Genomic DNA, 57,671 nt, shown 5'->3' on the forward strand with positions numbered 1-57,671 from the left:
ATTAGCAGTACTATCACCCACAGTATGTGCGGCAATTCACAAATCCGCGCGGCAAGAAGATGAAAAAATCGCCGCCATACGGTTATAAACTGAACGGTAGCTCAACGCCGATGCTGGCCCCAACATCGTCGCTGGCGCTGTGGTTAGCGTCGGTGTACCACAGGGAGGTATTCAGGCGTACCGTTGGCATAACATCGCCGCTCCAGCCCAGCTGTACGCCCTTCAGCGTATCGGCGCGCGGGAAGGCTTTATTGATTCGCTGGTTTTTTGGATTGACCTCAGCGTAGACCAGCCGCGCGCTCCAGCGCTGATTCTCTTCGGTTACCAGCTCCACCTTACCGGCATATAAACGCCCGTCGCCGCCCATCGCATCGCCCAGCGGATAGCCCTGCTGGTAGTAGCCGTCTTTATAGATAAAGTGGTTATAGATGTAGTTAGTACGGCCCATGTTCGAGCGGGTATCGTGGGCTTCCAGATACCAGTTAACCGCATTGCTGTTCCACTGGTGATGCCCTTCCACGCCGCCAAGATAGAGGTGCGCCGAGGGTAAATATCCGGCTTCGTCCTCGCCGATCATCTGGCCGTAAATGCTCACCGGCCAGCCGAGGGTGGGCGCCAGCTTCAGCTTGAAATCAAAACCGGCCAGCTGGTTGCCGGGATCGTCGGCCGAGTCGCCGGTGTTATCATTGCCGGTGAGGCCGTCCCAGAAGCTGCTGAATGAGGAAGGCCGCCCTTCGCCGCCCCACTGCATAACGCGCGAGGCTCCCAGCTCCAGCGAGGTGAGCGGTGAAAAAGTCAGGCGACCACCGAAGATTTTGGTATGCGGTACGGCTGCGTACTGGTTCATCTGGCTGGCGGAAAGCTGGTACTGCCAGGGGCCAATCCAGCTTAGCCATGAGGTTTCCGGCGCCCGCTGTTCGGCGCGCTGCAGCAGAAAACCGGTCATGGGACGCGCGGCATCGGAGCGGATCAGGCTACCTTCATAGCCCGGCCCCCACCACTGGGGGATTTGCCCGAACGCCAGCCACTGGTTCCACAGCTTAACCGCGCCGTATGCGCCGTTGGCGTTCACGCTCGAACCGTTACTGATGCGCTTGTCGCCTTCAACATTGCCCTGCAGGTGCAGATCCCACCATTCGCCGCTGTTGTTCAGGGCGAGAGAAAGTGACTGGTCGGCGGGGTAAGACTGGGCGAACCCCTGCGGCGTGCCCGGCTTATCAGTGGAGCTGTAGCCGGTAACGCGCACGTCAGCTTTCAGCGCGCTTAATCGCTGATTTACCCGACCCAGTACCACCCGCTCTGCGGACGTTGTCGGATGGGCATTGGCCAGCGCGCGCTTAATCTCCTCTTCGCTCAGAGGCCAGGTCGACAGGCTCAACGAGAGGGTTCCACGGTCGGATAACCAGGCTAAATCATTGCGGAATTCGTTATCGGCCAGAACGAGGCCGGAGGCAAAACCAGAAGTGCTAAAAACGGTGAAAAGTCCCAGAGAAAGCGCACTACGCGCAAAGTATTTCATCTTCCCAGCTCCATTTATGGCGCACAAGCGCCAGGCTTTTTCCTGAAGGGTGACCGGGTAAGGTAATGGAGTGAAAGTAAACGAAGCGCCAACCGAAGCGGCATAATAATCAAACAGCTACGAGATGCCGCTCCGGGCGGAGCGGCGGAGAAGTTACAGTTTTTGATGCAGATAATCGCTAAAGCGCGACAGCACGCCGCCCTTGCCAACGCTTTCCAGCGTCACCAGAGGCCAGTGGGCCACCACTTTATCACCATCGTAAAGGGAGATTTCGCCAACCCGCTGATGGGCGGCGATCGGCGCTTCCAGCACTTTGTTATCCAGCACGTATTTGGCCTTAATGCGCGAGACTTCCGACTTCGGCAGCGCTAGCCAGAAGTCCTGATCGGTCCCCAGCTTAATCTGCTCTTTATCGCCATACCAGATACGCTCAACGCCGACCTGCTTGCCGTCCTGCAGGACCTGGACGGTATCGAAGTTTTGCTGGCCCCAGTGCAGCAGCTTCGCCGCCTGCTGTTCACGCCCTTTCGGGCTGTCGGCTCCCATCACCACCGCAATCAGCCGGCGCTGGCCGTCCACCGCGGAGGCAATCAGGTTGAAGCCGGCGCCCGAGGTGTGGCCGGTCTTCAGACCATCGACGTTCATGGTCTTATCCCACAGCAGCCCGTTGCGGTTCTGCTGGGTAATGCCGTTCCAGGTCAGGCTCTTCTGGCTGTACATATGGTAGACGTCCGGCTCGCCGTGAATAATCGCCCGCGAGAGCACCGCCAGATCGTAGGCCGAACTGTGCTGACCCGGCGCGTCCAGACCGTGGACGGTTTCAAAATGGGTATCCTGCAAATGCAGTTTTTCCACGTAGCTGTTCATCAGCGCGACGAACTGCGGCTGGCCGCCGGCGACGTAGTCCGCCAGCGCCACGCAGGCATCGTTGCCGGAGTCAACGATCAGCCCGCGGCTTAAATCGCGTACGCTGACCCGATCGCCGGGCTTAAGGAACATCAGCGAAGAACCATTAAAGACCGGGTTACCCTGCGCCCAGGCGTCTTTCCCGACGGTGACGATGTCGTCAAAGGTGATGCGCTGGCTGTCGATAGCGCGATCGACCACGTAGCCGGTCATGAGTTTGGTCAGGCTGGCGGGATTGCGCTGCTGATGCTCGTTACCGGCGGTCAGGATCTGGCCGGTGGTGTAATCCATCAGCACCCAGGAACCGGCCTGAATAGAAGGAGGCGTCACGTTGACGGGAAAATCATTGGCGGCAAATGCGCAGGAAACGCTCGCAGCGAGCAAAGATACAGCAATAAAAAAACGGCCTTTCAACGGCATATCCTCTAAATTGACAGATTCGCCGTCCTTTTTACGGAACTTCTCGTTTCAAATCAGGGTTTAATTGCAAGAAAATATGACATCACCGACGCGGGACAAAGGGGATACCCTTCTGATGGCCCGGCAAATCGTTTACCATGAAGGCTGCTCGCCACCAGGAATAATGAACAGATTATGCAAGATAGCGCCAGCCAGCCCGGATTTTTATTTCACGATTACGAGACCTTCGGCACCAGTCCCTCGCTCGACCGACCGTCGCAGTTTGCCGCCATTCGCACCGATGAAGACCTGAATATCGTCGGCGAACCCGAAGTCTTCTACTGCAGGCTCGCCGATGACTATCTGCCGCAGCCGCAGGCGGTCATGGTCACCGGGATAACGCCGCAGGAGGCGAACGCCAAGGGGGACAACGAAGCCGCTTTCGCCCGCCGCGTTCACGATCTGTTCACGGTGCCGAAAACCTGCATCGTCGGCTATAACAACGTGCGCTTCGATGACGAAGTAACGCGCAACATTCTCTATCGTAATTTTTACGATCCCTACGCCTGGAGCTGGCAGCACGACAACTCCCGCTGGGATCTGCTGGACGTGATGCGCGCATGCTATGCGCTGCGCCCCGAAGGGATCAACTGGCCGGAAAATGAAGAGGGCTTACCGAGCTTCCGGCTGGAGCATCTGACCGTCGCTAACGGCATTGAACACAGCAACGCCCACGACGCGATGGCCGACGTTTACGCCACCATCGCCATGGCGAAGCTGGTGAAAACCCAGCAGCCGCGCCTGTTCGATTATCTTTACGCCCACCGCAACAAGCGTAAGCTGGCGACGCTGATTGACGTGCCGCAAATCAAACCGCTGGTGCATGTTTCCGGCATGTTCGGCGCGGCGCGCGGCAATACCAGCCTGGTCGCCCCGCTGGCGTGGCACCCGGACAACCGTAACGCGGTGATTATGGTCGACCTGGCCGGAGACATCGCCCCCCTGCTGGAGCTCGATGCCGACACCCTGCGCGAGCGGCTGTATACGCCGAAAAGCGAGCTGGGCGATCTGGCTGCGGTGCCGATCAAGCTGGTCCACCTGAATAAATGCCCGGTGCTGGCGCAGCAAAACACCCTGCGTCCGCAGGATGCCGACCGGCTGGGCATCAATATCCAGCGCTGTCTGGAGAACGCCCAGCTGCTGCGGGCCAATCCGCAGGTACGTGAGAAAGCGGTGGCGATTTTTGCCGAAGCGGAGCCGTTTGTGCCGTCCGATAATGTCGATACGCAGCTGTATAACGGCTTTTTCAGCGATGCCGACCGCGCGGCGATGAAAATCGTACTCGAAACCGAGCCGCGCAACCTGCCGGCGCTGGATATTACCTTCGCCGATCAGCGTATCGAGCGCCTGCTGTTCAACTATCGCGCGCGCAACTATCCCGGCACGCTGGATGAAGCCGAGCAGCAGCGCTGGTTAGAGCACCGTCGCCAGGTCTTTACGCCTGAGTTTTTGCAGACCTACGCCGATGAGCTGCAGATGCTGTACCAGCAGTATGCGGACGATAAAGAGAAGCTGGCGCAGCTGAAGGCGCTGTGGCAGTACGCGCAGGATATTGTTTGATTGGCAGAAATTCCCGGGTTGCGGCTAACGCCTTACCCGGGCTACAAACGATGGCAGGACTCGTAGCCCGGGTAAGACGCCTCGCGTCGCACCCGGGAACGTTGCTTAGCCTTTGGCGCGGCTGGCGATAATCGCCTCAGCCACGTTGCGCGGGGCTTCCGCGTAGTGGTGGAACTCCATGCTGTAGGTCGCCCGGCCCTGGGACATTGAACGCAGCGTGGTGGAATAGCCAAACATCTCGGCCAGCGGCACGTCGGCGCGGATAATCTGGCTGCCGAACCGCTCCTCCATCCCCTGCACCATTCCGCGACGGGAAGAGAGATCGCCCATAATATTCCCGGCGTACTCTTCCGGGGTCTCCACTTCCACGTGCATCACCGGTTCAAGAATAACCGGGTCGGCCCTGCGCGCCCCTTCCTTGAAGCCAAATATCGCCGCCATCCGGAAAGCCATCTCCGACGAGTCGACGTCGTGATACGAACCAAACGTCAGGGTCGCCTTGATATCCACCACCGGATAGCCCGCCAGCACGCCGGTGCCCATCGCTTCGCGCAGCCCTTTTTCCACTGAAGGGATGTACTCGCGCGGCACCACGCCGCCTTTGGTCGCGTCCTCAAACACGAAACCGCTTCCCGGCTCCAGCGGTTCAAAGGTCAGCACCACGTGACCGTACTGCCCTTTACCGCCGGACTGGCGGACAAATTTGCCTTCCACCTCTTTGACCGTTTTGCGGATCGTCTCGCGATAGGTCACCTGCGGACGCCCGATATTCGCCTCGACGCCAAACTCGCGCTTCATGCGGTCGACGATAATCTCCAGATGCAGTTCGCCCATCCCGGAAATGATCGTCTGGCCGGACTCCTCGTCAGTATGCAGACGAAACGACGGATCTTCCGCCGCCAGCCGCTGCAGGGCGATACCCATTTTCTCCTGATCGGCTTTGGTTTTCGGTTCAATCGCCAGCGAAATCACCGGCTCCGGAAACTCCATCCGTTCGAGGGTAATCACCGCATCCGGGTCGCACAGCGTGTCGCCGGTGGTGACATCCTTCAGGCCGACGCAGGCGGCAATGTCCCCGGCGTGCAGTTCATCCACCTCATGGCGATCGTTGGCCTGCATCAGCACGATGCGTCCGATGCGCTCTTTCTTACCTTTCACCGGATTCCACACCGCATCGCCTTTTTTCAACGTCCCGGAATAGACGCGGATAAAGGTCAGCTGTCCGACGTAGGGGTCGGTCATCAGCTTGAAGGCTAGCGCCGAGAACGGCTCGTCGTCCCCCGGATGACGTTCAGCGGGCCGCCCTTTCTCATCCACGCCCTGAATCGCCGGGATATCCAGCGGCGACGGCATCAGCTCAACCACCGCATCGAGCATCCGCTGCACGCCTTTGTTTTTAAACGCGCTGCCGCACAGCACCGCCTGGATTTCCCCCTTCACCGTGCGCTGGCGCAGACCGGCGACGATCTCCGCCTCGTCCAGCTCACCGGTTTCGAGATATTTGTCCATCAGTTCGTCGCTGGCTTCCGCCGCCGCCGAGACCATTTTCTCCCGCCACAGCCGGGCGGTTTCCACGAGGTCGTCAGGCACCGGCGCATAGCTGAAGGTCATCCCCTGGGTGGCGTCGTCCCATAAAATGGCGCGCATTTTGATGAGATCCACCACCCCGGTGAAGTGCTCTTCGGCGCCAACCGGGATCGCAATCGGCACCGGATTGGCCTTCAGGCGATCGATCATCATCTGCACCACGCGGAAAAAGTCCGCGCCGGGGCGGTCCATCTTGTTGACGAAGGCCAGCCGCGGAACGTGGTATTTATTCGCCTGCCGCCAGACGGTTTCCGACTGCGGCTGCACGCCGCCGACGGAGTCGTAAACCATCACCGCGCCGTCCAGGACGCGCATGGAGCGTTCCACTTCGATGGTGAAATCCACGTGCCCGGGGGTATCGATGATGTTAATCCGGTGCGGCTCGAAGCTGCGGTCCATGCCGGGCCAGAAGCAGCTCACCGCCGCGGAGGTAATGGTGATCCCGCGCTCCTGCTCCTGCGCCATCCAGTCGGTGGTTGCCGCGCCATCGTGTACTTCCCCCAGCTTGTGGCTCATCCCGGTATAAAACAGGATGCGCTCGGTGGTGGTGGTTTTGCCGGCATCGATATGCGCGGAGATACCGATGTTGCGATAACGTTCGAGGGGGATGGGTCGGGGCATGATGCGTCCTTAGTCATTGTGACTGTTAACAGGCGGCCGGAATTGGCCGCCGTTCATATAACGGCATCTATCATAGTACAACTGTACGAGTATATTCGAACTATTTTTGCTATCGTTACTATTGGTGAAGCTGCGACGACCCGCGTGGCTTTAGAAAAGCAGTTTCGGTATATTACCGGCCAGCCGCCGATACGGGCTGCTGCTCACGGAGCTGCGCCGCCGCCGACACAGGAATATTATGATCGCCAATCACCCCGAACGTGAACAAATTCGCCTCGAAAATGTCCTTTTCGCTCTCGGCAACCCGCTGCGGCTTGAGATTATCCGTATCCTTGCCGACGGCAGCGAGCAGAGCTGTAACGCCCTGCGTCATGAAGATGTGGCGAAGTCGACCATGACCCACCACTGGCGCGTCCTGCGCGACAGCGGTGTGATCTGGCAGCGGCCTCAGGGGCGGGAGAATTTGATTTCGCTGCGCCGGGAAGATTTAGACGCGCGCTTTCCCGGCCTGCTGGATACGCTGCTTAAGGTCATGCAGCACGATAGCTAAAGGCCTGCGCGCCGGCCTCTACTCCTCACCGGCCAGCCGCCGATACTGGGCAAAGCGGGCGCGCGCATCCTCCTCGGTTCTGCTAAAAAGCGCATCCGCGAGATGCGGCGTCGTTTTGTGCAGCGAGGCGTAGCGCACTTCGCCAAGCAAAAAGTCGCGGAAGCTCTCCTCCGGCTCTTCGGAATCGAGCATAAACGGCGTCTTGCCTTCCGCTTCCCGCTGCGGATGATAGCGCCACAGGTGCCAGTATCCCGCCTCAACCGCCCGTTTCGCCTCGCGCTGGCTGCAGCGCATACCGGCTTTCAGCCCGTGGTTAATGCAGGCGGCGTAGGCAATCACCAGCGACGGTCCCGGCCAGGCTTCAGCCTCGGCGATCGCGCGCAGCGTCTGATCTTTATCGGCGCCCATGGCGACCTGGGCCACATACACATTGCCGTAGCTCATCGCCATCATGCCAAGATCTTTTTTCCGCGTGCGTTTGCCCTGCGCGGCAAACTTCGCGATGGCCGCCACCGGGGTCGATTTAGACGACTGCCCGCCGGTATTGGAGTAAACCTCGGTATCAAACACCAGAATATTCACGTCTTCCCCGCTCGCCAGCACGTGATCGAGACCGCCGAAGCCGATATCGTAGGCCCAGCCGTCGCCGCCGAAAATCCACTGCGACCGGCGCACAAAATAGTCGCGGTTCTGCCATAGCTGCTCCAGCAGCGGCACGCCCTCTTTTTCCGCCGCCAGCCGTTCGCTGAGCCGGTCCGCGCGCTCGCGGGTACCCTCGCCTTCATCCTGCTTCGCCAGCCACTGGCGCATCGCGTCGAGGAGTTCGTCGCTGACCGGCAGCGCCAGCGCGGCGGTCATATCATCGGCGATTTGTTGACGCACCGCCTGGCCGCCGAGCATCATGCCGAGGCCAAACTCCGCGTTATCCTCAAACAGCGAGTTCGCCCATGCCGGGCCGTGGCCGCGGTGGTTGGTGGTATAGGGAATCGACGGCGCGCTGGCTCCCCAGATTGAAGAGCAGCCGGTGGCGTTAGCGATCAGCATCCGGTCGCCAAACAGCTGGGTTATCAGGCGGGCATAAGGCGTTTCGCCGCATCCCGCGCAGGCGCCGGAAAACTCCAGCAGCGGGGTTTCAAACTGGCTGCCTTTGACCGTCGTCTTCCGGAACGGATTGCTCTTCGGCGTCAGCGCCAGCGCATAGTCCCAGACCGGCGCCATCTGGCGCTGGCTATCAAGAGACTGCATTTTTAACGCCTTGCCGCGCGAAGGACAGATATCCACGCAGTTGCCGCAGCCGGAGCAATCCAGCGGCGAAATAGCCAGATGGTGGTGATACTCCTTCGCTCCCTGAGCGGGTTTGCTCAACAGCCCGGCCGGCGCGGCGTCCTGCTCTTCGGCGTTGAGCAGCGCCGGGCGGATCGCCGCGTGGGGGCAGATAAAGGCGCACTGGTTACACTGCGTGCAGCCCTCCGGCTGCCAGACCGGCACTTCCAGCGCGATCCCGCGTTTCTCCCAGGCGGCGGTGCCCGAGGGAAAGGTGCCGTCTTCCATGCCGACAAACGCGCTTACCGGCAACTGGTCGCCGCACTGGCGGTTCATCGGCTGCAAAATATCGCGGATGAAATCCGGCATCATGGCTGAAGCCTGCGCCACGGGCTCATCCAGCGTCGCCCAGTGCGCCGGAATGGTCACCTGATGCAGCGAGGCCATGCCCAGCTCGATCGCCCGCTGGTTCATCTCGATCACCGCCGCCCCTTTGCTGCCGTAGCTTTTTTCAACCGCCTGCTTGAGGTAATCCGCCGCGGTCTGCGGGTCGATAATTGCCGCCAGCTTAAAGAACGCCGCCTGCATCAGCATATTAAAGCGCCCGCCCAGCCCGAGCTCGCGGGCGATATCCACGGCGTTCAGGGTATAAAAATGGATATTTTCCCGCGCCAGATAGCGTTTAAAGCCGACCGGCAGATGCTGCTCCAGCTCCGCATCGGACCAGCTGCAGTTGAGTAAAAAGGTCCCGCCCGGCTTTAACCCATCCAGCAGGTCATAGCGCTCCACGTAGGACTGCTGCGAACAGGAGATAAAATCGGCCCGATGAATCAGGTAGGGCGAATTGATCGGCCGGTCGCCGAAGCGCAAATGCGAAACGGTAATGCCGCCGGATTTTTTCGAGTCATAGGAAAAGTAGGCCTGCGCGTAGAGCGGCGTTTTGTCGCCGATGATTTTAATCGCGCTTTTATTGGCCCCGACGGTGCCGTCCGAGCCCATGCCCCAAAATTTACAGGCGGTGATGCCATCATGCGAGACCGCCAGCGTCTGCTGGCGCGGGGGCAACGAGGTAAAGGTGACATCATCGACAATGCCGAGGGTAAAGCCGTCCATCGGCAGCGGTTTATTGAGGTTGTCAAAGACCGCCGCGATATCGTTAGGCAGAACGTCCTTACCGCCAAGCGCGTAGCGGCCGCCGACAATCAGCGGCGCATCGTCGTAGTGGTAGAAGGCGTTTTTCACATCCAGGCACAGCGGTTCGGCCTGAGCGCCGGGCTCTTTGGTGCGGTCAAGCACGGCAATCCGCTGTACGGTTTTCGGCAGCTGAGCGAAAAAGTGGGCCAGCGAAAAAGGGCGAAACAGATGCACGCTGAGCAGCCCGACCTTCTCTCCCGCCGCGTTCAGCGTATCCACCACTTCCTGAACGGTGTCGCAGACCGACCCCATGGCAATAATCACCCGTTCGGCATCGGCCGCGCCGGTGTAGTTAAACAGATGGTACTCCCGGCCGGTGAGCGCGCTGATTTGCGCCATATAGCTTTCGACAATATCGGGCAGCGCCTGATAAAAACGGTTACCCGCCTCTCTTTCCTGGAAGTAGATATCCGGGTTTTGCGCCGTTCCGCGGATGACCGGATGATCCGGATGCAGCGCGTTACGGCGGAAGCTGTCGAGCGCGGCCCGGTCCAGCAGCGTCGCCAGCTGGTCATATTCCAGCACCTCGATTTTTTGAATTTCGTGCGAGGTGCGGAAACCATCGAAGAAGTTAACAAACGGGATGCGTCCCTTAATCGCCGCCAGATGCGCCACCGCCGACAAATCCATCACCTGCTGCACGTTGTTCTCCGCCAGCATCGCGCAGCCGGTCTGGCGAACCGCCATCACGTCCTGGTGATCGCCAAAAATATTCAGCGAATTGGTCGCCAGCGCCCGGGCGCTGACGTGAAAGACGCCCGGCAGCAGTTCACCGGCGATTTTGTACATGTTGGGGATCATCAGTAGCAGCCCCTGGGAAGCCGTATAGGTGGTGGTGAGCGCCCCGGCCTGCAGCGCGCCGTGTACCGCGCCTGCCGCGCCGGCTTCCGACTGCATCTCCATTAAGCGCACCGGCTGGCCAAAGAGGTTCTTTTTCCCCTGCGCCGCCCACTCGTCGACGTTTTCCGCCATCGGCGTGGAAGGGGTAATGGGGTAAATCGCCGCGACCTCGGTAAAGGCATAAGAGATCCAGGCCGCCGCGGCGTTGCCATCCATTGTTTTCATTTTTCCGGACATTGTTCAATCCTCGAAGGTGAGAGGCATCTTCGCCGCCTCAAATAAGCGGCAAACCCAGTTGTTGCCTCAAGCACAGCCTGTGCCAGCTCGCGGGTGACATAAGAGTTAGCGCGAATTCAACGCGTTATGAAGATAAAGGCAACGCAGCGCGCCGAGAGATTGCGTGGAACAAGACACAGGGGACGACAAGCTGTTGAACAGACGACAAACCGCCACAATGGCCCCGGCAGGCGGAATTGTTCTGTTTCCCACATTTGGTCGCCTTATTGTGCCGTTTTGTTTTACGCCCTGCGCGGCAATGAATTAATAAATCCATAAAAATCAGATAAATAAATAAAAAGGCACGGCTGGTATGTTCCCTGCACTTCTCTGCTGGCAAACACTCAACCACAGGAGAAGTCACCATGACCATGCGTCAATGCGCTATTTACGGTAAAGGCGGTATCGGCAAATCCACCACCACGCAGAACCTCGTCGCCGCGCTGGCGGAGATGGGTAAGAAAGTGATGATCGTCGGCTGCGATCCGAAGGCGGACTCCACCCGCCTGATCCTGCACGCTAAAGCACAGAACACCATTATGGAGATGGCCGCGGAAGTCGGCTCGGTCGAGGATCTCGAGCTCGAAGACGTGCTGCAAATTGGCTACGGCGACGTGCGCTGCGCGGAATCCGGCGGCCCGGAGCCAGGCGTCGGCTGCGCGGGGCGCGGCGTGATCACGGCGATCAACTTTCTTGAAGAAGAAGGCGCCTACGAGGACGATCTCGATTTTGTCTTCTATGACGTGCTCGGCGACGTAGTCTGCGGCGGCTTCGCCATGCCTATCCGCGAAAACAAAGCCCAGGAGATCTACATCGTCTGCTCCGGCGAAATGATGGCGATGTACGCCGCCAACAATATCTCCAAAGGGATCGTTAAATACGCTAAATCCGGCAAGGTGCGCCTCGGCGGCCTGATCTGTAACTCACGCCAGACCGACCGTGAAGACGAACTGATCATGGCCCTGGCGGAAAAGCTCGGGACCCAGATGATCCACTTTGTCCCCCGCGACAATATCGTGCAGCGCGCGGAGATCCGCCGAATGACGGTTATCGAGTACGATCCCGCCTGCCAGCAGGCCAACGAATACCGCACCCTGGCGCAGAAGATCGTCAATAACACCATGAAAGTGGTGCCGACACCCTGCACCATGGATGAGCTGGAGTCGCTGCTGATGGAGTTCGGCATCATGGAAGAAGAAGACACCAGCATCATTGGTAAAACCGCCGCCGAAGAAAGCGCGGCCTGAGCACAGGACAATAATGATGACCAACGCAACGGGCGAACGTAATCTGGCGCTGATCCAGGAAGTCCTGGAGGTGTTCCCGGAAACCGCGCGAAAAGAGCGCAGAAAGCACATGATGGTCAGCGATCCGCAAATGGAGAGCGTCGGCAAGTGCATTATCTCTAACCGCAAATCACAACCCGGCGTGATGACCGTGCGCGGCTGCGCCTACGCCGGCTCGAAAGGGGTGGTATTCGGGCCAATCAAGGATATGGCCCACATCTCGCACGGGCCGGTCGGCTGCGGCCAGTATTCCCGCGCCGGACGACGCAACTACTACACCGGGGTCAGCGGCGTCGATAGTTTCGGCACGCTGAACTTCACCTCTGATTTTCAGGAGCGCGACATCGTCTTCGGCGGCGATAAAAAGCTCAGCAAGCTGATTGAAGAGATGGAGCTGCTGTTCCCGCTCACCAAAGGGATCACCATTCAGTCGGAATGCCCGGTGGGGCTGATCGGCGATGATATCAGCGCGGTGGCTAACGCCAGCAGCAAAGCGCTGGATAAACCGGTGATCCCGGTACGCTGCGAAGGCTTTCGCGGCGTGTCGCAGTCGCTGGGGCACCATATCGCCAACGACGTGGTGCGCGACTGGATCCTCAACAATCGTGAAGGACAGCCGTTTGAAACCACCCCTTACGATGTGGCGATCATCGGCGACTACAACATCGGCGGCGACGCCTGGGCCTCGCGCATCCTGCTTGAAGAGATGGGGCTACGGGTGGTCGCGCAGTGGTCCGGCGACGGCACGCTGGTGGAGATGGAGAACACCCCATTCGTCAAGCTGAACCTGGTTCACTGCTATCGTTCGATGAACTATATCGCCCGCCATATGGAGGAAAAACATCAGATTCCGTGGATGGAGTACAACTTCTTCGGGCCGACCAAAATCGCCGAATCGCTGCGCAAAATCGCCGATCAGTTTGACGATACTATTCGCGCGAACGCCGAAGCGGTGATCGCCCGGTATGAGGGGCAGATGGCGGCGATTATCGCCAAATATCGCCCGCGCCTGGAGGGGCGTAAGGTGCTGCTCTATATGGGTGGCCTGCGGCCACGCCACGTCATCGGCGCCTACGAGGATCTCGGCATGGAGATCATCGCCGCCGGGTACGAGTTTGCCCATAACGATGACTACGACCGCACCCTGCCGGATCTCAAAGAGGGCACGCTGCTGTTCGATGACGCCAGCAGCTATGAGCTGGAAGCGTTCGTTAAGGCGCTGAAGCCCGACCTTATCGGCTCCGGCATCAAGGAAAAATATATCTTCCAGAAAATGGGCGTGCCGTTCCGCCAGATGCACTCGTGGGACTATTCCGGCCCGTACCACGGCTACGATGGTTTCGCCATTTTCGCCCGCGATATGGATATGACCCTGAACAACCCGGCGTGGAACGAACTCACCGCGCCGTGGCTGAAGTCTGCGTGATTGCCCACTCACTGTCCCGTCTGTTCACCGATTTGTGGCGCGGGAGGAGAACACCATGAGCCAAACGATTGATAAAATTAATAGCTGCTATCCGCTATTCGAACAGGATGAATACCAGGAGCTATTCCGCAATAAGCGGCAGCTGGAGGAAGCGCACGATGCCCAGCGCGTGCAGGAGGTCTTTGCCTGGACCACCACCGCCGAGTATGAAGCGCTGAATTTCCAGCGCGAGGCGCTGACCGTTGACCCGGCGAAAGCCTGCCAGCCGCTTGGCGCGGTGCTTTGCTCGCTGGGATTTGCCAATACCCTGCCGTACGTCCACGGCTCCCAGGGGTGCGTGGCCTACTTTCGCACCTATTTTAACCGCCATTTCAAAGAGCCGATCGCCTGCGTCTCCGACTCGATGACCGAAGACGCGGCGGTCTTCGGCGGCAACAACAACATGAATCTGGGTCTGCAGAACGCCAGCGCCCTGTACAAGCCGGAGATCATCGCGGTTTCCACCACCTGCATGGCGGAAGTCATCGGCGATGACCTGCAGGCGTTTATCGCCAACGCCAAAAAAGATGGCTTCGTCGATAGCAGCATCGCCGTGCCCCATGCCCATACGCCAAGCTTTATCGGCAGCCACGTCACCGGCTGGGACAACATGTTTGAAGGCTTCGCCAAAACCTTCACCGCGGACTACCAGGGGCAACCGGGCAAACTGCAGAAGCTCAATCTGGTGACCGGCTTTGAAACCTATCTCGGCAACTTCCGCGTATTAAAGCGGATGATGGAACAGATGGCGGTGCCGTGCAGCCTGCTCTCCGATCCGTCAGAAGTTCTCGACACGCCCGCCGACGGCCATTATCGGATGTATTCCGGCGGCACCACGCAGCAGGAGATGAAAGAGGCCCCTGACGCCATCGATACGCTGCTTCTGCAGCCGTGGCAGCTGCTGAAGAGCAAAAAAGTGGTGCAGGAGATGTGGAACCAGCCCGCCACCGAGGTCGCGATTCCGCTGGGGCTGGCCGCTACCGATGAACTGCTGATGACCGTCAGCCAACTTAGCGGCAAGCCGATCGCCGACGCCCTCACCCTTGAGCGCGGCCGGCTGGTTGACATGATGCTCGATTCCCACACCTGGCTGCACGGCAAGAAATTTGGCCTGTACGGCGACCCGGACTTCGTGATGGGCCTCACCCGCTTCCTGCTGGAGCTGGGCTGCGAGCCGACGGTGATCCTGAGCCATAACGCCAACAAACGCTGGCAAAAAGCGATGAAGAAAATGCTTGATGCCTCGCCGTACGGGCGCGACAGCGAAGTGTTTATCAACTGCGATTTGTGGCACTTCCGTTCGCTGATGTTCACCCGTCAGCCGGACTTTATGATCGGCAACTCCTACGGCAAGTTTATCCAGCGCGACACCCTGGCGAAGGGCAAAGCCTTTGAAGTACCGCTTATCCGCCTCGGCTTTCCGCTGTTCGACCGCCACCATCTACACCGCCAGACAACCTGGGGTTATGAAGGGGCGATGAACATTGTGACGACGCTGGTAAACGCCGTGCTGGAGAAACTGGATAGCGATACCAGCCAGCTGGGCAAAACCGATTACAGTTTCGATCTCGTCCGTTAACCATCAGGCGCCCCGCGTCATGCGGGGCCAGGAGGGAGTATGCCCATCGTGATTTTCCGTGAACGCGGCGCGGACCTGTACGCCTATATCGCGAAACAGGATCTGGAGGCGCGAGTGCTCCAGATTGAGCATAACGACGCTGAACGCTGGGGCGGCGCGATTTCGCTGGAAGGGGGACGCCGCTACTACGTCAATCCGCAGCCGGGGCGCCCCGCCTTTCCGATAAGCCTGCGCGCGACGCGCGGCGCGTTGATATAAGGAGCTGGAGATGTCCGACAACGATACCCTTTTCTGGCGCATGCTGGCGCTGTTTCAGTCCCTGCCGGACCTGCAGCCGGCGCAAATTGTCGACTGGCTGGCGCAGGAGTGCGGCGAGACGCTGACCCCGGCGCGGCTGGCGACCCTGACCCAGCCGCAGCTGGCCGCCAGCTTTCCCTCCGCGACGGCGGTGATGTCCCCCGCTCGCTGGTCGCGGGTGATGGCGAGCCTGCAGGGCGCGCTGCCCGCCCATTTACGCATCGTTCACCCTGCCCAGCGAACGCCGCAGCTGCTGGCGGCGTTTTGCTCCCAGGATGGCCTGATGATTAACGGCCATTTCGGTCAGGGGCGGCTGTTTTTTATCTACGCGTTCGATGAGCAAGGCGGCTGGCTGCACGATCTGCGCCGCTATCCTTCCGCGCCCACCCAGCAGGAAGCCAGCGAAGTGCGCGCCCGGCTGATTGAAGACTGCCAGCTGCTGTTTTGTCAGGAGATCGGCGGGCCCGCCGCCGCCCGGCTGATCCGCCACCGGATCCACCCGATGAAAGCGCAGCCCGGGACGACGATTCATGCCCAGTGCGAGGCGATCAATACGCTGCTGGCCGGCCGTTTGCCGCCGTGGCTAGCGAAGCGGCTTAACCGGGAGAACCCTCTGGAGGCGCGCATTTTTTAATCCCTGTTTTGTGCTTGTTGCCCGCCGACCCCGCGGGCTTTTTTTTGCGTATGGACGCGTTCCCCACGTTACGGTCAGGCGTTATTCCGTTCAGGGGAATATTCCGTTCACGGTTATTCCGGGCTCTTGATGACGACCGCTGCGGGTGAACGGCATGGGGGGCGTTTCGCCCGCCCCCCATGACCCCCGGCATCGCGCTGAAAATTGCCGCTGCGCGGTACGCTCCACTCCGGCTTCATCTGGCGGAACGGGCGGACTCGACCTCCCTGTCTCGACCGCCCTCTGGCCACCGTCCTGGTGGCCTGTCCTGGATGCGCGCCTGCGTTCTCGCCAATTTTCTTGATGCGCCTAACCCCCTCGCTGCCAGCCTTCCAGCAACAAATAGCCATGCCAGCGCGATATCGCCGTGAACGGAATATTCCACTTATCTTATTATTCGCCAAAACAAGACACGCCCCGCCATCCCTTGTCCGATTGTTGGCTTTGTCGCAAAGCCAACAACCCTTTTTCTTTAAATATCAAGGCGCCGCTTATGGAGCGCGAATTGCATCTTCCCCCTCATCCCCCACCGTCAACGAGGTCACTATGAAGGGAAATGAAATTCTGGCGCTGCTGGATGAACCGGCCTGTGAACACAACCATAAACAAAAATCCGGCTGCAGCGCGCCCAAACCCGGCGCCACCGCCGGCGGCTGCGCGTTCGACGGCGCGCAGATAACCCTGCTGCCCATTGCCGACGTGGCGCATCTGGTCCATGGCCCCATCGGCTGCGCCGGAAGCTCCTGGGATAACCGCGGCAGCGCCAGCTCCGGCCCCACCCTGAATCGGCTCGGGTTCACCACCGATCTCAACGAACAGGACGTGATTATGGGCCGCGGCGAACGTCGCCTGTTTCACGCCGTTCGCCATATCGTCACCCGTTATCATCCGGCGGCGGTCTTTATCTACAACACCTGCGTACCGGCCATGGAGGGCGATGACCTGGAAGCGGTATGCCAGGCCGCGCAGACCGCCACCGGCGTACCGGTTATCGCCATTGACGCGGCCGGTTTTTACGGCAGTAAAAATCTCGGTAACCGGCTGGCCGGCGAGGTCATGGTGAAACGGGTCATCGGTCAGCGCGAGCCCGCGCCCTGGCCGGAGAGCACGCCCTTTGCCCCGGAGCAGCGTCACGATATTGGCCTGATTGGCGAATTCAATATTGCCGGCGAGTTCTGGCATATTCAGCCGCTGCTCGACGAGCTGGGGATCCGCGTGCTCGGCAGCCTCTCCGGCGATGGCCGCTTCGCCGAGATCCAGACCATGCACCGGGCGCAGGCCAATATGCTGGTCTGCTCGCGGGCGCTAATTAACGTCGCCAGAGCGCTGGAGCAGCGCTACGGCACGCCGTGGTTCGAAGGCAGCTTCTACGGGATCCGCGCCACCTCCGATGCCCTGCGCCAGCTGGCGGCGCTGCTGGGCGATGACGACCTTAGCCAGCGCACCGAAGCGCTGATTGCGCGGGAGGAACAGGCGGCGGAACTGGCGCTACAACCGTGGCGCGAACGGCTGCGCGGCCGCAAAGCGCTGCTCTATACCGGCGGGGTGAAATCCTGGTCGGTGGTCTCGGCGCTTCAGGATTTGGGCATGACCGTGGTGGCAACCGGCACGCGTAAATCCACCGAAGAGGATAAACAGCGGATCCGCGAGCTGATGGGTGAAGAGGCGGTAATGCTGGAAGAAGGCAACGCCCGCACGCTGCTGGATGTGGTCTATCGCTATCAGGCCGACCTGATGATTGCCGGCGGACGCAATATGTACACCGCCTATAAAGCCAGGCTGCCGTTTCTCGATATCAATCAGGAGCGCGAACACGCCTTCGCCGGCTACAAGGGGATCGTCACCCTCGCCCGCCAGCTATGTCAGACCATCGACAGTCCCATCTGGCCGCAAACCCATGCCCGCGCCCCGTGGCACTAAGGAGTACACCATGGCAGACATTTTCCGCACCGATAAACCGCTGGCGGTCAGCCCGATCAAGACCGGCCAGCCGCTCGGCGCAATCCTCGCCAGCCTCGGGATTGAACACAGTATCCCTCTGGTCCACGGCGCGCAGGGATGCAGCGCCTTCGCCAAAGTCTTTTTTATTCAACACTTCCACGACCCGGTTCCCCTGCAGTCGACGGCGATGGACCCCACCTCGACGATTATGGGCGCGGACGGCAATATTTTCACCGCCCTGGACACCCTCTGCCAGCGCAACGCGCCGCAGGCTATCGTGCTGCTCAGCACCGGGCTGTCTGAGGCTCAGGGCAGCGACATTTCCCGCGTGGTTCGCCAGTTTCGCGAAGAGTATCCCCGGCACAAGAGCGTGGCGATATTAACCGTTAACACGCCGGATTTTTATGGTTCCATGGAAAACGGCTTCAGCGCGGTGCTCGAGAGCGTCATTGAGCAGTGGGTTGCGCCGACGCCGCGCCCCGCTCAGCGCAATCGCCGGGTCAACCTGCTGGTCAGCCACCTCTGCTCGCCGGGCGATATCGAGTGGCTGCGCCGATGCGTCGAAGCCTTTGGTCTGCAGCCGATAATCCTGCCGGACCTTGCGCAATCGATGGATGGGCACCTGGCGCAAGGCGATTTCTCGCCGCTGACCCAGGGCGGGACGCCGCTGCGCCAGATAGAACAGATGGGACAAAGCCTGTGCAGCTTCGCCATTGGCGTCTCCCTCCACCGCGCGTCATCGCTGCTGGCCCCGCGCTGCCGGGGCGAGGTTATCGCCCTGCCGCACCTGATGACCCTCGATCGCTGCGACGCCTTTATTCATCAACTGGCGAAAATTTCCGGACGCGCCGTTCCCCCGTGGCTGGAGCGCCAGCGCGGTCAGCTGCAGGATGCGATGATCGACTGTCATATGTGGCTTCAGGGCCAGCGCATGGCGATAGCGGCGGAAGGCGATCTGCTGGCGGCGTGGTGTGATTTCGCCAACAGTCAGGGGATGCAGCCCGGCCCGCTGGTGGCTCCTACCGGCCATCCCAGCCTGCGCCAGCTGCCGGTGGAACGCGTGGTGCCGGGAGATCTGGAGGATCTGCAAACGCTGCTGTGCGCCCAACCCGCCGACCTGCTGGTGGCCAACTCCCACGCCTGCGACCTGGCGGAGCAGTTTGCGCTGCCGCTGGTGCGCGCGGGTTTTCCGATCTTTGACAAGCTCGGTGAATTCCGCCGGGTGCGTCAGGGGTACAGCGGAATGCGCGATACGCTGTTCGAGCTGGCAAACCTGATGCGCGAGCGCCATCACCACCTCGCCCGCTACCGATCGCCGCTTCGCCAGAACACCGAATCTTCACTCTCCACAGGAGGCGCCTATGCCGCCGATTAACCGTCAGTTTGATATGGTCCACTCCGATGAGTGGTCTATGAAGGTCGCCTTCGCCAGTTCCGACTATCGTCATGTCGATCAGCATTTTGGCGCCACGCCGCGGCTGGTGGTATATGGCGTCAAGGCGGATCGGGTCACCCTGATCCGGGTGGTTGATTTCTCCGTTGAGAACGGCCACCAGACGGAGAAGATCGCCAGGCGGATCCACGCCCTTGAGGATTGCGTCACGCTGTTCTGCGTGGCGATTGGCGACGCGGTTTTTCGTCAGCTGTTGCAGGTCGGCGTCCGCGCCGAACGCGTTCCCGCCGACACCACCATCGTCGGCTTACTGCAGGAGATCCAGCTTTACTGGTACGACAAAGGGCAGCGCAAAAATGCGCGCCAGCGCGACCCGGAGCGCTTTACCCGTCTGCTGCAGGAACAGGAGTGGCATGAGGAACCGGACCCGCGCCGCTAGCCGTGTCGTTTGTGTGACAAAACCCACAAAACATCCCGACACTGTCGGGCGCGTCTTGTCAGGGTAAAATATAACAAATTGAAAATATTGCATTTTATTCTCTGGTATCGCATTTGCTAGTTCGTTAACGCCACCGCACTCCTGCGGTGAACCGCGCCCCGGCGTTTTCCGTCATCATCCCTGGAGCTGACAGCATGTGGAATTACTCCGAGAAAGTGAAAGACCATTTTTTTAATCCCCGCAACGCGCGCGTGGTGGACAACGCCAACGCGGTAGGCGATGTGGGGTCATTAAGCTGCGGCGACGCGCTGCGCCTGATGCTGCGCGTTGACCCGCAAAGCGAAATTATCCAGGAAGCGGGCTTCCAGACCTTCGGCTGCGGCAGCGCCATCGCCTCCTCCTCCGCGCTGACGGAGCTGATTATCGGCCATACCCTGGCCGAAGCCGGGCAGATAACCAATCAGCAGATTGCCGATTATCTCGACGGGCTACCGCCGGAGAAAATGCACTGCTCGGTGATGGGCCAGGAGGCCCTGCGCGCGGCTATCGCCAACTTTCGCGGCGAAAGCCTGGAGGAGGAGCATGAGGAGGGCAAGCTGATCTGCAAATGCTTCGGCGTCGATGAAGGACACATTCGCCGCGCGGTGCAGAACAACGGCCTGACCACCCTTGAAGAGGTGATCAACTACACCAAAGCGGGCGGCGGCTGCACCGCCTGCCACGAAAAAATCGAGCTGGCGCTGGCGCAGATCCTCGCGCAGCCGCCGCAGACGCCGCCCGCTGCGGCCAGCGGCAAAGATCCGCACTGGCAGAGCGTCGTCGAGACCATCGCTGAACTGCGCCCGCATATTCAGGCCGACGGCGGCGATATGTCGCTGCTCAGCGTCGCCAACCACCAGGTGACCGTCAGCCTCTCCGGCAGCTGTAGCGGCTGCATGATGACCGATATGACCCTGGCCTGGCTGCAGCAAAAACTGATGGAACGTACCGGCTGTTATATGGAAGTGGTGGCGGCCTGAGCCGCGGTTAACTGACCCTAGGGGGACAAGATGAAACAGGTTTATCTCGATAACAACGCCACCACCCGTCTGGACCCAATGGTTCTGGAAGCGATGATGCCCTTTTTGACCGACTTTTACGGCAACCCCTCGTCGATACACGATTTTGGCCTACCGGCCCAGGCGGCTCTGGAGCGCGCGCATCAACAGACCGCGGCGCTGCTGGGCGCGGAGTATCCCAGCGAGATCATCTTTACCTCCTGCGCCACCGAAGCTACCGCCACCGCCATCGCCTCGGCCATCGCCCTGCTGCCGGAGCGGCGCGAAATTATCACCAGCGCGGTCGAACATCCGGCGACGCTGGCGGCCTGCGAGCACCTGGAGCGCCAGGGCTACCTGATCCATCGCATCGCGGTGGATAGCGAGGGGGCGCTGGACATGGCGCAGTTCCGCGCCGCGCTCAGCCCGCGCGTCGCGCTGGTCAGCGCTATGTGGGCGAATAACGAAACCGGGGTGCTTTTCCCGATCGCCGAAATGGCGGAGCTGGCCCATGAACAAGGGGCGCTGTTTCACTGCGATGCGGTACAGGTGGTGGGCAAAATGCCGATTGCCGTGGGCGAGACCCGCATCGACATGCTCTCCTGCTCGGCGCATAAGTTTCACGGACCAAAAGGCGTAGGCTGCCTCTATCTGCGCCGGGGAACGCGCTTTCGCCCGCTGCTGCGCGGCGGTCATCAGGAGTACGGTCGGCGCGCCGGGACGGAAAATATCTGCGGAATCGTCGGCATGGGCGCGGCCTGCGAGCTGGCGAATATTCATCTGCCGGGAATGGCGCATATCGGCCAGCTGCGCGACAGGCTGGAGCATCGCCTGCTGGCCAGCGTGCCGTCGGTCATGGTGATGGGCGGTAGCCAGCCGCGGGTGCCCGGCACGGCGAATCTGGCCTTTGAGTTTATTGAGGGTGAGGCCATTCTGCTGCTGCTCAACCAGGCCGGGATCGCCGCCTCCAGCGGCAGCGCCTGCACGTCAGGCTCGCTGGAACCCTCCCACGTGATGCGGGCGATGAATATCCCCTATACCGCCGCCCACGGCACCATCCGCTTTTCCCTCTCGCGCTACACCCGGGAGAAAGAGATCGATTACGTCGTCACCGCGCTGCCGCCGATTATCGACCGGCTGCGCGCGCTGTCGCCCTACTGGCACAACGGCAAGCCGCGCCCGGCGGATGCCATCTTCACGCCGGTTTACGGCTAAGGCGGAGGTGGCTGATGGGACGCGTGCTGATTAACGATACCACCCTGCGCGACGGCGAACAGAGCCCCGGCGTCGCCTTTCGCACCAGCGAAAAGGTCGCCATTGCCGAGGCGCTTTATGCCGCAGGGATTACGGCGATGGAGGTCGGCACCCCGGCGATGGGGGACGAGGAGATCGCGCGGATCCAGCTGGTGCGTCGCCAGCTGCCCGACGCGACGCTGATGACCTGGTGCCGGATGAACGCGCTGGAAATCCGCCAGAGCGCCGATCTGGGCGTTGACTGGGTGGATATTTCGATTCCGGCTTCAGATAAGCTGCGGCAGTACAAACTGCGCGAGCCGCTGACGGTGCTGCTGGAGCGGCTGGCGATGTTTATCCGCCTTGCGCATACGCTCGGTCTGCGGGTATGCATCGGCTGCGAGGACGCCTCGCGCGCCGGCGTCCAGGCCCTGCGCGCTATCGCCGAGGTCGCGCAGCAGTGCGGCGCCGCCCGCCTGCGCTATGCCGACACGGTCGGCCTGCTCGACCCCCTCACCACCGCGGCGCAAATCTCGGCCCTGCGCGAAGTCTGGTCCGGGGAAATCGAAATGCACGCCCACAACGACCTGGGTATGGCCACCGCCAATACGCTGGCGGCGGTAAGCGCCGGGGCCACCAGCGTGAATACGACGATCCTCGGCCTCGGCGAGCGGGCGGGCAACGCGGCGCTGGAAACCGTCGCGCTGGGCCTGGAGCGCTGCCTCGGCGTGAAGACCGGCGTGCATTTTCCGGCGCTGCCCGCGCTCTGTCAGAGGGTCGCCGAAGCCGCCCAGCGCGCCATCGACCCGCAGCAGCCGCTGGTCGGCGAGCTGGTGTTTACCCATGAATCAGGGGTCCACGTAGCGGCGCTGCTGCGCGACAGCGAGAGCTATCAGTCGATCGCCCCTTCCCTGATGGGCCGCAGCTACCGGCTGGTGCTGGGTAAACACTCCGGGCGTCAGGCGGTCAACGGCGTATTTGACCAGATGGGCTATCACCTTAACGCCGCGCAAATTAACCAGCTGCTGCCCGCCATCCGCCGCTTCGCCGAGAACTGGAAGCGCAGCCCGAAAGATTATGAGCTGGTGGCTATCTACGACGAGCTGTGCGGTGAATCCGCCCTGCGGGCGAGGGGGTAATGATGGAGTGGTTTTATCAAATTCCCGGCGTGGACGAACTTCGCTCCGCCGAATCCTTTTTCCAGTTTTTCGCCGTCCCCTACCAACCCGAGCTGCTTGGCCGCTGCTGCCTGCCGGTGCTGGCAACCTTTCACCGCAAACTGCGCGCCGAGGTGCCGCTGCAAAACCGGCTGGAGGAAAACGCCCGCGCTCACTGGCTGCTGGCGCGACGACTGCTCGCGGAGAGCTATCAGCAACAGTTTCAGGAGAGCGGAACATGAGACCGAAATTCACCTTTAGCGAAGAGGTCCGCGTCGTACGCGCGATTCGTAACGACGGCACCGTGGCGGGCTTCTCCCCCGGCGCGCTGCTGGTCAGGCGCGGCAGCACCGGCTTTGTGCGCGACTGGGGCGTTTTTTTGCAGGATCAAATTATCTACCAGATCCACTTTCCGGAGAGCGATCGGATCATCGGCTGCCGCGAACAGGAGCTGATCCCCATCACCCAGCCGTGGCTGGCCGGAAACTTGCAATACGGTGATAACGTCGCCTGTCGGATGGCGCTCGCGGTCAACGGCGAAGTCGTCGTGGCCGTCGGCCAGCGGGGACGCATCGAGGCGACCGATCGCGGAGAGACCGGCGACAGCTACACCGTTGACTTTAGCGGCCGCTGGTTCAGGGTTCCGGCGCGGGCCATCACCCTTATAGAGGAGAGAGAAGAATGAACGCATGGCAACGTTTTGCCCGGCAGCGGCTGGCGCGCAGCCGCTGGAATAGCGACCCGACGGCCCTGGAGCCGGCCGATACGCAGGCTTTTGAACAGGCCTGGCAACGTCAGTGCCGCATGGAGCAGGCGATCGTCGCGCGGGTCCCGGAAAGCGATATTCCGGCGGCGCTGCTGGAGAATATCGCCGCCTCCCTTGCCGTCTGGCTCGACGAGGGGGAATTTACGCCGCCGGAGCGCGCAGCCATCGTGCTGCATCACGCCCGACTGGAGGTCGGCTTTACCGATATCGCCCGCCAGGCGCCGCAGCCGGATCTCTCCACGGTGCAGGCCTGGTATCTGCGCCACCAGACGCAGTTTATGCGCCCGGAGCAGCGTCTGACCCGCCACCTGCTGCTGACGGTCGATGGCGACCGCGAAGCCGTACACCAGCGGATCCTCGGCCTGCATCGGCAAATCAACGCCTCCCGGGACGCGTTTGCTCCGCTGGCTCGCCGCCACTCCCACTGCCCAAGCGCCCTGGAAGAGGGCCGTCTGGGCTGGATTAGCCGCGGGCTGCTCTATCCCCAGCTCGAGACCGCGCTGTTTTCACTGGCGGAAAACGCCCTGAGCCTCCCCGTCGCCAGCGAGCTGGGGTGGCATCTTTTATGGTGTGAAGCAATTCGTCCCGCCGCGCCCATGGAGCCGCAGCAGGCGCTGGAGAGCGCGCGCGATTATCTTTGGCAGCAGAGCCAGCAGCGCCATCAGCGCCAGTGGCTGGAACAAACGATCTCCCGTCAGCCGGGCCTGTGCGGGTAGCCTCGCGGCTACCCGTTAACGCCTACAGCACCGTGCGTTTAATCTCCTCAAGCCAGCTCGCCAGACGCGCTTCGGTCTGGTCGAACTGGTTATCCTGATCCAATACCAGCCCAATAAAGCGTTCGCCTTCCAGCGCCGCAGAGGCGCTGAATTCATAGCCCTCATTTGGCCAGCTGCCGATTATCTGCGCGCCGCGCGCGCGCAGAGCGTCGTACAGCGGACGCATCCCGCTAACGAAGTTGTCTGGGTAGCCTTTCTGGTCGCCGAGGCCGAACAGCGCCACGGTTTTCCCGCTCAGGCTGGCGTCGTCGAGGCCGCTGATGAATTCGCTCCATGATTCGCCTTCGCATCCGGCCTCAAGCCCCGGCAGCTGGCCGTCGCCGAGCGTCGGCGTGCCCAGCAGCAGCACCGGATAGGCCATAAAGTCGTCCAGCGTCGTGCGGTTAATGTTGACCGGGGCATCCGCCAGCTCGCCCAGCTGTTTGTGGATCATTTTCGCGATTTTGCGGGTTTTACCGGTATCGGTGCCAAAGAAAATACCAATGTTCGCCATATTGCGCTCCTGTCGGAAAGGGGGTTGAAAATACGCGTTCTCGCAGAGGTATTGCGAAGGCTGTGCCAGGTTTCTTTGCACTATCGCGGCTCACCCCTGCCCCAAAACGATCGCTTCCGCGCCCTCCCGCCGCCCGCAGCGGGGCCGGCGGGCCGCTTAAAATGAAAAAAGCGCTGGTTTTTCCCCTACCGGATCAATGTTTCTGCTTATCACGCCGATAAGGGCGCACGCTTTGCATGGTTATCGAGATTCGACAAACGCCGCGGCGTTCTCGTCACGGTGTCGGACAAATTGTCATAACTGCGACACAGGAGTTTGCGATGACCCTGAATATGATGCTCGATAACGCCGTACCCGAGGCGATTGCCGGTGCGCTGACTCAACAACATCCGGGGCTATTTTTTACGATGGTCGAACAGGCATCGGTAGCCATTTCCCTCACCGATGCCCGGGCGAATATTATCTACGCCAACCCGGCGTTTTGCCGCCAGAGCGGATATTCGCTGGCGCAATTGCTCAATCAAAACCCGCGCCTGCTGGCCAGCAGCCAGACGCCGCGAGAAATCTACCAGCAGATGTGGCAAACCCTGCTTCAGCGCCAGCCGTGGCGCGGCCAGCTGATTAATCAGCGCCGCGACGGCGGCCTGTATCTGGTGGATATCGACATCACGCCGGTGCTGAATCCCCAGGGCGAGCTGGAGCATTATCTGGCGATGCAGCGGGACATCAGCGTCAGCTATACCCTGGAACAGCGGCTGCGCAATCATATGACGCTGATGGAGGCGGTGCTCAACAACATCCCCGCCGCCGTGGTCGTGGTGGATGAGCAGGATCGGGTGGTGATGGATAATCTCGCCTACAAAACGTACTGCGCGGACTGCGGCGGAAAAGAGCTGCTGGTCGAGCTCCAGATTTCACCGCGCAAAATGGGGCCCGGCGCGGAGCAAATCCTGCCGGTGGTGGTTCGTGGCGCGGTGCGCTGGCTGTCGGTGACCTGCTGGGGGCTGCCCGGCGTAAGCGAAGAGGCCAGCCGCTATTTTGTCGACAGCGCCCCGGCGCGCACGCTGGTGGTGATCGCCGACTGCACCCAGCAGCGCCAGCAGCAGGAGCAGGGCCGTCTCGACCGTCTGAAGCAGCAGATGACCGCCGGAAAGCTGCTGGCCGCCATTCGCGAGTCGCTGGACGCGGCGCTGATTCAGCTTAATTGCCCGATCAATATGCTGGCGGCGGCCCGTCGGCTGAACGGCGAAGGCAGCGGCAACGTGGCGCTGGACGCGGCGTGGCGCGAAGGCGAAGAGGCCATGGCGCGACTGCAGCGCTGCCGCCCTTCTCTCGAACTGGAAAGCAGCGCCGTCTGGCCGCTTCAGCCCTTCTTTGACGACCTGTACGCCCTCTACCGCACCCGCTTTGACGATCGCGCGCGGCTGCGGGTTGACATGGCATCGCCGCATCTGGTCGGCTTCGGCCAGCGTACCCAGATGCTGGCCTGCTTAAGTTTATGGCTCGATCGGACGCTGGCCCTCGCCGCTGAACTGCCCTCCGTACCGCTGGAGATCGAGCTTTATGCCGAAGAGGACGAGGGCTGGCTCTCGCTGTATCTCAACGACAATGTACCGCTGCTGCAGGTGCGCTACGCCCACTCCCCCGATGCTTTAAACTCTCCCGGCAAAGGGATGGAGCTGCGGCTGATCCAAACGCTGGTCGCCTACCACCGCGGCGCGATTGAACTGGCTTCGCGCCCGCAGGGAGGCACCAGCCTCGTTCTGCGATTCCCGCTCTTTGATACCCTGACCGGAGGTGAGCAATGATCCATAAATCCGATTCGGACACCACCGTCAGGCGCTTCGATCTCTCCCAACAGTTTACCGCCATGCAGCGGATAAGCGTGGTGCTGAGCCGCGCTACCGAAGCGAGCAAAACCCTGCAGGAGGTGCTGAGCGTTTTACATAACGATGCGTTTATGCAGCACGGGATGATTTGCCTGTACGACAGCCAGCAGGAGATCCTGAGCATCGAAGCGCTACAGCAAACGGAAAACCAGACGCTGCCCGGCAGTACGCAAATTCGCTACCGGCCGGGGGAAGGATTGGTCGGTACCGTGCTGGCGCAGGGCCAGTCGCTGGTGCTGCCGCGCGTCGCCGATGACCAGCGCTTTCTCGATCGTCTGAGCCTGTACGACTACGACCTGCCGTTTATCGCCGTTCCGCTGATGGGCCCCCACTCCCGGCCCATCGGCGTACTGGCGGCACAGCCGATGGCGCGTCAGGAAGAGCGGCTACCCGCCTGCACGCGCTTTCTCGAAACCGTCGCCAATCTGGTGGCCCAGACGATTCGCCTGATGATTCTGCCGACCTCCGCCCCGCAGCCGCCGCAGCAGAGCTCCCGAGTTGAGCGCCCGCGCGCCTGTACCCCTTCGCGCGGTTTCGGCCTGGAGAATATGGTCGGCAAAAGCCCGGCGATGCGGCAGATTATGGACATTATCCGTCAGGTCTCCCGCTGGGATACCACGGTGCTGGTGCGCGGCGAGAGCGGCACCGGGAAAGAGCTGATCGCCAACGCCATTCATCATAATTCCCCGCGCGCCGCCGCCGCATTCGTCAAATTTAACTGCGCGGCGCTGCCGGACAATCTGCTGGAGAGCGAGCTGTTCGGCCATGAGAAAGGCGCGTTCACCGGCGCGGTGCGCCAGCGGAAAGGCCGCTTTGAGCTGGCGGACGGCGGCACCCTATTCCTGGATGAAATCGGTGAAAGCAGCGCCTCGTTTCAGGCCAAGCTGCTGCGAATTCTGCAAGAAGGAGAGATGGAGCGCGTCGGCGGCGATGAAACCCTGCGCGTCAACGTACGCATTATTGCGGCGACCAACCGCCATCTGGAAGAGGAGGTGCGGCTGGGGCATTTCCGTGAAGACCTTTACTACCGCCTGAACGTAATGCCTATCGCGCTGCCGCCGCTGCGCGAGCGCCAGGAGGATATCGCCGAACTGGCGCATTTTCTGGTACGTAAAATCGCCCACAGCCAGGGGCGAACGCTGCGCATCAGCGATGGGGCAATTCGCCTGCTGATGGAGTACAGCTGGCCGGGAAACGTCCGCGAACTGGAAAACTGTCTCGAACGTTCGGCGGTGATGTCGGAAAGCGGCCTGATCGACCGGGACGTGATTCTGTTCAACCATCGCGATAACCCGCCGAAAGCGCTGCCCAACGGCGGCCAGACGGAAGACGGCTGGCTCGACAACAGCCTCGACGAGCGCCAGCGGCTGATCGCCGCCCTGGAGAAAGCGGGCTGGGTGCAGGCCAAAGCGGCGCGGCTGCTCGGGATGACGCCGCGTCAGGTGGCGTATCGCATTCAGATCATGGATATCACCATGCCGCGGCTGTGAAGCGTTATGTGAGATTCAGGACATTGTCGCCAGCGCGGCGGAATTACGACAATTTTACCTGGCCGGCCGTCAGTTAAAGCGTTTATTTTTCATAGGGTTGTAAAAAATCCCTCTGGTATAGCATTTGCAGCAGGAAGGTATCGCCCAACCACGAAGGTATGACCATGACTTCCTGCTCCTCTTTTTCTGGCGGCCCAGCCTGCCGCCCGGCGGATGACAGCGCCCTGACGCCGCTTGTGGCCGATAAAGCTGCCGCGCACCCCTGCTACTCTCGTAATGGGCATCACCGTTTCGCGCGGATGCATCTGCCCGTCGCGCCCGCCTGCAATTTGCAGTGCAATTACTGTAATCGCAAATTCGATTGCAGCAATGAGTCCCGCCCCGGCGTATCGTCAACGCTGCTCACGCCTGAACAGGCGGTCGTCAAAGTGCGTCAGGTCGCACAGGCGATCCCGCAGCTTTCGGTGGTCGGCATCGCCGGCCCCGGCGATCCGCTCGCCAATATCGCCCGCACCTTCCGCACCCTGGAGCTGATCCGCGAACAGCTGCCGGACCTGAAGTTATGCCTGTCGACCAACGGGCTGATGCTGCCCGACGCGGTGGACCGCCTGCTGGACGTCGGGGTTGACCACGTTACGGTCACCATTAATACCCTCGACGCGGAGATTGCCGCGCAAATCTACGCCTGGCTATGGCTGGACGGCGAGCGCTACAGCGGACGCGAAGCGGGAGAGATTCTGATTGATCGTCAGCTGGAGGGCGTGCGCAGGCTGACCGCCCAGGGCGTGCTGGTGAAAATAAACTCGGTGCTGATCCCCGGCATCAACGATAGCGGCATGGCCGACGTGAGCCGCGCGCTGCGGGCCAGCGGCGCGTTTATCCATAATATTATGCCGCTGATCGCCAGGCCGGAGCACGGCACGGTGTTTGGCCTCAACGGCCAGCCGGAGCCGGACGCCGAGACGCTCGCCGCCACCCGCAGCCGGTGCGGAGAAGTGATGCCGCAGATGACCCACTGCCACCAGTGCCGCGCCGACGCCATCGGGATGCTTGGCGAAGACCGCAGCCAGCAGTTTACCCAGCTTCCGGCCCCGGAGAGCCTCCCGGCCTGGCTGCCGATCCTCCACCAGCGCGCGCAGCTGCACGCCAGCATTGCCACCCGCGGCGAATCTGAAGCCGATGACGCCTGCCTGGTCGCCGTGGCGTCAAGCCGCGGGGACGTGATTGATTGCCACTTTGGCCACACCGACCGGTTCTCTATCTACAGCCTCTCGGCCGCCGGCATGGTGCTGGTCAACGAACGGTTTACGCCTAAATATTGTCAGGGGCGCGAAGAGTGCGAGCCGCAGGATAACGCGGCCCGGTTCGCGGCGATCCTCGAACTGCTGGCGGACGTTAAAGCCGTATTCTGCGTGCGTATCGGCCATACGCCGTGGCAAATGCTGGAACAGGAAGGCATTGAACCGTGCGTTGACGGCGCATGGCGGCCGGTCTCCGAAGTGCTGCCCGCGTGGTGGCAGCAGCGCCGGGGGAGCTGGCCTGCCGCGCTGCCGCATAAGGGGGTCGCCTGATGCCGCCGCTCGACTGGCTGCGGCGCTTATGGCTGCTGTACCACGCGGGGAAAGGCAGCTTTCCGCTGCGCATGGGGCTTAGCCCGCGCGACTGGCAGGCGCTGCGGCGACGCCTGGGCGAGGCGGAGACGCCGCTGGACGGCGAGGCGCTAACCCGCCGCCGCCTGATGAGCGAACTCAACGCTACCCGCGAGGAGGAGCGCCAGCAGCTGGGCGCGTGGCTGGCGGGCTGGATGCAGCAGGAGGCCGGGCCGATGGCGCAGATTATCGCCGAGGTTTCGCTGGCGTTTAACCATCTCTGGCAGGATCTGGGCCTTGCGTCGCGCGCTGAACTGCGCCTGCTGATGATCGACTGCTTTCCGCAGCTGGTGGCGATGAACGAACACAATATGCGCTGGAAAAAGTTCTTTTACCGTCAGCGCTGTTTGCTCCAGCAGGGGGAAGTTATCTGCCGGTCGCCAAGCTGCGACGAGTGCCGGGAGCGCAGCGTCTGTTTTGAGTAGCGGTTACCCGGGCTCCTGCCCGGCCTGCGGAACGCCAGAAACAAAAAAGCCGGAGGTCTCCCTCCGGCTTTTCACATCACCAAACGCGATCAGGCAACGTCTTCGTACTGCGGTACCGGGTTGCGGAAGCTTTTGGTCACGCAGGCCAGGTAGACCAGACCAATACCGCCCCAGATCAGGCCGAGAATCATGGAGCTCTCTTCCAGATTGATCCACAGTGCGCCAACGGTCAGCGCGCCGCACACCGGCAGAACCAGATAGTTGAAGTGGTCTTTCAGCGTTTTGTTGCGCTTTTCACGGATCCAGAACTGGGAGATCACCGACAGGTTAACGAAGGTGAACGCCACCAGCGCACCGAAGTTAATCAGCGCCGTCGCCGTGACGAGGTCGAATTTAATCGCCAGCAGCGCAATTGCGCCAACCAGCAGTACGTTCCACGCCGGAGTCCGCCATTTCGGATGCACGTAGCCGAAGAAGCGCGTCGGGAACACGCCGTCGCGGCCCATCACGTACATCAGACGGGAAACGCCCGCGTGCGCGGCCATGCCGGACGCCAGTACGGTGACGCTGGAGAAAATCAGCACGCCCCACTGGAAGGTTTTGCCCGCCACGTACAGCATGATTTCAGGCTGCGATGCGTCCGGATCCTTAAAGCGTGAGATATCCGGGAAGTACAGCTGCAGGAAGTAGGAAGCGCCGATAAAGATCAGGCCGCCAATCAGCGCGGTCAGGAAGATAGCCTTCGGGATCACGCGCTCTGCGTCTTTGGTCTCTTCAGACAGCGAAGAGATACCGTCGAAGCCGAGGAACGAGAAGCACAGAATGGTCGCGCCGGTAATCATCGGCACCACGTGCGCGCCTTCAGACCAGAACGGACGGGTGCTGGTCAGCGTGCCCGCGCCTTCGCCGTGCATAACGCCGTAGATAATCAGGCCAACAATCACCGCCACGATGCCCATCTGCAGGATAACGATCAGGGTGTTGAAGTTCGCCACGGTCTTGATGCTGCGCAGGTTGGAGATGGTCATAAAGGCCACCAGCGCGACAACGAAGATCCACGATGGAATAGAAGGCACCAGCGCTTCAAAGTAAATTTTCGCCAGCAGAATGTTGATCATCGGCATGAACAGGTAGTCCAGCAGCGATGACCAGCCAACCATAAAGCCAACGGCCGGGCTAATGGATTTCTGCGCGTAGGTATAAGCGGAACCCGCCGACGGGAAACGGCGAACCAGTTTACCGTAGCTCAGCGCCGTGAAAAGAATGGCGATCAGCGCGAAGGCGTAAGCCGTCGCAACGTGACCATCAGTCAATCCAGAGACGATACCAAACGTATCGAACAGCGTCATCGGCTGCATATAGGCCAGGCCCATCATGACAACCGGAATCAACGTAAGCGTTTTACGTAATTCCACGCGAGAGGTTTTTGGAGTAGCGTTATGCGACATAGTTATCCCCTTTTACGGTGAACGCCAGCGCGTAAGCAAAAAATTGCCCCATTTCTTTGTATTCCTCAGCGACAACCACTGTCGGTTTTTAGTAAATATCTATCCGGTACGAAGCCCGGCCTCTTGGTATTGAATGATGTGTCTTTCAACCAAAAAAATAACCGACACTTTAAAAAAGCGTCGGCCAGTTTCTGATTTTCAGGACGCGTATTTTGCAACAACTACTGGCACGATGACAAGATGTTACAAGGCTTAATAATTACGGCGATTCTCTAACAGATTAATATTCATACGATTTTAGTATTATAGACCTGATGGATAGCACTATTTGCTAATATCTCCTTTCGCCACCACTCGCCCGCCTGCCCGCAAATATCTTCATTCCAGCCTATCCACGCGCGATTGACCGGTTCAGGCACCGTCGTTTTTAATATTTGTAGCTCGCCGCGGGCGATGAAAGGCTGTACCTGAAATAGCGGCAAATAGCCCCATCCCAGTCCGGCGCACAGCAGCGTCAGCCGGGCGGAAAGATCGAATACCGCCAGGCTATCCTGAGCGTCAATCTGCGGCCACGCGCCGTCGGCCACAATCGCCCGATGACGGCGCAACGTCCGCCAGCCCAGCGGGCCGGCAATCTGCGCAAGCGGATGCCGGGGCGCAACAACAAACGCCTGCGCCACCTCTCCCAGCAGAACAGAGCCGCAGCCGCTGAGCGCCGGCGGGTCGCCCAGCACGCCGAGCAGAAGATCCGCCCGCCCTTCCATCAGCATCTGCCAGTTTGCGCCCGGGGTATCGCGGCGGAATTCAAGGCGGGTAGCGTGATGCTGGTGATAAAACGCCGCGATCGCGGGAGCCAACAGCGGGAACGGAAAGGTGGCGTCGACGTTGAGTATCAGCGCATTTTCCCAGCCCTGATGCAGCCTGACGGCCTGCTTTTCCAGCTCGCGGGCGGTGTGCAGCACGTCGCGCCCCTTTTCCAGCAGCATCTGCCCGGTACGGGTAAAGCGCGCCCGGTGGCCGCTGCGGTCAAGCAGTTGAATATTGAGATCGCTTTCCAGCTTATGAATGGTGTAGCTCAGCGCCGACGGCGTTTTATAGAGCTTCGCCGAGGCGGCGGCAAAACTGCCCTCTTTGTCGAGGGCATCAAGAATGACGAGCACATCCAGCAGTGGTTTCATCGCTACCCCCTTACGGTACGCGATTCACCGCTGGCGCATTACTCCATCGGCATGACCAGCGGATCGGGGTATTGGTACTCAAACCCCAGTTCGTTGCAAATACGGCTGCCATCTACGATCTTACCGCTACCGTTCTCCGGGTTATCAGAGAATACGGGGACGGGAAGCCCAAGCTCGCGGGCCATCTGCGGATAAAAGACGCCGCGCGCGGGATGCTTAGGCGCACATATATTATAGATGCGCCCGCCTTTCGGAGCCTGCAGTAACAGTTCGATCGCGGCAATCACATCCTGAAGATGCACCAGATTGACGCCGTGCTGGCCGTCCGGCGCGGATTTTCCGGCAAAAAAGCGCCCCGGATGACGAGACGGCCCCACCAGCCCGGCGAGGCGCAGAATGTCCACCGAGGTGCCGGGAAGGTTATGCAGCCAGTCCTCCAGCTCTTTCAGCACCCGCCCGCTGGCGGTTTGCGGGTTGCGGGGCGAGTTCTCTTTCAGCGTGCCGCTGGCGTTGCCGTAAACCGACGTTGAGCTGGTGAATATGATGCGCGGCACATGATGCGCCAGCGCGGTATCGACGATCTCCTGTACCGCCTGAAGATAAAAGTCCTCTCCCGGTCCGGTTCGCCGCGCCGGTAAGGTAATGACCAGCGCGTCAACGTTCATTAAGGCATCCAGATCTTCGGTGTCGCAGACCAGCTGCGGCTCCAGACGCAGCGGATAGCCGTCGATGCCGCACATCCGTGCCGCCTCGACGCCATCCTGCGTGGTCTTACTGCCGGTCACCTGCCATCCCCGCGACATCAACGACAGCGCAAGCGGCATACCCAGCCATCCTAAACCTACAATTGCGACCTTTTTCATCCCCTTGCTCCTGAATTTTCGCTGTGCTGACTTAAGGCTACGCCAGCCGGCGGCAGCTGACAATTTCTTAGGTCAATATGAAATCAATTAATGATAGAAAAAAGCCCTTGCTTTATGCGAGCGAAGTGGTTTAGGTTAAAAGGCATCAAATGCATAGTCATTCACAGAGAATTTTATGAACAGCGTTCAATTTAAAAACCACCATCATCACCATCATCCTGACTAGTCTTTCAGGCGATGTGTGCTGGAAGACGTTTGGATCTTCCAGTGGTGCATGAACGCAAAGAGAGCCCCCGGAAGATTCACTTCCGGGGGCTTTTTTTTGGACCGAATTCGGACAGATTCAGACAGGGTTACAGAGGAAAATAAGAATGTTAGACAACAGCCGTTTACGCATAGCTATTCAGAAATCAGGGCGTTTAAGCGAAGATTCACGCGAATTACTCAGCCGCTGCGGCATCAAAGTGAATCTGCACACCCAGCGCCTGATCGCGCTGGCGGAAAATATGCCCATCGATATTCTGCGCGTGCGTGACGACGATATTCCGGGCCTTATCATGGACGGCGTGGTCGATTTGGGGATTATCGGCGAAAACGTGCTGGAGGAAGAGCTGCTGAGCCGCCGCGCTCAGGGCGAAGACCCGCGCTACTTCACCCTGCGCCGTCTCGACTTCGGCGGCTGCCGCCTGTCGCTGGCGACCCCGGCGGATGAACCCTGGGACGGCCCGGCGGCGCTGGACGGCAAACGCATCGCCACCTCCTACCCGCACCTGCTGAAGCGCTACCTTGACCAGAAAGGCATCTCGTTCAAATCCTGCCTGCTGAACGGCTCGGTTGAAGTGGCTCCGCGCGCCGGTCTGGCCGACGCGATTTGCGACCTGGTATCAACCGGCGCGACTCTCGAAGCGAACGGCCTGCGCGAAGTGGAAGTGATGTTCCGCTCCAAAGCCTGCCTGATCCAGCGCGACGGCGAGATGGCCGATAGCAAACAGCAGCTGATCGACCGCCTGCTGACCCGTATTCAGGGAGTGATTCAGGCCCGCGAATCAAAATACATCATGATGCACGCGCCGACCGAGCGCCTGGAAGAAGTGGTCGCCCTGCTGCCCGGCGCCGAGCGCCCGACCATTCTGCCGCTGGCGGGTGACAAGCAGCGCGTGGCGATGCACATGGTGAGCAGCGAAACCCTGTTCTGGGAAACCATGGAAAAACTGAAAGCGCTGGGCGCCAGCTCCATTCTGGTCCTGCCGATTGAGAAGATGATGGAGTAAACCGGCGAGTCGGTCACGGGATAAACAGGGGAAACAACCATGAGCTTCAACACAATTATCGACTGGAACGGCTGTAGCGCAGAACAACAGCAACAGCTCTTAACGCGCCCGGCCATTTCCGCCTCCGAGAGCATCAGCAAGACGGTGTCGGAGATCCTGAATAACGTTAAAGATAACGGCGATGCGGCCCTGCGCGAATACGGCGCGAAGTTCGATAAAACCGACGTCAAGGCGCTGAAGGTCAGCGACGAAGAGATTGCCGCCGCCGGCGCGCGCCTGAGCGACGAGCTCAAGCAGGCGATGGCCGTGGCGGTCAAAAATATCGAAACCTTCCACAACGCGCAGCGGCTGCAGGCCGTCGATGTGGAAACCCTGCCGGGCGTACGCTGCCAGCAGGTGACCCGCCCTATCGCCTCCGTCGGCTTATATATTCCCGGCGGCTCGGCGCCGCTGTTCTCCACGGTGCTGATGCTCGCCACGCCGGCGCGCATCGCGGGCTGCCAGCAGGTGGTGCTATGCTCGCCGCCGCCGATTGCCGATGAAATCCTCTATGCCGCCCAGCTGTGCGGCGTGCGCAATATCTTTAACGTCGGCGGCGCGCAGGCGATTGCCGCCCTGGCGTTCGGCACCGAATCGGTGGCGAAGGTCGATAAAATCTTTGGCCCGGGCAACGCCTTCGTGACCGAAGCCAAGCGCCAGGTCAGCCAGCGTCTTGACGGCGCGGCTATCGATATGCCCGCCGGGCCGTCGGAAGTGCTGGTGATCGCCGACAGCGGCGCCACTCCGGATTTCGTCGCCTCTGACCTGCTTTCCCAGGCGGAGCACGGCCCGGATTCGCAGGTGATCCTGCTGACGCCGGATAGCGAGATGGCCACCCGCGTCGCGCAAGCCGTTGAGCGCCAGCTGGCCGCGCTGTCCCGTGCGGAAACGGCCCGCGGGGCACTCTCCGCCAGCCGCATCATCGTGGCGCGCGATATCGCCCAGTGCGTGGAGATTTCCAACCAGTACGGTCCGGAGCACCTGATTATTCAGACCCGCAACGCCCGCGAACTGGTCAACGGCATTACCAGCGCCGGTTCGGTATTCCTCGGCGACTGGTCGCCGGAGTCCGCCGGCGATTACGCCTCCGGCACCAACCACGTGCTGCCGACCTACGGCTACACCGCCACCTGCTCCAGCCTCGGCCTGGCGGATTTTCAGAAACGCATGACCGTGCAGGAGCTGTCGCGCGACGGGTTTGCCGCCCTCGCCTCAACGATTGAGATTCTGGCCGCCGCCGAGCGTCTGGACGCCCACAAAAACGCCGTTACGCTGCGCGTCGCAGCCCTTAAGGAGCAAGCATGAGCATCGAAGATTTAGCCCGCGCCAACGTCCGCGCGCTGACGCCGTATCAATCTGCTCGCCGTCTGGGCGGTAAAGGCGACGTCTGGCTGAACGCCAACGAATTCCCGACCGCGGTCGCGTTTCAGCTGACCGAGCAGACGATGAACCGCTATCCGGAACCGCAGCCGAAAGCGGTCATTGAACGCTACGCGCAGTATGCGGGCGTCAAGCCGGAGCAGGTGTTGGTCAGCCGCGGCGCCGATGAAGGCATTGAACTGCTGATCCGCGCCTTCTGCGAGCCGGGGCAGGACGCAGTGCTCTACTGCCCGCCGACCTACGGCATGTACAGCGTCAGCGCCGAAACCATCGGCGTGACCTGCCGTACGGTGCCCACCCTCGCCGACTGGCAGCTGGATCTGCCGGGCATCGCGGCCAATCTTGACGGCGTGAAAGTGGTGTTCGTCTGCAGCCCGAATAACCCGACCGGGCAGATTATCAACCCGAAAGATTTTCGCACCCTGCTGGAGATGGCGCGCGGTAAAGCCATCGTGGTCGCGGATGAAGCCTATATTGAGTTCTGCCCGCAGGCCACGCTGGCGACCTGGCTCAACGAGTATCCGCACCTGGTGATTCTGCGTACCCTCTCCAAGGCATTCGCCCTGGCCGGACTGCGCTGCGGCTTTACCCTCGCCAACGCCGAGGTGATTAACGTGCTGATGAAGGTTATCGCACCTTATCCGCTCTCGACGCCGGTCGCCGACATCGCCGCCCAGGCGCTCAGCGCGGAAGGCATTGCCGCCATGCGGGCGCGCGTGGCGCAGATCCTCGCCGAACGCGATTATCTGGTCAGCCAGCTGCGCAGCATTGCCTGCGTTGAAGAGGTGTTCGATTCCGAGAGCAACTACGTTCTGGCGCGGATCACCGCCTCCAGCGCGGTATTTAAATCTTTGTGGGATCAGGGCATTATCTTACGTGACCAGAATAAACAACCTTCATTAAGCGGCTGTTTGCGTATCACTATCGGTACCCGTGCAGAGAGCCAGCGCGTCATTGACGCTTTGACTGCGGAGAATGTATGACCCAGAAGTTTCTCTTTATTGACCGTGACGGTACGCTGATTTCCGAGCCACCGGTTGATTTTCAGGTAGACCGCTTCGATAAGCTGGCGTTTGAGCCGCAGGTGATCCCGGCCCTGCTGAAGCTGCAGCAGGAAGGGTACAGGCTGGTAATGATCACCAATCAGGACGGGCTGGGAACCGCCAGCCTGCCGCAGGACGAGTTCGACGGCCCGCACAACCTGATGATGCAGATTTTCGCCTCGCAGGGCGTCAACTTTGACGAGGTGCTGATTTGTCCGCATCTCCCGGCGGATAACTGCGACTGCCGCAAGCCGAAAACCAAACTGGTGCTGCCGTGGCTGGAGCAAGGGGTGATGGACACCGCCAACAGCTACGTGATTGGCGACCGCGCGACCGATATCCAGCTGGCGGATAACATGGGCATTACCGGCCTGCGCTATGACCGCGAAAAGCTGGACTGGCCGACCATTTGCGAACAGCTAACCCGCCGCGACCGCTACGCCCACGTTGAGCGCATCACCAAAGAGACCCAGGTGGATGTGAAAGTGTGGCTGGACCGCGAAGGCGGCAGCAAAATCTCCACCGGCGTCGGCTTCTTCGATCATATGCTTGACCAAATCGCCACCCACGGCGGCTTCCGCCTGGAGATTAACGTCGGCGGCGATCTTTATATCGACGATCACCACACCGTGGAAGATACCGGGCTCGCGCTGGGCGAATCGCTGAAGCTGGCCCTCGGCGACAAACGCGGTATTGGCCGTTTCGGCTTTGTGCTGCCGATGGACGAATGCCTGGCCCGCTGCGCGCTGGATATCTCCGGCCGTCCGCACCTCGAATACAAAGCCGACTTTACCTATCAGCGCGTTGGCGATCTGAGCACCGAGATGGTGGAACACTTCTTCCGCTCGCTCTCCTATACCATGGCGGTCACTCTGCACCTGAAAACCAAGGGCAAAAACGACCACCACCGCGTAGAGAGCCTGTTTAAGGCCTTCGGCCGCACGCTACGCCAGGCGATTCGCGTCCAGGGCGACACGCTGCCGTCTTCGAAAGGGGTACTCTGATGAACGTGGTGATCCTCGATACCGGCTGCGCCAACCTCAATTCGGTGAAATCCGCGGTGAGCCGCCACGGCTACGAGCCGCAGGTCAGCCGCGACCCGGATGTGGTGCTGCGCGCCGATAAACTGTTTCTGCCGGGGGTGGGCACGGCTCAGGCGGCGATGGACCAGCTGCGCGAGCGCGATTTGATCGAGCTGATTAAAGCCTGTACCCAGCCGGTGCTGGGCATTTGCCTCGGCATGCAGCTGCTGGGAAAACGCAGCGAGGAGAATAACGGCGTTGACCTGCTGGGCATTATCGACCAGGAGGTGCCGAAAATGACCGACCACGGCCTGCCGCTACCGCATATGGGCTGGAACCGGGTATATGCCAAAGCGGGCGATCGTCTGTTTCGCGGCATTGAAGACGGGGCGTATTTTTACTTCGTCCACAGCTACGCGATGCCGGTCAACGTCAATACCATCGCCCAGTGCAGCTACGGCGAGGCCTTCACCGCGGCGGTGCAGAAAGATAACTTCTTTGGCGTCCAGTTCCACCCTGAACGCTCCGGCAGCGCCGGGGCGCAGCTGCTGAAAAACTTCCTGGAGATGTGATGATCATTCCTGCTTTAGATTTAATTGACGGCACGGTCGTCCGTCTCCATCAGGGCGATTACGCTCAGCAGCGCGACTACGGTAACGACCCGCTGCCGCGCCTGCAATCCTATGCCGCCCAGGGGGCCGAAGTGCTGCACCTGGTCGACCTGACCGGGGCGAAAGATCCGGCGAAGCGCCAGATCCCGCTGCTGAAAACGCTGGTTGCCGGCGTGAACGTGCCGGTGCAGGTTGGCGGCGGCGTGCGGACGGAAGAAGACGTGGCCGCCCTGCTTGATGCAGGCGTGGCGCGCGTGGTGGTGGGTTCGACGGCGGTGAAGTCGCCGGAAGTGGTGAAAGGCTGGTTTACGCGTTTTGGCCCGCAGCATCTGGTGCTGGCGCTTGACGTGCGGATTGACGCGGAAGGCAGCAAGCAGGTGGCGGTCAGCGGCTGGCAGGAGAACTCCGGCGTAACCCTGGAGGAGCTGGTGGAGAGCTATCAGTCCGTCGGCCTGCAGCACGTGCTGTGTACCGATATTTCCCGCGACGGGACGCTGGCCGGGTCTAACGTCTCGCTGTATGAAGAAGTCTGCGCCCGCTATCCGCAGGTCGCGTTTCAGTCTTCCGGGGGCATTGGCGATCTGCATGATATCGCCGCGCTGCGCGGAACCGGAGTGCGCGGGGTAATTGTCGGCCGGGCGCTGCTGGAAGGTAAATTTAACGTAACGGAGGCCATTCAATGCTGGCAAAACGGATAATCCCCTGTCTCGACGTTCGCGACGGCCAGGTAGTGAAAGGCGTGCAGTTCCGTAATCACGAAATCATCGGTGATATCGTCCCGCTGGCAAAACGCTATGCCGACGAAGGCGCGGATGAGCTGGTGTTCTACGATATCACCGCCTCCAGCGACGGCCGCGTGGTGGACAAAAGCTGGGTATCGCGGGTCGCGGAAGTGATCGACATTCCGTTCTGCGTCGCCGGCGGCATTAAGTCGCTGGACGATGCGGCGCAAATCCTCTCCTTCGGCGCGGATAAAATCTCCATCAACTCCCCTGCCCTGGCGGATCCGACGCTGATTACCCGCCTGGCCGACCGTTTCGGCGTGCAGTGTATTGTGGTGGGCATCGATACCTGGTTTGACGCCGCGAGCGGTAAGTATCACGTCAACCAGTATACCGGCGATGAGAGCCGGACGCGGGTGACGCAGTGGGAAACCCTGGACTGGGTGCAGGAAGTGCAAAAGCGCGGGGCCGGCGAAATCGTCCTCAATATGATGAACCAGGACGGCGTGCGTAACGGCTACGATCTGGCGCAGTTAAGCAAGGTCCGCGCCGTGTGCCACGTGCCGCTGATTGCATCCGGCGGCGCGGGCACCATGGAGCACTTCCTGGAAGCCTTCCGCGACGCCAACGTCGACGGCGCGCTGGCCGCCTCGGTGTTCCACAAGCAAATTATCAACATTGGTGAACTGAAAACGTACCTGGCAGCACAGGGCGTGGAGATTAGGGTATGTTAAGTGAACAGCTGGATTGGCAAAAAACCGACGGTCTGATGCCGGTCATCGTGCAGCACGCCGTTTCTGGTGAAGTGCTGATGCTGGGCTATATGAATCAGGATGCGCTGGCGAAAACCGAAGAGACCGGCAAGGTGACCTTTTATTCGCGGACCAAACAGCGTCTGTGGACCAAGGGGGAAACGTCGGGCAATTTCCTCAACGTGGTGAGCATCACCCCGGATTGCGATAACGATACCCTGCTGGCGCTGGTTAATCCGATTGGCCCAACCTGCCATAAAGGCACCTCAAGCTGCTTTGGCGAAACCGGCCATCAGTGGCTGTTCTTATATCAGCTGGAGCAGCTGCTGGCGGAACGCAAACACGCCGATCCGGAGAGCTCCTATACCGCGAAGCTGTACGCCAGCGGCACCAAACGTATTGCGCAGAAGGTGGGGGAAGAAGGCGTTGAGACCGCGCTGGCCGCGACGGTGCATGACCAGTTCGAACTGAAGAATGAAGCATCGGATTTGATGTATCACCTGCTGGTGCTGCTGCAGGATCAGGGGCTGAATTTAACGGATGTGGTAGAAAACCTGCGGAGCAGGCATAAGTAAGTCATCAAAGGGAGGCGGCATGACGCCTCCCTTGCAATATCAACATCGCCAGCGCGCTGGTTGATATCACCGGTTTATCGACGTCATGACTTTTTTCGTGCGGTTATTTCTTTAACTAGCCTCAATGGTTTCGTCATTTTCCATGACAAAGATGAGACTAAATCTGTATAGCGCTGAGTCAGCTCATGGTACGCATTTTCAATGCTGAGCAATTTCTGTTGTTGAGTTTGATACTCTTCCTCTAAACGCGCATTCCGCTGTTCGAGCTCGTGGATAATGGTGGTTTTATCGCTAACCTGCGCCTTCAGAACATCAATTTCACTTCGCTGAGATACCGTCGACTGTTTAAGAAAAGTCATTTCTTCCTGCAGCGTTGAGTTCAACATTTGTGCATGTTCAAGCTCGCGTAACGCTCTGTCTTTCAGTGAAAAAATATACTCTTCCGCTGACTGATTAACGATCCGGCCATACGCAGCTTTGATAAAGTCATCATAAAAGTCATCACAGTCGATTTCTAAAGATAAGATGAACGACTTTACTTCATTAAACAACGGGTTAAACGTACCGCCAGAAATCGTATTGAGATGCCACTCAAGAAAAACAACGGCGTAATTATTAAAATCACGACTTCTGGACGCCAGTAAATCACGATCTTGCATAAACAAACGTAGCGAAGTTAATGCCTGCAGCGCGCAGTGCCACGAATTTTCTCTGGTGGAGGAAAGCGACTCAGCGCGGTGGATAGTATGAGAGATTAAGATCTCATCAACCAGAGAGATGCGATTTGCTAACAGCATGAAACAACTCACAAAGTACAGGTCGTTTGTGGTTCTCAGCGGTTGAAACTCCAGGCCCATTGCCAGGATAGCCTCGCGTCTGAAAAGCTTATCCCATGGCCACCATATAAAGGCTCTGAAAAAATCGTCAGCAATTTCCCGTGAAGAGAAGACCTCTTTTTCAGGCAGTAAATCCTCACGCGCCGACAAAGGCATGGGAGAACGGGTATTGGTTTGCAAATCGACTGACTGGCACCGGCAGATAACAACATCCGTTTGCAGGGCCGTAGCCCGGTCGGACATTCTCTTTAACATCTCTTTATCGGCGTAATCGTCATCGTCGAGGAAAATGATGTATTCGCCGGTCGCTACTCGTAAGCCAATATTTCGCGATTCGCCGCCACCGACGTTGCTCGGGTTGGTGATAACCCGGACTCGCGAATCTTCACTGGCTATTTTAGTGACAATATCCAGCGTATTATCCGTTGAGCTATCGTTAACAAGGATAATCTCAATCTCTTTTAAAGACTGGGCTAACACCGTAGTAAGCGTCTCAGCAATATACTCCGCGGCGTTATGGACAGGGATAATAACGGATACAATAACGTTACTTGATTCATCAGACATTCAATCACCTTCAAAATAAGTGGCACGCAATCATTAAACTCATCATGCGTTTGCTGAGCAGTTACATAGCTTAAAATGCAACCGCTTCGGAGGTGTTTGATTTACATGAAGCTGTAATCTCTTGCGTTACATCATCCCTGAACCACATCATGATAAGTCTTTAAGGTCTTGCTAATGATCATACCGCTAGAAAACTTATCCTGAACGCGTTGCCGTCCTTTGATACCCATCTCTACTCGTGCTTTGGGATTGGCTAACAAGAATTCAAGCTTATCGGCCAGCTCCTGCGGAGAGTTACTTTTCACGATAATGCCGTTATCGTTATTAATGATCAGGCTATCGCAGCCGCCAACATCGTAGGCAATGCAGGCCCGGCCAACCGAGGAAGCCTCAAGCAGAATACGCGGCACGCCTTCGGAATAGATCGAAGGTAATGCCACAATGTTCGACTCCTCGATCAAGTCGCAAACGTTAGAGCTGTGACCCAACCAGTTAATCAGGCCTTCTTTATGCCATTGCTGGATCACCGCAAGGGATATAGCATCCTTATCGTTTTCAACGAGTATCCCGGCGACGTTTAGCGTAAAATGAATATTTCTTGCTTCGAGGATTTTCTTGGCTTCAATTAAATCCCCGAGCCCTTTACTCCAGAGCATTCTGCTGGCAAACAGCACAACCGGAACGTCACGCTCCTGCTCCAGAGAATATTTATAGATCTCCGGATTGATACCCGCGCCATCGATGACAATAGTCTGCTGATAGTCAATCCCGACAAAACCCGCCAGTTTTTTACGATCTTTATCGTGCTCAAACATAAATATACTGCGCTTATTACTGGCAATATATTTGTAGGCCATGATGGTGATATTGCGCAATAGCTTAAGCAAACCCGTATCACCTGAAAATACACGGCCCAGACCGACAAAACTCACGATGACGGGACGGTTGTTTGTCCTGGACAGGAGCCCACCGATCAGACAGGGTTTAATAGTGATACAGTGTAAAAGATCGGGATTAATTTCTTTAATGAGCTTTCGGGAGGCAAAAAAGGCCCGAAAGAAAGTTAATGCATTAAATGATTGAGCATCAAGTGGAACATTATGACACTTAAAACCGAATGTTTTAAATTTATTCAGCACTTTACCGTCGACAAAATGACTGATGATGTGAATCTCATAACCAGCATCTCGGGCGGCGATCGCACGATCAATCCAGTGCAAATCAAAATACCAATCCGAGTTTATGAAATAACACAGTTTTTTCATTGCTATATCCACTTAATGATTCTTACCGCTGATTCCTTTTACACCATGGATAATTCCACGACGCAAGTATTTAAAATATAACAATTTATTGCGTTGCCATGGCAATATTGATACATATTTAATCAACCGTAAAAGGATTGAGAGACGGCTAAAAATGGCAACTCGCGGAAAAATTCTCTTCGCCAAAATAAGATTTCGACAAAGATAATAAACCTTCCATTCGGGAACAATACGTTTCCCCTGGATACTCACATCATGGGTAAAGATGACCTCGGGAGAATAGCGAATAGCTTCGCCATCTAATGTCAGCTGATAGCCAAAATAGAGATCGTCAAAATATAAAAATAACTCGTCGTGAATACTGTGGAGACGCTTTTGCAGCACATCTCGTTGAATAATCATACCGACAAAGGAAACCGTCTGTACCGCACACGCCCGGGAAACTGACGGAAGAAACTCCGCAGGATTTCTGATGTAGCGTAATGTGTCCATAAACGACGACGGAACTTTGGCAAAAGGCATGTTCATCGGACAGGGTTGCCCCTGAAGATCCTTGACCAAAGCGGTGAACACCCGACAGTTAGCCTTTTCTAGCTGGGCAAATTTTTCCAGCGCATCGCTCTCGGGCCAGGCGTCATCATCGTAAAAGAAAACCCAGTCGCTATCGACGTTGTCGCATAAATATTGACTCCCGGCCTTAAAGCCACCCGCGCCACCGCTGTTGGATGGCAGATTAAGGACAATCACTCGCGGGTCGCTAAGGGTGGCTAACCAGGCCTGGGTTCCATCCGTGGACCCGTTATTGACAACAACAATCGCGGTAAAATTTAATTTCACCGTGTTGGCAATAGTCAGCTTTAACTTCTCTAAACGATTATACGTGACTATTAATGCGGAGCAATTCATCGCACAGAAACCGTAAATACTGGCATAGACTCATTACTGCTAAGGGAGGACAAGTACTTATCGGCTGTATTTAATGCTTCAGCGATAGTGACATCCATATCCAGATATCGATAGGTTCCAAGGCGGCCAACAAACGTCATATTCTTTTCATTTTCCGCGAGGGACAAATATTTATCGAGTAAAGCCATCTCTCCCATCTGACGAATCGGATAATAAGGGATATCCTTTTCACCACATTCGCGGCTGTATTCCTTGTAACAGACCGATCCCTCATGGGATTCCCAGGGCGAAAAGTACTTATGTTCAGTGATACGGGTATAAGGAACATCCAGCGAGCAGTAATTCATTACCGCGCAGCCCTGATAATCGCCCTGCCAGGTGAATTTTTCAAAATCCAGAGTACGATAGCCCAGGCGACCATATTGATAGGAATAAAAAGCATCCAGCGGCCCGCTATAGAACACGTGATCGTACTGTTCTCTCTCTTCAGCGTTAAACGATTGCTGAAGTTCGATGGTAATGTTTTCATGATTGGCGATTGACTCAATCATTTTCGTATAACCCAGTTTCGGCATGCCCTGAAATCTGTGGTTAAAGTAATTATCATCGTAGTTAAAACGAACCGGCAGACGCTTAAGAATCGACGCCGGAAGCTGCGAGGGCTCCATCCCCCACTGCTTGATGGTATAGCCCTTGAAGAACGCCTCATAGAGCTCTTTGCCGATAAAACGCAGAGCCTGTTCTTCAAAGGTCTTCGGTTCCAGGATCGAACTGTCCCCTTTTTCGGCAATCAGCGCCCGGGCCTCATCTGGCGAACAGGTCTTCGCAAAAAACTGGTTGATGGTATGCAGGTTGATCGGCAGAGAGAACACCTGGCCATTAACCGTTGCTTTGACACGGTTCACATACGGCATCATTTCAGCGTGCTGAGTCACATAGTTCCACACTGTTTCATTATCGGTGTGAAAGATATGCGGGCCATAAACGTGAACCATAACGTCAGTTTGCGGATCGCGCGCATCATAGGAGTTACCGCCTATGTGGTCACGCTGGTCAATAATTCTGATGTGATGACCTTGTTCAGCGAGCTGGCGTGCGATAACCACACCGGAAAAACCCGCTCCGACGATGAGAATATTTTTACTGTTCATAATATAACTCCAGCAGCCTTAACCAAGAATTGAGCGTCTAACTTTATAGTAGTATTTTGTTATCGTGTTTCGCCTCGGTGAACCGACAGGAGCATATTTATTGAGGAAAGGCATCAACGCTTTTTTGATCTTAGTCTGAAGCAGAACTGGCGTTTGCCCTGCAGTTTGCGCAGGACTTGATGAATTTACCGGAGATAACTGACGGAAATAGGTCTCTTTTTCCCATGGCGTATTGATGACGTTTTCCAGGAAATCGTCATAAAAGTCAACCTTGTCCGTATTCCACGGTTTATTCTCCCCAGCATAGTGAATCATATTCGGGTGCTTTCTGGCTTTTAAAAAGCGCATATATGTTGCGAACTGGAGATTGGGGAAAAAGTCATCCGTATTGCCATTACCGTGATAGACATTCCACTCCAGCGGTAAAAACTCAACCCGGCCATAGAAGACTTTGTTCATGATGTCCTGGTCGAGGAACCAGTACTTCTTCTCTTTGAGCGTCTTAATCAGCGCTGAGAAGGTATCTTCCTGCACCATCTGGGCAACGTTAAAAACGATAATTCCCGCCTGGAAATACTCATCCGGATTGGTCATTTTAAGCGTTTTTTGCAGATACTCGCCGGCGGGCATCACGCCATCTGCCGACTCCGACATCGCACCAAACTTGACGAAGCCTTCCATCACGATATCTTTAACGGCGGCAACAAGGTTTGTGCCGAGGTCGACATTAAGCAAAGTCGCAAGATCGGCCTTCACCACAGTATCGGAATCGATAAAAATGACCTTCTCATATTCACGGAAAAGCTGCGGAATAAACAAGCGAGCATAGGTTGATGCGCTAAAGTGCGCGCGGGTATGTACGCCATTCAATTCAGTAAAGGCATTCACATCAAAAAATCGAAGTGAAAAGTTTGTATGGGCCGAGACCAGTTTTAGTAAGCGCTGCTTGTTAAGGTTACTCACCTTATTTTCCAGCACAACAATATCATAATGGGTGTTTTTATCAGAATGACGAACAATGGAGTTGATTAAGGCTCCACCGCTGATGGCATAGTTGTCATCAAAACTGATGACTATCGGCGCAGCGTGAGGAAAAACCGGTTCCAGCTTGCCGTTGAATGTCTCATTCGTCACGAAAGTGCGCTGAAGTTCTTTAACTTTCAGGGCCCGGTCTTGCTGCTGCTTAATAATATAAATGTTAAAAAGACGTTCAGCGATATGTCCAATAACACGCTTTTCTTGCGCATTATAATTATTCATAGAGATGCGGCTTTCAAGATTAGTCAAAATCGCGAAGAGCCATTCTGAATAATCTACGAACATATCTTTGTGCATCACAAACATGTTCGTGTAATAGCCATCTGTGGCATTGTTAAACTGCTGAATAGCCGCTTTATAATCCGGATAAAGCTCTTCGACAACCTCCAGGGCAGCCAGATAGTCCTTTATATGTAAAAACTCACCTTTCTCATAATGATCGAGGTTATTTTTACTGCCGGCAGAGGTCACAGACCACTTCTTTGGTAACAGCAGGTCAAACCCTGAAATACAATCCTGGATTGCCGTGTCGGTTAAACCAAACTGTTTTTCATACTCTGCATCAATAACGGGTGAATTAACAACGCCCCAATTATCTTCGGGAAAGCTCTGCTCTGAGGAAAAGTTCAGATGTCGGCGATAATGCATAAAGCCGACATAATCAGAAAGAGATTCATTTTTCCAAACCCAATAATGTGCTGTTAACTCACAGTAAAAAGGGTTTTTAAACGAAATATTATCACCTGTATCATCGCCAATACAGCCGATATCATTATAGGAGTTGGCTTTGCCTACATGCAATGGTTTGATAATCGATGCATTAAGGAATGCGCTCGGCTTATGATGACAGGTATAGATCTTAATACTATTCATTTAATTACCAGATTTAGGCCATTGCTTGTTTATAAAGTTCGATGATTCTTTCAGCAGAACCGATTTCCCGCAGACGGTGATTTTCGATCCAGACAACCCGATCGCATATCTTTTCCACATCACTCATGTTGTGGCTAACAAACAATATTGTCACGCCACGATTTTTGAACTCTTTAATCGTCTTGATACATTTGGCCTGAAAAGAAATATCGCCGACGGCAAGCACTTCATCGATAATCAAAATATCAGGCTCAACTTGACTGATAACAGAAAAACCAAGCTTCGCTAGCATACCGCTAGAATAGACGCGGATCGGCTCATCGATAAATTCTCCTAATTCGGAAAATTCAATGATGCGCTCCATTCGCTGCTGCACCTCTTTACGGCGTAACCCAAGAAGTGTGGCATTAAGAAAAATGTTCTCGCGCCCCGTCAATTCTGGATGAAAGCCGCCGCCCAGCTCAAGCATTGAAGCGACTCGCCCACGCGTGGTGACCGATCCTTTTGTGGGTTTTATCACGCCGGCAACCAGCCCCAAAGATGTGCTTTTGCCTGCGCCATTTCGCCCGATGAGCGCAACGGCCTCTCCTTTACCGACCGTAAAAGAAACATCCTGAATTGCAAGATATTTGCGGCCCTTCAGTAATTGAAATGCTCTTTTGGGATGAAATATTAAATCTTTAATACCTGAGCCAATATGATGGTAAAGTGGATACTCTTTTGTCACATTATTAAAATCAATTACTGGTTCCATCACAAGATCTCTGCAAAGCGATATTTTAATTTATTAAAAATACTCAGACCGATAACCGTCAGCACTATACCCGTCAAATATAATACTGAAATATGCTCATAGTTTAAAACCCCATCCATAAATAAGTTGCGCCAGCTTAAAATCATACTCGCCAGAGGGTTATAGTCAATAACCCAGCTATATTTTGCCGGAATCATATCGGATGCGTATAAAATGGGCGTACAGTAGAACATTAACATAATACCGAGAGTCACAAATCTTTCCAGATCTCTAAAAAATAGATTCAACGTTGAAAAGATTATGGATATGCCAAAGGTGAATATCACCTGCCCGATAGCAATGAGCGGTATTCCCCACAGCCACGAAAGCGAAGGACGCATACCGTATACAAAAAGAAAAGCGACGATGACAGGAATGGTACACAAGAAGTGTAACCCTTCCATCATGACATTACTGAGCGGGATAACTGAGCGCGGAAATACAGTTTTTTTAATAATTTGCGCATTAGCAATAAATGAAAAAAGTGAATTTGTTGCTGAGCTTGCAAACCACTGCCAGGGAAACAGCCCCGTTATTAGAAAAAGGGTATAATTAGGTATCTGAACACGCATGATCAGTTTGAAAATAAAATAGTAGATCATCGCAAAAAGCAAAGGATTGGCAATTGACCATAAATAACCAAACACGCTACTTTTATACCGTACCTTTAGATCTTTATTAGTGATAACAACAAGCAGGTCAAATAAATACCCTAGATTATACTTCATTTTTATACTCATAAATTATTCTACGAAATTTTAAGCATTTTGTTATGCACTTTAGATTTCGCGTTGTAGCTGACTAAACCCCCGTCAGCTGCGATAGCTCTAACGCCCGAACTTATAGATTGCCGGTAGATACCGTGACTTGAGCATACGAGCTGAAAACCTAAGCACATAGATTAAAGCAAGATTTTCCCGAGTTTTGTCTCCGCTTTAATACATTGGCAGCAGCCGACCATTGTAGATCTTGCATACCGAACTGGGACAAGTGAGATGCTGACCTGGAGATGACCAGTTAATGTGCTGTTTCATGGCAAACAGTAAAAACTGCTATTTTACAGTCAGATACCCCCTCCCCTTAATGTTATGAGATAGCTTTAAATCACGCTACCGCCCTTGGCTGTCGCAACCAAACTGCGTAATGATTCATCTATCTTGTCTGTCAAACCTCCAGCGCCGGTTATCACAACCACAGTGCACTGGCTCAACGCCGTCCTGACGTTAAACAGCGGCTGTCGAAAAAGTGGCCGCCCGTGACACCGGGTGTTGCTCGCTTGAAAACGATAAAGATTCAAGCAGGGGCACACTCTCGCTGTTTGCTTTCGCCTCATCCATCAGGAATTTCTCAATTCGCTCTTCCGACAAGCCTGTTTTTCATGCGTCACAGGGCTCTGTCTCCGTTATCTACCCATTCATCTTCTGATGAATCAGCGCAAACTGTGCTCCAATATTGATTGAAATGACGCCAACAATCAGTTTAGTGTCATATTTAATGCTGCGCACAGGATAGCTGATTAAGCTGACAACACAATGGTCATGCAAATGAGCAGCAGCATTATAGCGCTGGTCTATAGGAATAAAAATGAAAATACGTTGCCAATCAATTCATATTGCAAATGATTCAGGGGGTAAACATAATTTAAACAAAATACAGCAACTAAAATAACCCTTTGATTTTAAAAGGAAAACCTTAAAAAGCCGCCTTCAATGTGAAATAATTGTAAACTCAAACATAAAATCAATTTTAATCTGCGTTATTTCTCCGGGGCATAAACCGTTCTGGCAGCACAGGGAATCCTGAGTACACGATCAAACCATACGCAATCATTATCTTGCTAATCATAAAGCACGGATAATGAATTTCATTCAAACTACAGAACGCCAGTACAACCCCATTGATATCCGGACGCCAGCGCTTCCCCAACGAACACATGAACATAATCAGCAACGGTAAAGCAGGTGATCCACGCGGCAAGCCAGTGTAAAATCAACGAATAGATAGCGGGACACAGTCACCCCAGAGGATGAATATGAAATTTTTAGTAACTGGAGCCGCAGGATTCATCGGCTTTCATACCTGCAAGCGCCTTCTGGAGGCGGGTCATGAGGTTGTCGGCCTCGACAACATGAACGACTATTATGACGTCAATCTTAAGCAGGCCCGTCTGGATTTACTGCAATCTCCACTGTTCAGTTTTCACAAAATCGATCTCGCGGATCGTGAAGGTATTGCCCGGCTTTTTGCTAACGAGAAATTTAACCGAGTGATCCATCTCGCCGCGCAGGCAGGAGTTCGCTACTCCCTGGAAAACCCGTTCGCTTATGCTGACGCTAACCTGATTGGTTATCTGAACATTCTTGAAGGCTGCAGACACAACAACGTTGAGCATTTGCTCTATGCCTCATCCAGTTCGGTCTATGGCCTGAACCGTAAAATGCCGTTCTCTACGGAGGATTCGGTTGATCATCCGGTTTCGCTGTATGCCGCCACCAAGAAAGCAAATGAACTGATGGCGCATACCTACTCGCATCTTTATGGCATCCCAACCACCGGACTGAGATTCTTCACCGTCTACGGCCCGTGGGGCCGTCCGGATATGGCGCTGTTCAAGTTTACGAAAGCCATGCTGGAAGGCAAGAGCATTGATGTCTACAACTACGGCAAGATGAAGCGCGACTTCACCTACATTGACGATATCGTTGAGGCGGTTGTAAGGATGCAGGACATTATCCCGCAGCCTAATCCGGAATGGACCGTTGAAACGGGTTCACCAGCGGATAGCTCGGCGCCATACCGGGTGTATAACATCGGGAATAGCTCACCGGTTGAGCTCATGGATTACATCACTGCTCTGGAAGAGGCTCTGGGGATGGTGGCGGAGAAAAATATGATGCCAATACAGCCCGGCGATGTGCTGGAAACCAGCGCAGATACCAGGCCGCTGTATGATGCGGTGGGATTCAGGCCACAAACGACGGTTAGCCAGGGGGTGAAGAACTTCGTTGACTGGTATAAAGCCTATTACAAGGCGTAGTCATATCAGGCATTGTGGATTTAGCCGCAGCAGAACGCTACTGCGGCTTTTTTATATCTGAAATGGTCATTGGATAAACTTATCCATCCAGCTGCGAGTTGAGAGACGCCATTTATTCATGGCCTGCCGCTGAAACCACACAATACCTAAACGCAGATTTAACACGAAGCAAACAAAACCTTCAACAAACTCTCATCTAAGCCACTTCCATTACCCTCACTGAAGAGCATTACCTTATAAAGCAAACAATCCCCAGCTCATCAGTCTGCCAGCAAAGTCGGCCACAGCGCTATTGTTCAACGTAACGGCAATGAAAAAGTTTTTTCCACTTTTCTCAAAAAAAAACCACAAATACCATATAGGAATTTTCTTAAATTCAGGCTATGTTAAGCAGGCAAAGGCATGCTTTTGCAGAGATATTAGTTCGCAGGCAAATGGATTTATAACATTCCTTTCATTCTGGTACGCATTATGGCAAACATAATTTTCTTAGCAGTTGCTGCCATCCTGTTGATTGTTTCAGTCTATTTTCTGATTTCTTATATCAAAGATCAGAAAAAGACCAAGCTGACTTTTAACAAACGAAAGTGGTGAAAAGAAAACTTAATATAATTATAATACAGGCATAGGAAATAATAATATTAGAATAAAACACTGCCAGCGGTGGGGATACGCATAGTCTTTACAGCTGGCATTGGATATCTTTTTAAAATAAAAATGTCATATTAAACTGATACTATATCCTTAGCATCAGCACGCTCTTCTCATGGCCATGAATGGCTTGTGTTTGCTATGCCTGCGCCCTTCCCTTGAAAGATCCCGCCCCTCGCTCGCGTAAATTTGAATCAGCGCCTTACCGCAACGCAGTACGCCTGAGAACCGGGATCCAGAAACAACAAAAGCCTGCAAGCAGGCTCTGTTTTACCTTCCGGCGCTTATCTCCAGCGTCTACATCACAGTGACGGTAGCTCTTCACAAGGTGAATTTAACATATCCGACCTCAATGGTTGGGACAAGATGATCGATTGAAGAATTTAAGCGAGGTCACGTTTTTTAGGGCGTTGGGCCGGGGAAGAGGGGCAATATGATTCGTCAGGCGAATAGTTGCCCCTTCAGGAGAGAGGAAAATTCTGGCCGACAGCGCATCTCCCGGCCAGAGGGGGGATTTAGTCACTACCGAACAAATCGCGGGTATACACTTTGTCAGCGACATCCGACAGCTCTTCAGCCATTCGGTTTGAGACAATCACGTCAGCTTCTTGTTTGAACGCGTCGAAATCGCGAACTACGCGGGAATTAAAGAACTCATCTTCCTGCATAACCGGTTCGTAGATAATGACCGGGATACCTTTGGCTTTGATACGCTTCATGATGCCCTGAATTGAGGAAGCGCGGAAGTTATCGGAGCCACTCTTCATGATCAGGCGATAGATACCAACGACTTTAGGCTTGCGCGCCAGGATAGAGTCAGCGACAAAATCTTTACGCGTGCGGTTAGCATCTACGATGGCACCGATGATGTTATTCGGCACAGATTCGTAGTTTGCCAGCAGCTGCTTGGTATCTTTCGGCAGGCAGTAGCCGCCATAGCCAAAGGATGGGTTGTTATAGTGATTACCGATTCGCGGATCGAGACACACGCCTTCGATGATCTGTTTACTGTTCAGACCCTGGCTTTCAGCGTAGCTGTCCAGTTCATTAAAGTAGGCTACGCGCAGCGCCAGATAGGTATTGGCGAATAACTTAATCGCCTCAGCTTCGGTAGAGTCGGTAAACAGCGTCGGGATATCCTGCTTAATCGCGCCTTCTTTCAGCAGATTAGCAAAACGCTCCGCGCGTTCTGAACGTTCGCCAATGACAATACGAGACGGGTGCAGGTTGTCGTAAAGCGCGCGGCCTTCACGCAGAAACTCAGGAGAGAAAATGACGTTATCAATGCCCAGGCGCTCTTTAATATCACGCGTAAAACCAACGGGAATGGTGGATTTAATAATCATTACCGCGTCTGGGTTAATCTCGGTGACATCACGAATAACGGCTTCAACGGTCGAAGTATTGAAGTAGTTCGTTTTCGGATCGTAGTCAGTCGGTGTAGCGATAATGACATAGTCTGCATCACGATAGGCATCATGCTTGTCAGTTGTCGCGCGAAAATTCAACGGTTTTTCCGCCAGATATTCCTGGATCTCCTTATCGACAATCGGAGAAATCTTTTGGTTAATCATATCAACTTTGGATTGAATGATATCCAGCGCCACCACTTCGTGGTTTTGCGCAATCAGGATGCCATTCGATAAACCAACATAACCGGTACCGGAAATAGTAATTTTCATTCGATCACACTTTAATCAGTTAACTGGACGGCGGCGGATGGCCGCAAATTAAGCAAAACTGTTGATGTTTCTACTCTCAGGAACAATGTAAGTCAAGCAAGACACCAAAGGTCTCTGAAATACTGTATAGGCCTATAAAGGGCCTATACAGTAAATGAAGCTATATTTTATGCTTATTTATATACTTCAGCTGTCTTTAAGGTATGAGCCTGCAAATCCTTATCAGATAAAGAGAGCGTACAGTCTGCAATCTCCGGCCACTGGATATTAATCTCCGGATCGTTCCAGATAATGCTCCGCTCAGACTGCGGCGCATAATAGTTCGTGGCCTTGTACACAAACTGCACCGTTTCGCTCAACGCCATGAAGCCATGGGCAAACCCTTCCGGAATCCACAGCTGACGCTTGTTTTCCGCGCTCAGTACCGCCCCCACCCATTTACCAAACGTTGGCGATGAACGGCGGATATCGACCGCCACATCAAACACCTCGCCTTCAATGCAGCGAACCAGTTTGCCCTGGGCATGCGGGTCAAGCTGGTAGTGCAGCCCGCGCAGCACGCCCTTCTGCGACTGAGAGTGGTTATCCTGAACAAACTCCACTTTCCGCCCTACTGCTTCATCAAATACTTTACTGCTGAAGCTCTCAAAGAAAAAACCGCGCGCATCGCCGAAAACACGAGGCTCAAAAATCAGCACTTCAGGGATATCTGTCTTAATAATATTCATAATATTTCTGCCCGTTTACTTGCCCAGAACTTCTGTTACCACGCGCGCCACGCCCTGGCGCCAGTCCGGCAGCGTCACGCCAAATACACGCTGGAATTTCTCATTCGACAGCCGTGAGTTCAGCGGACGTTTTGCCGGCGTTGGGTAGGCCGTGGTGGGGATACCGCTTACTGCTTTGATTGCCAGCTCTGCGCCGTGCGACCGCGCCACCTCAAAAACAAATTCCGCGTACTCCGCCCAGCTGGTTTCCCCGCTGGCCACCAGATGATAGGTCCCGGCTACAGCACGGTTGCGCTGTTCTTCACGAATGGCGATTGCCGTACAGTCCGCCAGCAGCTCTGCGCCGGTTGGCGCACCGTGCTGATCGTTAATAATCGACAGCGCCTCTTTCTCACCTGCCAGACGCAGCATCGTTTTAGCGAAGTTTGCCCCGCGGGTGGCATATACCCAACTGGTACGGAAAATAAGATGGCGCGGATTCGCCTGCTCCAGCGCGATTTCCCCGGCTCGTTTGGTTTCGCCGTACACGTTCAGCGGCCCGGTCGCCTCATCTTCCAGACGATAGTGGCTTCCCTGGCCGTCAAACACATAGTCCGTTGAGTAGTGCACCATCAGCGCTCCCAGCTTCGCTGACTCTTCTGCCAGCACCGCCACGCCCCGGTCGTTCAGCAGATCGGAAAGCTCGCGCTCGCTTTCCGCTTTGTCCACCGCCGTATGGGCAGCCGCGTTCACCACTACATCCGGTTTTACCGTACGGACCGTCTGCGCGATCCCTTCCAGGTTGGTCAGATCACCGCACAGCGTTTTATCAAAAAAGTCCACGGCAACCACTTCGCCCAGCGTGGACAACGCACGCTGCAGCTCCCAGCCCACCTGACCATTTTTGCCAATCAGTAAAATTTTCATACGTTAATATCCCAATGATGACCGGCAGCCATTAATGCTCATTCAGCAGACGTTTCAGGTAAGCACCGTACTCGGTTTTCTTCAACCGTTCGGCCTGTACCGCCACCCCTTCCGCGCTCAGCCACTGCTTGCGATAAGCAATTTCTTCCAGGCAGGCTACTTTCATCCCCTGACGCTTCTCGATGGTATGGATAAACTGAGAGGCCTCAATCAGGCTGTCGTGGGTTCCCGTATCCAGCCAGGCAAAACCACGGCCCAGCAGTTCAACCTGCAGGTCACCGCGATCCAGATACATCTGGTTCAGCGTGGTGATCTCAAGCTCCCCACGCGCTGAGGGTTTAACTTCCTTCGCCATTGCCACCACATCGGTGTCATAAAAATAGAGTCCGGTCACCGCCCAGTCAGATTTCGGCTTCAGCGGCTTCTCTTCAATCGACAGCGCTTTAAAGTTCTCATCAAACTCCACCACACCGAAACGTTCCGGATCGAGAACCTGGTAGCCGAATACCGTAGCTCCGGATGTTTTGCTGGCCGCCGCATCCAGTTTCCGGCCAAAGCTCTGACCAAAGTAGATGTTATCGCCCAGGACTAATGCACAGGCATCATTACCGATAAACTTCTCGCCGATGATAAAGGCCTGCGCCAGACCGTCCGGCGACGGCTGAATCGCATAGCTGAAATTCACGCCAAACTGAGAACCGTCACCCAGCAGACGCTGAAATGCGGGCATATCCTCCGGCGTGGTGATAATCAGGATATCCTTGATTCCCGCCAGCATCAGAACAGAAACCGGGTAGTAAATCATCGGCTTGTCATAAATGGGCAGTAGCTGCTTGGAAACACCCTGGGTGATCGGATATAAACGCGTGCCGGAGCCGCCGGCCAGTACAATACCTTTCATGCTTCTTTCCTTTTTAGTTGTTCAGGCCAAGACGTTCACCGGCATAGGAGCCATCCAGCACGCGCTGCCACCAGGTCGTGTTGTTCAGGTACCAGTGGACGGTTTTTTCAATTCCGCTTTCAAACGTCTCTTCGGGCACCCAGCCCAGATCGCGCTGAATTTTCGCCGCATCAATGGCATAACGCAGGTCATGACCCGGACGGTCTTTCACAAACGTAATCAGATCGGCAAACTGGTTGATATTGCCCGGCTTCTGTTCAACCACTTTATCGAGAATGGCGCAAATGGTGCGCACGACATCAATGTTTTTACGCTCGTTATGACCGCCGATGTTGTACGTTTCACCACTGCGGCCTTCCGTCGCCACTTTGTATAGCGCCCGGGCGTGATCTTCCACGTACAGCCAGTCGCGGATCTGTTCTCCATTGCCGTAGACCGGCAGCGGTTTCCCGGTGAGGGCATTGAGGATGGTCAGCGGAATAAGTTTTTCCGGGAAGTGATACGGGCCGTAGTTGTTGGAGCAGTTGGTCACCACCACCGGCAGGCCATAGGTGCGGTTCCAGGCGCGGACAAGATGGTCGCTGCCGGCCTTGGAGGCAGAGTACGGGCTGCTTGGCGCGTACGGAGTCTCTTCGGTGAACAGATCATCGGTACCGTGCAGGTCGCCGTA

At 56.8% G+C, this 57,671-nt stretch carries 51 protein-coding genes and 1 other annotated feature (1 of these 52 only partly in view); of the genes, 31 read left to right on the forward strand and 20 right to left on the reverse strand.

Annotated features, from left to right (window positions below; translation table 11 throughout):
• Nucleotides 1-82 precede the first annotated feature (82 nt).
• Both ABLU87_RS06040 and dacD read right to left on the reverse strand, forming a co-directional pair.
• Nucleotides 83-1,519 (reverse strand): capsule assembly Wzi family protein, encoded by a 1,437-nt coding sequence (locus ABLU87_RS06040; RefSeq protein ID WP_047723374.1) that lies wholly within the window; start codon nucleotides 1,517-1,519, stop codon nucleotides 83-85.
• Between the two features lie 153 nt (nucleotides 1,520-1,672).
• Entirely contained in the window at nucleotides 1,673-2,839 is a 1,167-nt protein-coding gene (gene dacD / locus ABLU87_RS06045; protein WP_064404619.1) for a serine-type D-Ala-D-Ala carboxypeptidase DacD, read from the reverse strand.
• Nucleotides 2,840-3,019: 180 nt separating this feature from the next.
• On the opposite strand from dacD, the gene sbcB reads away from it, so the two are divergent.
• Entirely contained in the window at nucleotides 3,020-4,444 is a 1,425-nt protein-coding gene (sbcB, locus tag ABLU87_RS06050; protein ID WP_085520795.1) for an exodeoxyribonuclease I, read from the forward strand.
• Between the two features lie 105 nt (nucleotides 4,445-4,549).
• Here sbcB and fusA read toward each other — a convergent pair whose 3' ends face one another.
• Complete coding sequence (gene fusA, locus ABLU87_RS06055) at nucleotides 4,550-6,652, reverse strand: elongation factor G (protein ID WP_128334801.1); 2,103 nt, start codon at nucleotides 6,650-6,652, stop codon at nucleotides 4,550-4,552.
• 238 nt (nucleotides 6,653-6,890) lie between these two features.
• Here fusA and ABLU87_RS06060 point away from each other — a divergent pair, with 238 nt between their 5' ends.
• Nucleotides 6,891-7,202, forward strand: a complete 312-nt coding sequence (locus tag ABLU87_RS06060; protein ID WP_014230020.1) for a helix-turn-helix domain-containing protein — start codon at nucleotides 6,891-6,893, stop codon at nucleotides 7,200-7,202.
• A gap of 18 nt (nucleotides 7,203-7,220) precedes the next feature.
• Here the strand turns inward: ABLU87_RS06060 and nifJ are convergent, their stop codons facing one another.
• The gene (gene nifJ / locus ABLU87_RS06065; RefSeq protein ID WP_348865947.1) at nucleotides 7,221-10,736 is read right to left on the reverse strand and encodes a pyruvate:ferredoxin (flavodoxin) oxidoreductase; all 3,516 of its coding nucleotides are present in this window, start codon (nucleotides 10,734-10,736) and stop codon (nucleotides 7,221-7,223) included.
• Between the two features lie 404 nt (nucleotides 10,737-11,140).
• Between nifJ and nifH the strand changes: the two genes are divergently transcribed.
• From nifH to nifM, 14 genes are all read left to right on the forward strand, one after another.
• Nucleotides 11,141-12,022, forward strand: a complete 882-nt coding sequence (gene nifH / locus ABLU87_RS06070; RefSeq protein ID WP_004852391.1) for a nitrogenase iron protein — start codon at nucleotides 11,141-11,143, stop codon at nucleotides 12,020-12,022.
• Nucleotides 12,023-12,038: 16 nt separating this feature from the next.
• On the forward strand, nucleotides 12,039-13,487 hold the full coding sequence (gene nifD, locus ABLU87_RS06075; RefSeq protein ID WP_014230022.1) for a nitrogenase molybdenum-iron protein alpha chain: 1,449 nt from the start codon (nucleotides 12,039-12,041) through the stop codon (nucleotides 13,485-13,487).
• Between the two features lie 55 nt (nucleotides 13,488-13,542).
• A complete protein-coding gene (gene nifK / locus ABLU87_RS06080; protein ID WP_025107726.1) occupies nucleotides 13,543-15,105 on the forward strand; it encodes a nitrogenase molybdenum-iron protein subunit beta in 1,563 nt (520 codons plus the stop codon).
• A 39-nt stretch (nucleotides 15,106-15,144) separates the two neighbouring features.
• A complete protein-coding gene (gene nifT / locus ABLU87_RS06085; protein WP_014230024.1) occupies nucleotides 15,145-15,363 on the forward strand; it encodes a putative nitrogen fixation protein NifT in 219 nt (72 codons plus the stop codon).
• A 10-nt stretch (nucleotides 15,364-15,373) separates the two neighbouring features.
• Complete coding sequence (locus ABLU87_RS06090; protein WP_046877501.1) at nucleotides 15,374-16,036, forward strand: NifB/NifX family molybdenum-iron cluster-binding protein; 663 nt, start codon at nucleotides 15,374-15,376, stop codon at nucleotides 16,034-16,036.
• A 585-nt stretch (nucleotides 16,037-16,621) separates the two neighbouring features.
• Nucleotides 16,622-17,995, forward strand: coding sequence for a nitrogenase iron-molybdenum cofactor biosynthesis protein NifE (gene nifE / locus ABLU87_RS06095; protein WP_025107729.1), 1,374 nt, complete (start codon nucleotides 16,622-16,624; stop codon nucleotides 17,993-17,995).
• 10 nt (nucleotides 17,996-18,005) lie between these two features.
• The gene (gene nifN, locus ABLU87_RS06100; protein WP_025107730.1) at nucleotides 18,006-19,391 is read left to right on the forward strand and encodes a nitrogenase iron-molybdenum cofactor biosynthesis protein NifN; all 1,386 of its coding nucleotides are present in this window, start codon (nucleotides 18,006-18,008) and stop codon (nucleotides 19,389-19,391) included.
• A complete protein-coding gene (locus ABLU87_RS06105) occupies nucleotides 19,378-19,848 on the forward strand; it encodes a NifB/NifX family molybdenum-iron cluster-binding protein (RefSeq protein ID WP_014230028.1) in 471 nt (156 codons plus the stop codon). Before nifN ends, ABLU87_RS06105 begins: the two co-directional genes overlap by 14 nt.
• A gap of 194 nt (nucleotides 19,849-20,042) precedes the next feature.
• The gene (gene nifU / locus ABLU87_RS06110) at nucleotides 20,043-20,867 is read left to right on the forward strand and encodes a Fe-S cluster assembly protein NifU (RefSeq protein ID WP_032719811.1); all 825 of its coding nucleotides are present in this window, start codon (nucleotides 20,043-20,045) and stop codon (nucleotides 20,865-20,867) included.
• A gap of 30 nt (nucleotides 20,868-20,897) precedes the next feature.
• Entirely contained in the window at nucleotides 20,898-22,100 is a 1,203-nt protein-coding gene (gene nifS, locus ABLU87_RS06115; RefSeq protein ID WP_128334800.1) for a cysteine desulfurase NifS, read from the forward strand.
• Nucleotides 22,101-22,114: 14 nt separating this feature from the next.
• Complete coding sequence (gene nifV / locus ABLU87_RS06120; protein WP_032693846.1) at nucleotides 22,115-23,257, forward strand: homocitrate synthase; 1,143 nt, start codon at nucleotides 22,115-22,117, stop codon at nucleotides 23,255-23,257.
• Nucleotides 23,257-23,517 (forward strand): nitrogenase-stabilizing/protective protein NifW, encoded by a 261-nt coding sequence (locus ABLU87_RS06125; protein ID WP_014230032.1) that lies wholly within the window; start codon nucleotides 23,257-23,259, stop codon nucleotides 23,515-23,517. Before nifV ends, ABLU87_RS06125 begins: the two co-directional genes overlap by 1 nt.
• On the forward strand, nucleotides 23,514-23,960 hold the full coding sequence (locus ABLU87_RS06130) for a nitrogen fixation protein NifZ (protein ID WP_032719815.1): 447 nt from the start codon (nucleotides 23,514-23,516) through the stop codon (nucleotides 23,958-23,960). Before ABLU87_RS06125 ends, ABLU87_RS06130 begins: the two co-directional genes overlap by 4 nt.
• Nucleotides 23,957-24,757, forward strand: coding sequence for a nitrogen fixation protein NifM (gene nifM, locus ABLU87_RS06135; RefSeq protein ID WP_032719817.1), 801 nt, complete (start codon nucleotides 23,957-23,959; stop codon nucleotides 24,755-24,757). The genes ABLU87_RS06130 and nifM overlap by 4 nt, the downstream gene beginning before the upstream one ends.
• A gap of 22 nt (nucleotides 24,758-24,779) precedes the next feature.
• On the opposite strand, the gene ABLU87_RS06140 is transcribed toward nifM, so the two are convergent.
• Nucleotides 24,780-25,310, reverse strand: coding sequence for a flavodoxin (locus tag ABLU87_RS06140; protein WP_014838926.1), 531 nt, complete (start codon nucleotides 25,308-25,310; stop codon nucleotides 24,780-24,782).
• Nucleotides 25,311-25,630: 320 nt separating this feature from the next.
• Here ABLU87_RS06140 and nifL point away from each other — a divergent pair, with 320 nt between their 5' ends.
• From nifL to ABLU87_RS06160, 4 genes are all read left to right on the forward strand, one after another.
• Entirely contained in the window at nucleotides 25,631-27,118 is a 1,488-nt protein-coding gene (gene nifL, locus ABLU87_RS06145; RefSeq protein WP_025107736.1) for a nitrogen fixation negative regulator NifL, read from the forward strand.
• Nucleotides 27,115-28,689 carry a nif-specific transcriptional activator NifA gene (gene nifA / locus ABLU87_RS06150; RefSeq protein ID WP_049104332.1) on the forward strand — a complete coding sequence of 525 codons (1,575 nt, stop codon included), beginning with the start codon at nucleotides 27,115-27,117 and terminating at the stop codon, nucleotides 28,687-28,689. Before nifL ends, nifA begins: the two co-directional genes overlap by 4 nt.
• A gap of 164 nt (nucleotides 28,690-28,853) precedes the next feature.
• Nucleotides 28,854-30,260, forward strand: a complete 1,407-nt coding sequence (gene nifB / locus ABLU87_RS06155) for a nitrogenase cofactor biosynthesis protein NifB (protein WP_103814522.1) — start codon at nucleotides 28,854-28,856, stop codon at nucleotides 30,258-30,260.
• Entirely contained in the window at nucleotides 30,260-30,763 is a 504-nt protein-coding gene (locus tag ABLU87_RS06160; RefSeq protein ID WP_101869263.1) for a nitrogen fixation protein NifQ, read from the forward strand. Before nifB ends, ABLU87_RS06160 begins: the two co-directional genes overlap by 1 nt.
• Before the next feature lie 89 nt (nucleotides 30,764-30,852).
• On the opposite strand, the gene ABLU87_RS06165 is transcribed toward ABLU87_RS06160, so the two are convergent.
• The 3 genes from ABLU87_RS06165 to ABLU87_RS06175 all read right to left on the reverse strand — a co-directional run bounded on the left by ABLU87_RS06165 (nucleotide 30,853) and on the right by ABLU87_RS06175 (nucleotide 34,252).
• Nucleotides 30,853-32,211, reverse strand: a complete 1,359-nt coding sequence (locus ABLU87_RS06165; RefSeq protein ID WP_014838930.1) for an APC family permease — start codon at nucleotides 32,209-32,211, stop codon at nucleotides 30,853-30,855.
• A 287-nt stretch (nucleotides 32,212-32,498) separates the two neighbouring features.
• On the reverse strand, nucleotides 32,499-33,389 hold the full coding sequence (locus ABLU87_RS06170; RefSeq protein WP_046877508.1) for a LysR substrate-binding domain-containing protein: 891 nt from the start codon (nucleotides 33,387-33,389) through the stop codon (nucleotides 32,499-32,501).
• Nucleotides 33,390-33,427: 38 nt separating this feature from the next.
• Nucleotides 33,428-34,252: an SDR family oxidoreductase gene (locus ABLU87_RS06175; RefSeq protein WP_004852412.1), complete on the reverse strand. Its 825-nt coding sequence runs from the start codon at nucleotides 34,250-34,252 to the stop codon at nucleotides 33,428-33,430.
• A gap of 175 nt (nucleotides 34,253-34,427) precedes the next feature.
• Between ABLU87_RS06175 and hisL the strand changes: the two genes are divergently transcribed.
• From hisL to hisIE, 9 genes are all read left to right on the forward strand, one after another.
• Nucleotides 34,428-34,478, forward strand: coding sequence for a his operon leader peptide (hisL, locus tag ABLU87_RS06180; protein ID WP_009654477.1), 51 nt, complete (start codon nucleotides 34,428-34,430; stop codon nucleotides 34,476-34,478).
• Nucleotides 34,454-34,576 (forward strand) — a sequence feature (His leader region). (Overlaps the previous gene by 25 nt.)
• Before the next feature lie 47 nt (nucleotides 34,577-34,623).
• Nucleotides 34,624-35,523: an ATP phosphoribosyltransferase gene (hisG, locus tag ABLU87_RS06185; RefSeq protein WP_014230042.1), complete on the forward strand. Its 900-nt coding sequence runs from the start codon at nucleotides 34,624-34,626 to the stop codon at nucleotides 35,521-35,523.
• A gap of 39 nt (nucleotides 35,524-35,562) precedes the next feature.
• Entirely contained in the window at nucleotides 35,563-36,867 is a 1,305-nt protein-coding gene (hisD, locus tag ABLU87_RS06190) for a histidinol dehydrogenase (protein ID WP_049080036.1), read from the forward strand.
• Nucleotides 36,864-37,925 (forward strand): histidinol-phosphate transaminase, encoded by a 1,062-nt coding sequence (hisC, locus tag ABLU87_RS06195; protein WP_009654461.1) that lies wholly within the window; start codon nucleotides 36,864-36,866, stop codon nucleotides 37,923-37,925. Before hisD ends, hisC begins: the two co-directional genes overlap by 4 nt.
• Nucleotides 37,922-38,989 (forward strand): bifunctional histidinol-phosphatase/imidazoleglycerol-phosphate dehydratase HisB, encoded by a 1,068-nt coding sequence (gene hisB, locus ABLU87_RS06200; protein WP_103814524.1) that lies wholly within the window; start codon nucleotides 37,922-37,924, stop codon nucleotides 38,987-38,989. The genes hisC and hisB overlap by 4 nt, the downstream gene beginning before the upstream one ends.
• On the forward strand, nucleotides 38,989-39,579 hold the full coding sequence (hisH, locus tag ABLU87_RS06205; RefSeq protein ID WP_046877512.1) for an imidazole glycerol phosphate synthase subunit HisH: 591 nt from the start codon (nucleotides 38,989-38,991) through the stop codon (nucleotides 39,577-39,579). Before hisB ends, hisH begins: the two co-directional genes overlap by 1 nt.
• On the forward strand, nucleotides 39,579-40,316 hold the full coding sequence (hisA, locus tag ABLU87_RS06210; RefSeq protein WP_025107742.1) for a 1-(5-phosphoribosyl)-5-[(5-phosphoribosylamino)methylideneamino]imidazole-4-carboxamide isomerase: 738 nt from the start codon (nucleotides 39,579-39,581) through the stop codon (nucleotides 40,314-40,316). Before hisH ends, hisA begins: the two co-directional genes overlap by 1 nt.
• Nucleotides 40,298-41,074 carry an imidazole glycerol phosphate synthase subunit HisF gene (hisF, locus tag ABLU87_RS06215; protein WP_014230048.1) on the forward strand — a complete coding sequence of 259 codons (777 nt, stop codon included), beginning with the start codon at nucleotides 40,298-40,300 and terminating at the stop codon, nucleotides 41,072-41,074. Before hisA ends, hisF begins: the two co-directional genes overlap by 19 nt.
• The gene (gene hisIE, locus ABLU87_RS06220; RefSeq protein ID WP_004122447.1) at nucleotides 41,068-41,667 is read left to right on the forward strand and encodes a bifunctional phosphoribosyl-AMP cyclohydrolase/phosphoribosyl-ATP diphosphatase HisIE; all 600 of its coding nucleotides are present in this window, start codon (nucleotides 41,068-41,070) and stop codon (nucleotides 41,665-41,667) included. The genes hisF and hisIE overlap by 7 nt, the downstream gene beginning before the upstream one ends.
• A gap of 83 nt (nucleotides 41,668-41,750) precedes the next feature.
• On the opposite strand, the gene ABLU87_RS06225 is transcribed toward hisIE, so the two are convergent.
• The 7 genes from ABLU87_RS06225 to ABLU87_RS06255 all read right to left on the reverse strand — a co-directional run bounded on the left by ABLU87_RS06225 (nucleotide 41,751) and on the right by ABLU87_RS06255 (nucleotide 49,824).
• Nucleotides 41,751-43,070, reverse strand: a complete 1,320-nt coding sequence (locus ABLU87_RS06225; RefSeq protein WP_048260841.1) for a glycosyltransferase family 2 protein — start codon at nucleotides 43,068-43,070, stop codon at nucleotides 41,751-41,753.
• Between the two features lie 131 nt (nucleotides 43,071-43,201).
• Complete coding sequence (locus tag ABLU87_RS06230) at nucleotides 43,202-44,347, reverse strand: glycosyltransferase family 4 protein (protein ID WP_025107744.1); 1,146 nt, start codon at nucleotides 44,345-44,347, stop codon at nucleotides 43,202-43,204.
• A complete protein-coding gene (locus ABLU87_RS06235) occupies nucleotides 44,348-45,241 on the reverse strand; it encodes a glycosyltransferase (RefSeq protein WP_103814526.1) in 894 nt (297 codons plus the stop codon). It lies immediately after the preceding gene.
• On the reverse strand, nucleotides 45,238-46,392 hold the full coding sequence (glf, locus tag ABLU87_RS06240; protein ID WP_004852435.1) for a UDP-galactopyranose mutase: 1,155 nt from the start codon (nucleotides 46,390-46,392) through the stop codon (nucleotides 45,238-45,240). The genes ABLU87_RS06235 and glf overlap by 4 nt, the downstream gene beginning before the upstream one ends.
• A gap of 18 nt (nucleotides 46,393-46,410) precedes the next feature.
• Nucleotides 46,411-48,303, reverse strand: coding sequence for a DUF4422 domain-containing protein (locus ABLU87_RS06245; RefSeq protein ID WP_048260839.1), 1,893 nt, complete (start codon nucleotides 48,301-48,303; stop codon nucleotides 46,411-46,413).
• Between the two features lie 13 nt (nucleotides 48,304-48,316).
• On the reverse strand, nucleotides 48,317-49,057 hold the full coding sequence (locus ABLU87_RS06250) for an ABC transporter ATP-binding protein (protein ID WP_004852439.1): 741 nt from the start codon (nucleotides 49,055-49,057) through the stop codon (nucleotides 48,317-48,319).
• Nucleotides 49,057-49,824 carry an ABC transporter permease gene (locus ABLU87_RS06255; RefSeq protein WP_004138730.1) on the reverse strand — a complete coding sequence of 256 codons (768 nt, stop codon included), beginning with the start codon at nucleotides 49,822-49,824 and terminating at the stop codon, nucleotides 49,057-49,059. The genes ABLU87_RS06250 and ABLU87_RS06255 overlap by 1 nt, the downstream gene beginning before the upstream one ends.
• Before the next feature lie 1,304 nt (nucleotides 49,825-51,128).
• On the opposite strand from ABLU87_RS06255, the gene ABLU87_RS06260 reads away from it, so the two are divergent.
• Together ABLU87_RS06260 and ABLU87_RS06265 are read left to right on the forward strand one after the other, a co-directional pair.
• On the forward strand, nucleotides 51,129-52,133 hold the full coding sequence (locus tag ABLU87_RS06260; protein ID WP_042945661.1) for an NAD-dependent epimerase: 1,005 nt from the start codon (nucleotides 51,129-51,131) through the stop codon (nucleotides 52,131-52,133).
• A gap of 471 nt (nucleotides 52,134-52,604) precedes the next feature.
• On the forward strand, nucleotides 52,605-52,727 hold the full coding sequence (locus ABLU87_RS06265; RefSeq protein WP_004138729.1) for a small membrane protein: 123 nt from the start codon (nucleotides 52,605-52,607) through the stop codon (nucleotides 52,725-52,727).
• Between the two features lie 572 nt (nucleotides 52,728-53,299).
• Here ABLU87_RS06265 and ugd read toward each other — a convergent pair.
• The 5 genes from ugd to rfbB form a co-directional block, all read right to left on the reverse strand.
• Nucleotides 53,300-54,466: a UDP-glucose 6-dehydrogenase gene (gene ugd / locus ABLU87_RS06270; RefSeq protein WP_032693859.1), complete on the reverse strand. Its 1,167-nt coding sequence runs from the start codon at nucleotides 54,464-54,466 to the stop codon at nucleotides 53,300-53,302.
• A 173-nt stretch (nucleotides 54,467-54,639) separates the two neighbouring features.
• The gene (rfbC, locus tag ABLU87_RS06275) at nucleotides 54,640-55,194 is read right to left on the reverse strand and encodes a dTDP-4-dehydrorhamnose 3,5-epimerase (RefSeq protein ID WP_014230057.1); all 555 of its coding nucleotides are present in this window, start codon (nucleotides 55,192-55,194) and stop codon (nucleotides 54,640-54,642) included.
• Nucleotides 55,195-55,209: 15 nt separating this feature from the next.
• Entirely contained in the window at nucleotides 55,210-56,100 is an 891-nt protein-coding gene (gene rfbD / locus ABLU87_RS06280) for a dTDP-4-dehydrorhamnose reductase (RefSeq protein WP_014230058.1), read from the reverse strand.
• A gap of 31 nt (nucleotides 56,101-56,131) precedes the next feature.
• Entirely contained in the window at nucleotides 56,132-57,001 is an 870-nt protein-coding gene (gene rfbA, locus ABLU87_RS06285; RefSeq protein ID WP_004122480.1) for a glucose-1-phosphate thymidylyltransferase RfbA, read from the reverse strand.
• A 13-nt stretch (nucleotides 57,002-57,014) separates the two neighbouring features.
• On the reverse strand, nucleotides 57,015-57,671 hold the 3' portion of the coding sequence (gene rfbB, locus ABLU87_RS06290; protein WP_348865939.1) for a dTDP-glucose 4,6-dehydratase. It continues 408 nt past the right edge of the window; only the last 657 of its 1,065 coding nucleotides appear in the window; its start codon lies off the right edge, out of view — the gene reads right to left on this strand; it ends in the stop codon at nucleotides 57,015-57,017.

The sequence above is a fragment of the Klebsiella sp. CB_Kp196 genome, assembly GCF_040061575.1.
Taxonomy (GTDB): domain Bacteria; phylum Pseudomonadota; class Gammaproteobacteria; order Enterobacterales; family Enterobacteriaceae; genus Klebsiella; species Klebsiella michiganensis.

Excerpts from the sequence above, each read along its gene's own strand:
- hisH (WP_046877512.1), top strand. The coding sequence starts at position 38,989 with ATGAACGTGGTGATCCTCGATACCGGCTGCGCCAACCTCAATTCGGTG.
- ABLU87_RS06255 (WP_004138730.1), bottom strand. The coding sequence starts at position 49,824 with ATGAAGTATAATCTAGGGTATTTATTTGACCTGCTTGTTGTTATCACT.
- nifT (WP_014230024.1), top strand. The coding sequence starts at position 15,145 with ATGCCCATCGTGATTTTCCGTGAACGCGGCGCGGACCTGTACGCCTAT.
- nifL (WP_025107736.1), top strand. The coding sequence starts at position 25,631 with ATGACCCTGAATATGATGCTCGATAACGCCGTACCCGAGGCGATTGCC.
- hisG (WP_014230042.1), top strand. The coding sequence starts at position 34,624 with ATGTTAGACAACAGCCGTTTACGCATAGCTATTCAGAAATCAGGGCGT.
- ABLU87_RS06225 (WP_048260841.1), bottom strand. The coding sequence starts at position 43,070 with ATGTCTGATGAATCAAGTAACGTTATTGTATCCGTTATTATCCCTGTC.
- ABLU87_RS06060 (WP_014230020.1), top strand. The coding sequence starts at position 6,891 with ATGATCGCCAATCACCCCGAACGTGAACAAATTCGCCTCGAAAATGTC.
- ABLU87_RS06130 (WP_032719815.1), top strand. The coding sequence starts at position 23,514 with ATGAGACCGAAATTCACCTTTAGCGAAGAGGTCCGCGTCGTACGCGCG.
- nifU (WP_032719811.1), top strand. The coding sequence starts at position 20,043 with ATGTGGAATTACTCCGAGAAAGTGAAAGACCATTTTTTTAATCCCCGC.
- ABLU87_RS06165 (WP_014838930.1), bottom strand. The coding sequence starts at position 32,211 with ATGTCGCATAACGCTACTCCAAAAACCTCTCGCGTGGAATTACGTAAA.
- nifH (WP_004852391.1), top strand. The coding sequence starts at position 11,141 with ATGACCATGCGTCAATGCGCTATTTACGGTAAAGGCGGTATCGGCAAA.
- hisA (WP_025107742.1), top strand. The coding sequence starts at position 39,579 with ATGATCATTCCTGCTTTAGATTTAATTGACGGCACGGTCGTCCGTCTC.
- hisD (WP_049080036.1), top strand. The coding sequence starts at position 35,563 with ATGAGCTTCAACACAATTATCGACTGGAACGGCTGTAGCGCAGAACAA.
- ABLU87_RS06260 (WP_042945661.1), top strand. The coding sequence starts at position 51,129 with ATGAAATTTTTAGTAACTGGAGCCGCAGGATTCATCGGCTTTCATACC.
- sbcB (WP_085520795.1), top strand. The coding sequence starts at position 3,020 with ATGCAAGATAGCGCCAGCCAGCCCGGATTTTTATTTCACGATTACGAG.
- ABLU87_RS06125 (WP_014230032.1), top strand. The coding sequence starts at position 23,257 with ATGATGGAGTGGTTTTATCAAATTCCCGGCGTGGACGAACTTCGCTCC.
- ABLU87_RS06265 (WP_004138729.1), top strand. The coding sequence starts at position 52,605 with ATGGCAAACATAATTTTCTTAGCAGTTGCTGCCATCCTGTTGATTGTT.
- glf (WP_004852435.1), bottom strand. The coding sequence starts at position 46,392 with ATGAACAGTAAAAATATTCTCATCGTCGGAGCGGGTTTTTCCGGTGTG.
- nifJ (WP_348865947.1), bottom strand. The coding sequence starts at position 10,736 with ATGTCCGGAAAAATGAAAACAATGGATGGCAACGCCGCGGCGGCCTGG.
- ugd (WP_032693859.1), bottom strand. The coding sequence starts at position 54,466 with ATGAAAATTACTATTTCCGGTACCGGTTATGTTGGTTTATCGAATGGC.
- ABLU87_RS06040 (WP_047723374.1), bottom strand. The coding sequence starts at position 1,519 with ATGAAATACTTTGCGCGTAGTGCGCTTTCTCTGGGACTTTTCACCGTT.
- rfbA (WP_004122480.1), bottom strand. The coding sequence starts at position 57,001 with ATGAAAGGTATTGTACTGGCCGGCGGCTCCGGCACGCGTTTATATCCG.
- rfbC (WP_014230057.1), bottom strand. The coding sequence starts at position 55,194 with ATGAATATTATTAAGACAGATATCCCTGAAGTGCTGATTTTTGAGCCT.
- nifE (WP_025107729.1), top strand. The coding sequence starts at position 16,622 with ATGAAGGGAAATGAAATTCTGGCGCTGCTGGATGAACCGGCCTGTGAA.
- nifM (WP_032719817.1), top strand. The coding sequence starts at position 23,957 with ATGAACGCATGGCAACGTTTTGCCCGGCAGCGGCTGGCGCGCAGCCGC.
- nifD (WP_014230022.1), top strand. The coding sequence starts at position 12,039 with ATGACCAACGCAACGGGCGAACGTAATCTGGCGCTGATCCAGGAAGTC.
- ABLU87_RS06090 (WP_046877501.1), top strand. The coding sequence starts at position 15,374 with ATGTCCGACAACGATACCCTTTTCTGGCGCATGCTGGCGCTGTTTCAG.
- nifV (WP_032693846.1), top strand. The coding sequence starts at position 22,115 with ATGGGACGCGTGCTGATTAACGATACCACCCTGCGCGACGGCGAACAG.
- ABLU87_RS06105 (WP_014230028.1), top strand. The coding sequence starts at position 19,378 with ATGCCGCCGATTAACCGTCAGTTTGATATGGTCCACTCCGATGAGTGG.
- rfbD (WP_014230058.1), bottom strand. The coding sequence starts at position 56,100 with ATGAAAATTTTACTGATTGGCAAAAATGGTCAGGTGGGCTGGGAGCTG.
- hisF (WP_014230048.1), top strand. The coding sequence starts at position 40,298 with ATGCTGGCAAAACGGATAATCCCCTGTCTCGACGTTCGCGACGGCCAG.
- ABLU87_RS06235 (WP_103814526.1), bottom strand. The coding sequence starts at position 45,241 with ATGAATTGCTCCGCATTAATAGTCACGTATAATCGTTTAGAGAAGTTA.
- ABLU87_RS06140 (WP_014838926.1), bottom strand. The coding sequence starts at position 25,310 with ATGGCGAACATTGGTATTTTCTTTGGCACCGATACCGGTAAAACCCGC.
- hisC (WP_009654461.1), top strand. The coding sequence starts at position 36,864 with ATGAGCATCGAAGATTTAGCCCGCGCCAACGTCCGCGCGCTGACGCCG.
- hisB (WP_103814524.1), top strand. The coding sequence starts at position 37,922 with ATGACCCAGAAGTTTCTCTTTATTGACCGTGACGGTACGCTGATTTCC.
- nifS (WP_128334800.1), top strand. The coding sequence starts at position 20,898 with ATGAAACAGGTTTATCTCGATAACAACGCCACCACCCGTCTGGACCCA.
- nifK (WP_025107726.1), top strand. The coding sequence starts at position 13,543 with ATGAGCCAAACGATTGATAAAATTAATAGCTGCTATCCGCTATTCGAA.
- ABLU87_RS06170 (WP_046877508.1), bottom strand. The coding sequence starts at position 33,389 with ATGAAACCACTGCTGGATGTGCTCGTCATTCTTGATGCCCTCGACAAA.
- nifN (WP_025107730.1), top strand. The coding sequence starts at position 18,006 with ATGGCAGACATTTTCCGCACCGATAAACCGCTGGCGGTCAGCCCGATC.
- ABLU87_RS06250 (WP_004852439.1), bottom strand. The coding sequence starts at position 49,057 with ATGGAACCAGTAATTGATTTTAATAATGTGACAAAAGAGTATCCACTT.
- ABLU87_RS06245 (WP_048260839.1), bottom strand. The coding sequence starts at position 48,303 with ATGAATAGTATTAAGATCTATACCTGTCATCATAAGCCGAGCGCATTC.
- nifA (WP_049104332.1), top strand. The coding sequence starts at position 27,115 with ATGATCCATAAATCCGATTCGGACACCACCGTCAGGCGCTTCGATCTC.
- ABLU87_RS06160 (WP_101869263.1), top strand. The coding sequence starts at position 30,260 with ATGCCGCCGCTCGACTGGCTGCGGCGCTTATGGCTGCTGTACCACGCG.
- nifB (WP_103814522.1), top strand. The coding sequence starts at position 28,854 with ATGACTTCCTGCTCCTCTTTTTCTGGCGGCCCAGCCTGCCGCCCGGCG.
- fusA (WP_128334801.1), bottom strand. The coding sequence starts at position 6,652 with ATGCCCCGACCCATCCCCCTCGAACGTTATCGCAACATCGGTATCTCC.
- ABLU87_RS06175 (WP_004852412.1), bottom strand. The coding sequence starts at position 34,252 with ATGAAAAAGGTCGCAATTGTAGGTTTAGGATGGCTGGGTATGCCGCTT.
- hisIE (WP_004122447.1), top strand. The coding sequence starts at position 41,068 with ATGTTAAGTGAACAGCTGGATTGGCAAAAAACCGACGGTCTGATGCCG.